Below are 56,727 nucleotides of genomic sequence, written 5' to 3' on the forward strand. Positions count from 1 at the left end.
TGCAACGCTGAAGCTGCCATTGGCGGATACCACCACGCTGCCCAATAACTGCCCGGCGGTGTTGCGCACTTCAACGGTGGCGCCGGGCTCACCGGTGCCTTGAACAAGGCTGCCGTCGGCGCTGACCAGCAGCCCGCCCGGGGCTGCGGGGGCGCTGCTGTCGTCGGCGGTGAGCGGCGCCGACGGCGAGGCGTTGCCAGCGGCGTCGATGAGCACCACCGACACGGTTTCACCGCTGGTTTGCGCAGGTGTCAGGGTAACGCTGAAGGTACCGTCGTTGTCGACCACGCCGCTACCGAGCAGCTGCCCACCGGCGTCGCGGACTTCTACGGTGGCGCCCGCTTCGCCCTGACCAGTGAGGGTGATGCCATCGGCGCTGAGGCCGAGGCCTTGGGCGGGCAGAGGCGCTTCGCGGTCACTGGCGGTCAAGGTGTCGGCGGGGGAGGGGTTGCCAGCGCCATCGGTCTGGATCACCGTCAGCACCTGGCCATTGAGTTGGGGTGGGTCGATGGCCACACGGAAGCTGCCGTCGGCTTCGACCGTAGCGGTGCCCAGCACTGCGCCGCCAGCGCCGGTCACCCGTACCTGGGCGCCGGGTTCGCCGCTGCCGGTGAGCACCGTGCCGTCGGTCGACAGCGCAAGGCCTGTGGTGATGGCCGGCGCCTGGCTGTCCGGCGCCGTCAGGTCGACGGCGGCCGAGACGTTGCCGGTCGGGTCGCGTTGCTCGACGGTCAGGGCCTGGCCATTGGTCTGGGTGGGGCTCAGGGTAACCTGGAAACTGCCGTCGCCGTTGACCAGGGCAGTGCCCAATACAGTGCCGTTCGGGCCGCGTACGGTAACGGTGGCGCCGGGCTCGCCAGTGCCGGAGACGCTGCTGCCCGTGCCGTCGATGCTGGGGTTGCTCACGGCTTGCGGTGGCGTGGTGTCGGGAGCGGTGAAGCTGACCGGGCCGGCACTATTGCCCTGCGTGTCGGTGGCTTCGACGCTCAGTTGTTCACCATTGCGCTGGGGCACGTTTAGGGTGACGTCGAATTGCCCGTTGGCGGCGACGACCGCCGTGCCCAGCACGCTACCGTCGGCGGCGCGCACGGTGACGATCGAGCCCGCTTGGCCGGCACCGGTGAGATGCAAACCGGTGACGTCGACGGCCAGCGCCGAGGGTTGCAGCGGGCCATCCAGGTCGGGCGCGGTGAGGGAGGCGGTGGAGCTGTTGCCGGCGGCGTCGCGCAGCACCACGTCGAGCTCCTGGCCGTTGACCTGGGCGGGCGACAGGGTGACGGTGAAGTAACCGTTGGCTCCGACTGTTGCGGTGCCCAGCACCGTACCCTGGGCATTGGTGACCTGCACGGTGGCGCCGACCTCGCCGCGGCCGGTGAGGGTGATGCCGTCGGCCGCCAGGTTCAGGTCACTGGCCTGGTTGGGCGGGGTGATGTCCGGGGCGTTGATCTGGCTCGGCAACGAACTGTTGCCGTCAGCGTCGATGGCCACCACGTCGAGCAGTTCGCCATTGGCTTGGGCCGGGGCGAGGGTGATGGTGAAGGTGCCATCGTTACCCACCTGAACGCTGCCGATCACCGCGCCATTGGCATCGCGCACTTCCACCAGGCTGCCCACCGGGGCGGTGCCGCTGATCGACGAGCCGTCGGCGGCCAGTACCAGCCCGGCAGGGCTCTCCGGCACTGCAGTGGCAGGGACGATAACGGTGAGCTCGAGCGAAGAGTTGCCGGCGGCGTCGGTCTGCACCAGCACGATGCGGTCCGCGGCACTGACCGGGCCGTTGAGGTCGACCAGGAAGGTGCCGTTGGCCGCGACGACACCAGTGCCGATCACCGCGCCGTTGGTGTCACGCACTTCCACCGTGGCGCCAGGTTCGCCACGGCCACTGATGACCAGGCTGCCAGCACCGACTATGACGTTACTGATGATTGCCGGTGGGGTGATATCAGGTGCAGTGTAATCAAGCGGCGTGGAGCTGTTGCCCGCGGCATCGGTGACGGTGATGGCCAGGTGTTCGCCATTGGCCTGGGCAGGGTCGAGGGTGAGGCTGAAACCGCCGTCTGGCCGGACGATGGCGCTGCCGATCAGGTTGCCATTGGCATCGCGAACCTCTACCCGTGCGCCCGCTTCGGCGCTGCCGGTCAGGGTTACGCCGTTGGCCAGGCTGAGCCCACTGGGTTGCGTTGGCGCCACCAGGTCCGGGGCAGTCAGGGGGCTTGGCGTCGAAACGTTGCCGGCGGCATCGGTCAGGGTGACCTGCAGCGATGAGCCATCGACCACGGGCGAGGTCAGCTGCAGGGTGAAGCTGCCATCGGGCTGCACGGTACCGGTGCCGATCAGTTGACCTTGGTCGTTCAGCACGTTGACGGTCGCACCGACTTCGCCACGGCCCGACACGGTGCGCCCATCGGCGCTGATGATCACATTGCTGGCCGGCGCGGGTGGTGTGGTGTCGCCGCCGCTGCCGACGCCGTCGTTCGGTGCGGTGATGGTGGTGCCGCTGGAGACATTGCCGGCAGGGTCGGTGACCGTGACTTGCAAAGGCTGGCCATCGGTCTGCGGCGGTTGCAAGGTGACGCTGAACTGGCCGTCGGCGCCGGCCACGGCAGTTCCCAGCACAGAGCCGTCGGCACCGCGTACCTGAACGGTCGAACCTGGCTCGGCGCGGCCGGTGACGGTATTGCCTTGCGGGTCTATCGTCAGTTGCGTCGGTGCGGAAGGCGGGGTGGTGTCCGGGGCTGTCACAGTACCAGCCTGCGAGGTGTTGCCTGCGGCATCGGTCTGCGAGACAGCCAGGTTTTCGCCATTGGCCTGCGGGGTGTTCAGGGCGATATCGAAACTGCCATCGGCATTCACCGTGCCGCTGCCAATCAGATTGCCGGCAGCATCGAATACATTCACCGTGGCGCCTGCTTCACCACGCCCGCTCAGGCGCAGGCCATCGGGCGAAACCAGCAGGTCGATGGGGGTTGCCGGTGCCGTGGTGTCGCCCGGCGTGCTGCCACCGCCGCCACCACCGCCGCCGCCACCACCATTCGCCGCTGCTGCCACCCCGCCGACGCCAAGCAAGCTCAGTCCTGCAATCGCAAAGGTCGAGGTTTCGTTACCGGCGGTGCCGATGCCGGCCACCAGTTCGTCGAGTGAGTTAACTTCATCGAACGTGAAGCCGCTGAAGGCGGTCGCGTCATAATTGGCGTGCCACAGGGTGCCGTCTTCGCCGACGAACACCATGTCACTGCCAACCCCTGCCTGGTCCACGGCGAAGAAGTTGCCAATGGTGACCTTTTCTCCGTTCTTGAGCGTGACGATCAGGTCCTGGCCACGCCGGGTGACGGTCGCCACCTGGTCGGGAGCAACGGGCATCTGCACGACGCCTGGGCTGTTGAGGGTGATATTGCCCCAGGCATTCTGGGTGGCGACGGCAGATTGCTTGTCGGCGACGACGATGTTGTCCATGAGTGCTCCCTGCTGGTTTTCGGTACGCAGGACCGTCTTCGCGATCCTTGGTTGGCACAACCTGGCCGAATAGCGGCCGCGTAACCGGCGATTAGGGAGATATAGCAGCCCAGCGGATTGCCACCAGATGGCTTTGCGGATAGTCCTTTAGTGTGTGTTGGCTCAGCGAAGCCCCAGCCGACGGGCCAGGCGACTCAGGTTGGCACGGTCCAGGCCAAGCTCGCGGGCTGCAGCGGCCCAGTTGTCCTGATGCCGTTGCAGGCAGGCCTCGATGAGCTGGCGCTGGTAATCGTCGAGAGCTTCGCGCAGGCCCCAGACGGGGAGGGGCAGGGCAGTGGGCGTGCCGTGGGGAAGGGTGCCGGCCGTGGCCGGCTGGGCGCTGCGCAGGTCGAAGTCGCTGGCCTCGAGCGTGAGAATGCGCGGGCGCTTCGGGTGTTGGCCCATGGCCTTCAAGGCCGAGCGGCCGATCAGGTGTTCGAGTTCGCGCACGTTGCCCGGCCAGTCATACGCCAGCAACGCTGCTTGCGCTTCACTGCTGAGGCGCAGACTGTTCAAACCCAGGCGTGATCGGTTCTGTTCGAGGAAGTAGCCGGCAAGAAGCAGCACATCGCGCCCGCGCTCACGCAGTGGCGGCACCTGAAGCGGGTAGACGCTGAGGCGATGGTAGAAGTCGGCGCGGTAGTTGCCTGCGCGCACCTCCGCGGCCAGGTCGCGGTTGGTCGCAGCGATCAGGCGTACGTCTACGCGGTGTTCACGGTCCGAGCCCAGGCGTTGCAGTTGGCCGCTTTGCAGCACGCGGAGCAGCTTGGCTTGCACGGTCAGCGGCAACTCACCCACTTCATCGAGAAACAGCGTCCCGCCGTTGGCCAGTTCGAACTTGCCACGACGCTCGCCGTGGGCGCCGGTGAAGGCACCGCGCACATGGCCGAACAGTTCGCTTTCCACCAGCGTGTCAGGAAGGGCTGCACAATTGAGGCTCACCAAGGGTTTGTCGGCGCGGTTGCTGGCCTGGTGCAGGGCCATGGCGACCAATTCCTTGCCCACACCGGTTTCGCCGGTGATCAGCACGGTCAGTTCGCTGCCACCCACCAGTCGGATTTCTTCCAGCAGGCGCTTGTGCGCCGGGCTCTGACCGATCAGTTCCTTGTCCTGGCCGCTGGCCTGGCGGTAGATCTCGGCGCGATGGTGCTCATCTTCGGCGCGCAGGGCCAGGTGCTCGATGCGTTCGGCCACGGTCACCGTGGCGGCGGCCAGGCTGGCGAACGCCTGCAGGGCATCGAGCTCCAGGCTCTGGAACTGGCCGGGCGTGAGCGCGTCGAGGGTCACCAGGCCCCAGGGGCGCTCGTCGACCATCAGCGGGCAGCCCATGCAGTCGTGCACTTCAAGGTCGGCGTGGGGGGCGTTGACCAGGCCATCGTAAGGGTCGGGCAACTCGGAGTCGCTGGCAAAGCGTGTCGGTTCCGGTCGGCTGAGCAGGATCTGGAAACGCGGGTGCTCGCTGACCTTGAAGCGTCGGCCCAAGGTATCGGGCGACAGTCCATCGACGGCCAGTGGCACCAGCCACTCGCCGTCCAGGCGTAACAGCGCGGCAGCATCGCAGGGCAACAGCCCGCGCATGGCCTGCAGCAGGCGGCGGTAGCGCTCCTGGTCGGGCAAGTCGCGGGACAGGTCACTGACCAGGGGCAGCAAGGTGGTGAGCAAAGGCTTGGTAGTCATATGGACTCCTGTAAGTCAATTTGACTATACGTGACACCGGGTCATTTTGACATGATTGCTGCCAGTGCCCTGATTTCATTGGCGGAAAAGGTTGGCACGATTGCTGTAACAGCAAAGGCAACCATGTGAAGCCTCAGGCTCAGGAGTCGTCTAAATGCTCAATGCCGAACAACGTGCAATCATCAAAGCCACTGTCCCTCTGCTGGAAACCGGTGGTGAAGCGCTGACCACCCATTTTTACAAAATGATGCTCAGCGAGTACCCAGAGGTGCGCCCGCTGTTCAACCAGGCCCACCAGGCCAGCGGCGACCAGCCACGCGCTCTGGCCAATGGCGTGCTGATGTATGCCCGTCACATCGACCAGTTGGAGCAGCTCGGTGGCCTGGTTGGCCAGATCATCAACAAACACGTTGCCCTGCAGATTTTGCCGGAGCACTACCCGATCGTCGGCAGCTGCCTGCTGCGCGCCATCGAAGAAGTGCTGGGCAAGGACATCGCCACGCCTGAAGTCATCGCGGCCTGGGCTGCTGCCTACGGCCAGCTGGCCGACATCCTGATGGGTGCCGAGGAAACCCTCTACAAACAGAAGGAAGAGGCTGCCGGCGGCTGGCGCGGCAGCCGCGAATTCCGCCTGGTCCGTCGTGAGCAGGAAAGCAGCGAAATCACCTCGTTCTACTTCGCCCCGGTAGATGGCAAGCCGGTACTGAAGGCCGAACCCGGCCAGTACATTGGCCTGCAACTGTTCATCGACGGTGTCGAGCAGCGGCGCAATTATTCGTTGTCTGCCCTGTGCGACGGCCAGCAATACCGCATCAGCGTCAAGCGCGAGGAAGGCGGCAAGGTCTCCAACCATCTGCATGATGTACTGGCGGTGGGCGACACCTTGCAGCTGTTCCCGCCAGCAGGGGATTTCACCCTGGCGGCCAGCGCCAGGCCGCTGGTGCTGATCAGCGGTGGGGTGGGCATCACCCCGACGTTGGCGATGCTTGAGGCGGCGCTGAAGACACCGCGTGAGGTGCATTTCATCCACTGCGTGCGCAACGGTGCCGTGCATGCCTTCCGCGACTGGGTCGACGGCCTGGCCGAGCGTCATCCGCAGCTCAAACGCTTCTACTGCTATGCCGAACCGGAAGGCGGCGCTGCCGCCGATGCCGTGGGCTTGCTGAGCGAGGAGCTGCTGGCCGAGTGGCTGCCGCACGGGCGTGATGTGGATGCGTATTTCCTCGGGCCCAAGGGCTTCATGGCGGCGGTCAGGCGCCAGCTCAAGAGCCTGGGGGTACCGGAGCAGCAAAGCCGCTACGAGTTCTTCGGGCCTGCGTCGGCCCTGGAGTGATGCACTGACTGTACCGGTCTCTTCGCGGGCACGCCCGCTCCCACAGGTTACTCGCAGCTTTCAGCATCTGCGCAGTCACTTTGTGAGCGGGCGTGCCCGCGAAAGGGCCGATCAATACTTCCTGCCTATATATAAGGAAAGATGAACGGTGCCTCGGGCACCTTTCATCTTTAATCCTCCTTTAATCACTGTATCCTTCACTCCCGGGTGTCGAGGGGCTTCCCCCTGCACGGCACCCGGGCAGCCGCTTTTTTACCGGCCAACGTTGAACCGACCTTGCTGCAACCGGTCTGAGCATCTCCGGATAGCCCTGCGCAGTGCTGTCTTGCCGCCTCCTCGACACGCCAAAGGCCCTGCCTGCGTGTAGAATTGCGCCAGGCGGGCGGACCACGCTGCCCCCTATCCATCGAAGGAATCGGCAATGAACGAACAAACATCGCGCCTGAATCGCGAACGGCGCTTTCTGGTACTGCTGGGGGTGATCTGCCTCGCCCTGATCGGCGGTGCGCTGTACATGCAGGTGGTGCTGGGCGAGGCCCCTTGCCCGCTGTGCATCCTGCAACGCTATGCCTTGCTGTTTATTGCCATCTTCGCGTTCATTGCCGCCGCCATGCCCGGGCGCCGCAGCCTGACCCTGTTCGAGGGCCTGGTGGTGCTCAGTGCCGTTGGCGGAATCGTTGCGGCTGGCAACCATGTGTATATACTCGCCAACCCCATGGTCAGTTGCGGCATCGATACCCTGCAGCCGATCGTCGACGACCTGCCCCTGGCCAAGCTCTGGCCGCTGGCATTCCAGGTCGACGGCTTCTGCAGCACGCCGTACCCGCCGATCCTCGGTTTGTCGCTGGCGCAGTGGGCATTGGTGGCATTCGTGCTGACGGCCATCCTGGTTCCGTTCGGCATCTACCGCAACCGGCGCCAGTCTTAGACATAAGTCACGATTTCGGTGTGGTCTTTTGCACCGGATGAGAACAGCGAAATGTTCTCTCCCGCTTGATCCAGATCAATCTCTAAGCCTTGTGAAACGCGGGTTTGAGGGCTATCAAGCGGGGTGCGACAAACTGTCGCGAAGTTGATTTTTCGGGGCGGATTGTTGCAGATTCTGTAAAAGACTGTTGCTCAATAAGTCATAGTCAAGGGTTGGCGACCTATCTACAATCGCCCCCAATTTCCGTTCGGCACTGCTTGCGAGTCGCAGGATTGAAGGAAGCCCCAGCGCTCCTTTTTGCTGACTTCGTCAAGTTTCGCCCAACGGCGATACCGGGCGGACCCCCCTCCGCGTTTTCCCGCACCAAATGGACTTGGTCTGAAGTACAGGCCTGTTGCCTACGAAACCATAAGCACCGCTAACACGCTTTGCGCCAAGGTCCTGCAGTCGGACCCGGGCAGGAGCGAGTACGGGCGCGAAATGCCGCACTTGGCAGGACGAAGTGTTGGCTACCAAAACACAAATTGCATTGAAGCAAGCTGATCTAGAGGTCGTGAGATGAGTAAAAAGCGTTACCCCAGACTGTTTGGCATATTGCCCTTTTTAGGCATGCTTTTACTCAGTGGGTGCAACTGGACCCTGCTCGACCCGAAAGGTCAGGTCGGCATTGAGCAAAAGAACCTGATCCTGATCGCAACCGGCCTGATGCTGCTGGTGGTGATTCCGGTCATCATCATGACCGTGGCATTCGCCTGGAAGTACCGTGCTTCGAACAAGGCTGCCACCTACACCCCCGACTGGTCGCACTCGACCAAGATCGAAGCTGCGGTGTGGATCATCCCGATCATCATCATCATCGCCCTGGGTTACGTCACCTACAAGTCGACCCACAAGCTGGACCCTTACCGTCCGCTTGATTCGGACGTGAAGCCGATTCAGATCGATGTGGTCGCGCTGGACTGGAAATGGCTGTTCATCTACCCGGAACAGGGCATCGCCACGGTCAACAAGATCGTCTTCCCGGCTAACACCCCGGTCAACTTCCGCGTCACTTCCGACGCCGTGATGAACTCGTTCTTCATCCCGGGCCTGGGCGGCCAGATCTACGCCATGGCCGGCATGACCACCAAGCTGCACCTGATCGCCAACGAAAATGGCGAGTTCGACGGTATCAGTGCCAACTACAGCGGCGCTGGCTTCACCGGCATGAAATTCAAGGCCACTGCCACCTCCCAGGAGGACTTCGACAAGTGGGTCGCCGAGGTCAAGCAGTCGCCGAAGAAGCTGGACAAGGCCGAATACGACGCCTTGGCCAAACCAAGCGAAAACAACCCAGTCGCGCTGTACAGCGAGGCCTCGCCTGACCAGTTCCAGATCATCGTCGACAAGTACGAAGGCATGAACCGCGGTCGTCCGAGCCACGAAGAAGCAGGCAGCAAAGATCTGGCCACAACCAAGGGTGTGGAATCGAGTATGCAACCAGCTGCCGGTGCAGAGGAGTAAGAGATGTTCGGTAAATTAACCCTGGAGGCGATACCCTTCCACGAGCCGATAGTCATGGTGACGCTTGCCATGATCGCGCTCGGGGGTATTGCTGTCGTTGGTGCTATCACCTATTTCCGCAAGTGGACCTACTTGTGGACCGAGTGGTTGACCACCGTCGACCACAAGAAAATCGGGGTGATGTACATCGTCGTCGCGATGGTCATGCTGCTGCGCGGCTTTGCCGACGCCATCATGATGCGTACCCAGCTGGCTGCCGCTACCGGTGGCTCCGAAGGCTACCTGCCGCCTGAACACTATGACCAGATCTTCACCGCTCACGGTGTGATCATGATCATCTTCATGGCGATGCCGTTCTTCACCGGCCTGATGAACCTGGCGGTTCCTCTGCAGATCGGTGCACGTGACGTTGCCTTCCCGTTCCTGAACTCCCTGAGCTTCTACCTGCTGCTGGCAGGCGTGCTGCTGGTCAACATCTCGCTGGGCGTTGGTGAATTCGCCAAGACCGGCTGGGTTGCCTATCCGCCGCTCGCGGGCATTCAGTACAGCCCTGGGGTGGGTGTCGACTACTACATCTGGGCGCTACAGCTCTCAGGCCTGGGTACGACACTGACCGGCGTGAACTTCCTCGTCACCGTGATGAAGATGCGCGCACCTGGCATGAAGCTGATGGACATGCCGATCTTCACCTGGACCTGCACCTGGGCCAACGTGCTGATCGTGGCTTCGTTCCCGATCCTGACCGCTGCACTCGCTCTGCTGACCGTTGACCGTTATCTGGACTTCCACATCTTCACCAACGAGCTTGGTGGGAACCCGATGATGTACGTCAACCTGTTCTGGGCGTGGGGTCACCCTGAGGTTTACATCCTGATCCTGCCGGCCTTCGGCGTGTTCTCGGAAGTGACTTCGACCTTCTCCGGCAAGCGTCTGTTCGGCCACCACTCGATGATCTACGCATCGGGCGCCATCGCCGTGCTGGGCTTCGCTGTATGGCTGCACCACTTCTTCACCATGGGTGCCGGCGCCAGCGTCAACACCTTCTTCGGCCTGGCGACGATGCTGATCTCCATTCCGACCGGTGTGAAGCTGTTCAACTGGCTGTTCACCATGTACCAGGGCCGTGTGCGCTTCACCGCACCGATGCTGTGGACCCTGGGCTTCATGATCACCTTCTCGATCGGTGGTATGACTGGCGTTCTGCTGGCTGTTCCAGGTGCTGACTTCGTGCTGCACAACAGCCTGTTCGTTATCGCTCACTTCCACAACGTGATCATTGGTGGTGCGGTATTCGGCTACATCGCCGGCTTCGCCTACTGGTGGCCAAAAGCGTTCGGCTTCAAGCTGAACGAGAAGTGGGGCAAGGCTGCATTCTGGTTCTGGATCTCCGGTTTCTACGTTGCGTTCATGCCGCTGTACGCCCTGGGCTTCATGGGCATGACCCGTCGTCTGAACCACTCCGACAACCCACTGTGGGAACCCTACCTGTACGTAGCCGTTGTCGGCGCCGTGCTGATCCTGTTCGGTATCGCCTGCCAGCTGATCCAGATCGTCGTTTCGATCCGCGATCGCGAGCAGAACCTGGACGTGACCGGCGACCCATGGGGCGGCCGTACCCTGGAATGGTCGACTTCGTCGCCACCTCCGTTCTACAACTTCGCCCACATGCCAGAGAAAGTTGGCCTGGACTGCTGGAACGAAGCCAAGGAAGCCGGTGTCGCCTACAAGGTGCCAGGCAAGTACGAAGCGATCCACATGCCGAACAACACCGCTACCGGTCTGTTCATGGGTCTGTTCCTGACTGTCTTCGGCTTCGCTTTCATCTGGCACATCTGGTGGCTGGTTGGCGCGAGCCTGCTGGCAACCATCGCGGTCTTCGTTCGCCACGCTGCGCGTGATGACCAGGGCTACATGGTTCCGGCCGAAGAAGTGGCGCGCATCGAAGGCGAGCGTCTCAAAGCGCTGGCCAAAGCAGGTGCTCTGCCTGCCGGCGCACGTGTCGAATCGTTTGAACGGGTGTAATCAATGTCCAGTCAAGTAATCCACGGTGGCGCGCATGGTCATGACCATGCTCACGATGACCACCACCACGACTCGGGCCAGATGACCGTCCTCGGTTTCTGGCTGTACCTGATGACCGACTGCATCCTGTTTGCGTCGCTCTTCGCCACCTACGCGGTGCTGTCCGGCAGTTTTGCCGGCGGCCCGTCGGGTCACGACATCTTCCAGCTCGACTTCGTAGCTGTAGAAACGCTGTTCCTGCTGCTGTCCTCGATCACCTTCGGCTTCGCCATGCTGAAGATGTTCGACGGCAAGAAAGCTGGCGTACTGGGCTGGTTGGCTGTGACCTTCCTGTTCGGTGCAGGCTTCATCGCGATGGAAATCTATGAATTCCATCACCTGATCGGCGAGGGCTTCGGCCCGACCCGCAGTGGCTTCCTGTCGGGCTTCTTCGCCCTGGTAGGCACCCACGGTCTGCACGTGACCGCCGGCCTGATCTGGATGGCAATCATGATGTACCAGATCAACAAGCACGGCATCACGCCGACCGCCAAGACCCGCATGAGCTGCCTGAGCCTGTTCTGGCACTTCCTGGACGTGGTCTGGATCTGCGTATTCACCGTCGTCTACCTGCTGGGAGTTCTGTAATGGCTAACGCACACGACACTCATCACGAAGGTAACCACGGCAGCGTCAAGTCGTACATGATCGGCTTCATCCTGTCGATCATCCTGACGGCGATCCCGTTTGGCCTGGCCATGTCGCCAAGCCTGCCGAAGAACCTGACCGTTCTGATCATCGTGGCCATGGCTGTGATTCAGGTAGTGGTACACCTGGTGTACTTCCTGCACATGGACCGCTCGAAAGAGCAACGTTCCAACGTGTCGACGTTCCTGTTCACCACCCTGGTAATCGCTCTGCTGGTCGGCCTGTCGCTGTGGATCATGTTCAGCATCCACTTCGAAATGATGGCCAAGTGAGGTAAGACTGCATGTCCGTTAAGCACTTTATCCAAATCACCAAACCGGGGATCATTTTCGGTAACGTGCTTTCCGTGGCAGGCGGTTTCTTCCTTGCCTCGAAGGGCCATGTGGACTTCGCCCTGTTCCTGGCGGTGGTGATCGGTACTTCGCTGGTGGTTGCGTCCGGATGCGTGTTCAACAACTGCATCGACCGTGACATCGACCACAAGATGGAACGTACCAAGAACCGCGTCATGGTGCAGGGCGGCATGTCGCTGACCCTCGCGCTGGTCTACGCCACCCTGCTCGGGGTGGCGGGCTTCAGCCTGCTGTATGTGCAGGCCAACCCGCTGTCGGCGTTCTGCGCGCTGATTGGCTTCATCGTCTACGTCGGTTTCTACAGCCTCTGGCTGAAGCGCAAATCGGTGCACGGCACCTTGGTCGGCAGTCTGTCCGGTGCCATGCCTCCGGTGATCGGCTACTGCGCCGTGAGCAACAGCTTCGACCTGGCTGCAGTGACCCTGCTGGTGATGTTCAGCCTGTGGCAGATGCCGCACAGCTTTGCCATCGCGATCTTCCGCTTCAAGGATTACAGCGCTGCCAACATCCCGGTCCTGCCGGTGGCGCGCGGCATCCTCGCGGCGAAGAAGCAGATCGTGCTGTACGTGCTGGCTTTCCTGCTTGCCACCTTGATGCTCACCCTCGGCGGTTACGCCGGCCTCGGCTACCTGGCCGTGGCGGCAGCCATGGGCCTGTACTGGCTGTACATGGCCTGGGGTGGCTACAAGGCCGAGGACGACAGCAAGTGGGCCCGTAAGGTGTTCGGTTTCTCCATCCTCACCGTTACTGCATTGAGCGTGATGATGGGTGTGGACAGCCAGACCGCTGCGGACGTGCTGATGACCTACGCGCGCTAATCGAGGCGAGTGCTTCACCGAAAACCCGGCCACTGTGCCGGGTTTTTTTATGCCTGTGATTTTTGTGTTGGCTTCTTCGCGGGCACGCCCGCTCCCACAGGGTTATGCACATGCCGTGGGATAGCGTGGTAACTGTGGGAGCGGGCGTGCCGGCGAAGAGGTCTGGTCTGAAAACATAAATCTCTAATTTTCAAATAATAAATCTGAAAATCTCTAACAAAAGAGGAGTTTATCCTTTACAGCGAACCTGTTTCGGCACTATCTTCTGATCCGGGCCGCCGCAGCGGCCAGCGTCGCTCGGACGGTTCCGGGCGCTTACGTCTCCCGAGGAAACCATGGCCAATCCAGGTTCGCCGCGCCGTTTCGCGCGCATCGATCGTCTCCCCCCTTACGTCTTCAACATCACTGCCGAACTCAAGATGGCCGCCCGCCGCCGTGGCGAGGACATCATCGACCTGAGCATGGGCAACCCCGACGGTGCGACCCCGCCGCACATCGTCGAGAAGCTGGTACAGGTCGCCCAGCGTGATGACACCCATGGTTATTCCACCTCCCGCGGCATTCCACGCCTGCGCCGGGCTATCTCCAACTGGTACAAGGAGCGCTACGAGGTCGATATCGACCCGGAAAGCGAAGCCATCGTCACCATCGGCTCGAAAGAGGGCCTGGCGCACCTGATGCTTGGCACCCTTGATCATGGTGACACGGTGCTGGTGCCTAACCCGAGCTACCCGATCCACATCTACGGCGCCGTGATCGCCGGTGCCCAGGTGCGTTCGGTGCCACTGGTGCCGGGAGTGGATTTCTTCAACGAACTGGAGCGGGCGATTCGCGAGTCGATCCCCAAGCCGAAGATGATGATCCTCGGCTTCCCGTCCAACCCCACTGCCCAGTGCGTGGAACTGGACTTCTTCGAACGCGTGGTGGCCCTGGCCAAGCAGTACGACGTGCTGGTGGTGCACGACCTGGCCTACGCCGACATCGTCTATGACGGCTGGAAAGCGCCGTCGATCATGCAAGTGCCGGGCGCCAAGGACATCGCGGTGGAGTTCTTCACGCTGTCCAAGAGCTACAACATGGCCGGCTGGCGGATCGGTTTCATGGTCGGTAATCCCGAGCTGGTCAGCGCCCTGGCGCGAATCAAGAGCTACCACGACTACGGCACCTTCACCCCGCTGCAGGTGGCGGCCATCGCCGCCCTGGAAGGTGACCAACAGTGTGTGCGCGATATCGCCGAGCAATACCGCCAGCGCCGCAACCTGCTGGTCAAGGGCCTGCACGAACTGGGCTGGATGGTCGAGAACCCCAAGGCGTCGATGTACGTGTGGGCGAAGATTCCAGAGCAGTATGCGCACCTGGGTTCGCTGGAGTTCGCCAAGAAGCTGCTGGCTGAAGCCAAGGTCTGTGTGTCGCCGGGCATCGGTTTTGGTGACTATGGTGACGACCATGTGCGCTTCGCCCTGATCGAGAACCAGGACCGCATTCGCCAGGCGATCCGCGGCATCCGCCAGATGTTCCGAGCTGACGGATTGACCCAGAAGTAACGCGCCACCCGGGCCCGCTTCGGCGGGCTCGGGCCTGCCGGATCAACGGCAAACTATTTTTGCAGTGCCCCTCTTCTCAGCCGACCTGGCTTCGATTACAAATGGCGCGCGGGCCCAGCCCCGATAACAACAACCTTCCTTCCGTGCCATCATGTCCGAATATAACCCTTGCCTTGACTGCGGCGCCTGCTGCGGGTACTTCCGTGTGTCCTTCTTCTGGGGCGAATGCCAGTCTGCCGGCGGTGTTGTGCCGGATGACCTGGTGGTACAGATCAACCCCACCCGTGTTGCGATGATCGGCACCGACGCCAAGCCTTGCCGCTGCGTGAGCCTGCAGGGTGAGATTGGCCAACAGGTGGCGTGCACCATCTACGCCAACCGTTCCAGCCCGTGCCGCGAATTCGAAGCGTCGTGGGAGGGTGGGGTGCATAACCCCAGCTGTGACGATGCGCGGGCGGCCTATGGGCTGCCGCCGCTGACCCCGCCTGGGGCCAACGAACCGCATTGGCCGGATGATGGGGCGGAGGTGGCCTGACCCTTTTTGGCAGCCTGCGCCGGCCCTTTCGCGGGCTCGCCCGCTCCCACAGATCCGGCGCAGGCATCGAAGACTGAGCAGTTCCCTGTGGGAGCGGGCATGCCCGCGAAAGGGCTATCAGCTGTAAGAAAATTCTGAATCCGAAACCAAATGCTTCAACAGGGCGGGGGGAGCGATTCATCCTCAGGCCTCTGTCGGATGCCGTCTGATTGAAGGGGGTTCGCCGATAGAGTTGCAGCGCTCTTGAGGTCGAGCGCCGCCCCACCACACATTCCAAGACATACACCCGCAGCCCCCCACATAACGTTAAACTGTCATCTCCCCAGCAATGGACAGGAGATCCGGCGTGACCCCACCCCGCAGTTTCCCCACCGACCTGTGCCTCGACAGCCCGCGCCTGCAGCTGCGCCCCATGCGCCACGCGGATGCCGCGCAGTGGCTGAAGATCATGGCCGACCCCGAGGTCATGCGTTACTGGCACCATGCCCCCTGGCAGGACCTGGCCGAAGCCGAAAGCGCGCTGGCCGCCGACCGCGAAGCCTATACCAATGGCGAGCAACTCAAGCTGGGCATGTACCGCCGGGACAATGGCGAACTGATTGGCATGGTCCAGCTGTTCAACATCGACGAAGTCTCGCGCCGGGGCGAGATCGGCTATTGCCTGGCCAGCGCGGTGCAGGGCAGGGGCTACATGGACGAAGCGCTGACCTGCTTCATCGACTACATCGCCCATACCCTGCACATGCGCCGCCTCGAAGGCGAGATCGACCCACGTAACCAGGGCTCGGCCCGCACCCTCGAACGCCAGGGCTTCGTGCTCGAGGGCACGTTGCGGGCGCGCTGGTGCGTGGCCGGCGAGCTGACCGACTCAGGTATCTACGGCCTGCTGCTGGAACCACCAGTCGCATGACCCTGGGCGCCCGGTTGCCAGCCTGCTACCTGGCCCTGAGCCTGGCCCTGTACCTGCTCAGCCTGGCCTTCGACGGCGCCCATATGAGCGCCGGCCGGCACATGCCGGCGCTGCAGATGTTCCTGTATGGCCCCTGGGGCATCCCCTTCGGCATGTTCCAGTGGTTCGCCAACCCGCTGCTGGCGGTGGCCATCCTTTGCCATCGACGCTTTCGTCGGCTGGCGCTGCTGCTTGGGCTGGGTGCGTTGTACCTGGCGGCCAGCAGCTTTGGCATCGAGCGCCTGCCAGACAACATCAGCTATGAATTCACCCAGCGCACCGGTTTCGGCGCGGGCTTCTACCTGTGGCTGGCAGCGATCACCGTGTTTTGTCTGGGCCAGCTATGGCAGTGCTGCACGGCGCGCAGCAGTGACGATGTGCCGGGGTGGAACTGGCTGGATGTCGCCCTGATCGCAGCGCTGGCCGTGACCGCTTATGCGGCCACCCAGATGCCAGCGCTGCAATTCGAGCCGGGCAAGGTGCTGATGCCGCCTGAGCCGGTACAAACGCTTTGAGGGGATTTGCGATGAACACGCGATATCTGCTGCTCATGACCTGTTTGGCGCCGCTGGCGCAGGCCGACGACAACTCGCCGGCCTACAGCCAATGCATGGACAAGGCTTCCAGCACGGTGGCCATGAGCAGTTGCATTCAGGCGGAAACCCAACTGCAGGACCAGCGCCTGAACCGGGTCTACAAGCAACTCGCGACCAAGCTCGACGCCGGGCAGCAGAAGAGCCTGCGCGATGTGCAGCGCCAGTGGATCGCCTATCGAGACGCCAACTGCAAGTTCCATGTGCAAGCCAGTGGCGGAACCATGGCGCAGCTGGAAGGCGGCATGTGCGTGCTGGACATGACCCGCGAGCGGGCGGCGGAGCTGGAGCGGGTGCTCAGCCCCGGGCAGTGAGGTTGCCCGGGCTGGCCCAATCGCGGGCAAGCCCGCTCCCGCAGGGTCAGGTTCACTGCCGGTGTTGACGCTGGGCACGGGCCTTGAGGTATTCGCGCACTTCCACTGCATCCCCGGCAAACTCGATCCGTTCGGCCTTGGCTTCACGCTGGTAGGCGTACATCGGGTCGTAATATTCCTTGAGCAGCCCTTCGATCCAGCCCCGATGCAGGTCCACCGCGCCACTGCGCAGCTGCTCGTCCAGCGCCTCGCTCAAGATGGCTGACAATCGCTGGAAGCGTTCCCCGCCGAGCCGCTTATGGATGTTGCTCATGCTTTGCATCATCCGCCCGGCAAATTTCAGGCGGCCGTCTTCCTCGCCATGCACGGCTACGAACTCGGCGCACAGGTTGATCACGTAATCGCGCAGGATGCGCTCCACGCGATTCTCGAAACTGTCCTCCAGCCACACCATCGGGTATTGCTGCATGCCCTGGTACAGCTCCAGCGGCACCGAACAACTGCCGACGATGCGGCCCTCATCTTCGAGCACGAACTGTTCGATGCCACGGGCGCGCTTCTTCAGCACGTCGATGGCCAGCTTGTTCTCGAAGTCGATCTGCGCCGGCTGGGCGGTGGCGCGCTTGCCGAAGCTGGAACCGCGGTGGTTTGCATGGCCTTCAAGGTCGAGCACGTTGTTCAGCTGCTGCAGCACATCGGTCTTGCCGGTGCCGGTGAGGCCGCCTACCAGCACGAAATCGCATTGCTCGACGGCCTGCTGGGTGGTTTCCAGCAGGAAGGTGCGCATGGCCTTGTAGCCGCCCTTGATGCGCGGATAGTCGATGCCGGCCTCGTCGCGCAGCCATTGCTGCACGATCAGCGAGCGCAGGCCACCGCGGGCGCAGTACAGGTAACCATCAGGGTGGGCCTTGGCAAAGCTGGCCCAGGCACGCAGGCGCTCGCGCTTGGTCGCGCCGCTGACGAGCTGGTGGCCGAGGGTGATGGCGGCGGCCTGGCCCTGCTGCTTGTAGCAGGTGCCGACCTTCTGCCGCTCCTGGTCCGTCATCAGCGGCAGGTTGACGGTGCCGGGGAAGGCACCTTTGACGAATTCGATCGGCGCGCGCATGTCCATCATCGGCGCGTCGTCGAGAAACAGCTGGCGGAAGTCGGTGCAGTCGGGGCGCATCATTTCACCTCGACCGCGTGGCTCTGTCGCTCGACCAGCAGGCCGATTGGCGACAGGTTCAACCCCAGTTCGCCTGCCACTGCCAGGAACTCGGCTTCGCCTTCAGGGGTAACGGCAACCAGCAGGCCGCCGCTGGTCTGCGGGTCGCACAGCAGGTGCTTCTGCTCGTCGGTCAGGGTACCGAGCTTGTGCCCATAGCTGTCGAAGTTGCGCAGGGTCCCGCCAGGGATGCAGCCCTCGGCCAGGTAGTGGTCGACACTTGGCAGGCGCGGCACCGCGGCGTAGTCCAGCTGTGCGGTAAGGCCACTGCCTTCGGCCAGCTCGACCAGGTGGCCAAGCAGGCCGAAGCCGGTGACATCGGTCATCGCCTTGACCCCATCGAGCTTGCCGAAGCGGCTGCCCGGGGTGTTCAGCGTGCACATCCAGTCGCGCGCCAGGCCCTGGTCCTGCTCGCGCAGCTTGGCCTTCTTCTCGGCGGTGGTGAGGATGCCGATGCCCAGTGGCTTGGTCAGATACAGGCGGCAGCCAGCGATGGCGGTGTCGTTGCGCTTGAGGTGGCGCTTGCTGACCACGCCGGTGACCGCCAGGCCGAAGATCGGCTCCGGCGCGTCGATGGAGTGGCCGCCGGCCAGCGGGATGCCGGCTTCGGCGCACACGGCGCGGCCGCCGCGGATCACTTCGCGGGCGACCTCCGGGGGCAGTACATTGACCGGCCAGCCGAGGATGGCGATGGCCATCAGCGGGTCACCACCCATGGCATAGATATCGCTGATCGCGTTGGTCGCGGCGATGCGGCCGAAGTCGTACGGGTCGTCGACGATCGGCATGAAGAAGTCGGTGGTCGAGACCACCCCGCGCTCATCGTCCAGGGCGTACACGGCGGCGTCATCACGCGAGGCATTGCCAACCCACAGCTTCGGGTCCAGGGCCTGGGTGCCGCTTTCGGCGAGGATCACATCCAGCACCTTGGGGGAGATCTTGCAGCCACAGCCGGCACCGTGGCTGTACTGGGTCAGGCGAATCGGCTCGCTCATATGCACCTCAGGGGATCAATTTGTTGCGCGATTGTAGCAAAGCTGGCCTTTGCGCCTGTGCCTCTTATAATTCCCAACGCCGGCGCGTTGCCGGCTCTTTCCCCGCTATTGAACCGGAGAACTCCCATGCTCAAACGCCCCCTGGCGCTCGCCGCCGGCCTCGTGCTGTCCTGCTGTGCCGTAGTCGCCCAGGCCGCCGATACCCTGCGGGTCAGTGCCATTCCCGACGAAGCGCCAACCGAACTGCTGCGCAAGTTCGAGCCACTGGGCAAGTACCTGTCCAAGCAGCTGGGCATGGATGTGAAGTTCGTACCGGTGGCGGACTACCCGGCGGTGGTCGAGTCGCTGGCCAGCAACCGTCTGGACATGGCCTGGCTGGGTGGTTTCACCTTCGTCCAGGTGCACCTGAAGGACCCGACCGCCACGCCGCTGGTGCAGCGTGAGCAGGACGCCCAGTTCACCTCCAAGTTCATTACCGCCAACCCGGCCGTGAAAAGCCTGGCCGACCTCAAGGGCAAGTCGTTCGCCTTCGGTTCGATCTCGTCCACCTCGGGCAGCCTGATGCCGCGCTACTTCATGCTCAAGGAAGACAACATCAAGCCTGAGAGCTACTTCAGCCGTGTGGCCTATTCCGGTGCCCACGACGCGACCGTGGCCTGGGTGCAGGCTGGCAAGGTCGACGGCGGCGTGCTCAACGCCAGCGTCTGGCAGAAACTGGTCGATGCCGGCAAGGTCGATACCAGCAAGGTCAAGGTGTTTGCCACCACGCCGGCCTACTACGACTACAACTGGACCGTGCGCGGCAACATGGACCCGGCGCTGAAAGAAAAGATCAAGCAGGCGTTCCTCGACCTCGACCCGGCCAACCCGGAGCACAAGGCGATCCTCGACCTGCAGGCGGCCAGCCGCTTCATCGAGACCAAGCCTGAGAACTACGCAGGCACCGAGCAAGCCGCACGTGAGGCCGGCCTGCTCAAGTGACCATTCATGTACACGGCGCCGGCCTGCGCCATGGCCAGGTCCGCGCGCTCGATGCCGTCAGCCTGAGCATCGCCAAGGGTGAGCGGGTGGCAATCATCGGCCCTTCGGGGGCCGGCAAGTCCAGCCTGCTGCACCTGATGGCTACCGCCGTGCAGCCCAGCAGCGGGCAGCTGGAAGTGTTCGGTGAGCAGCCCTGGGCGCTGTCTGCCAGGGCGCGGCAGCGTCTGCGTGCCCGGATTGGCCTGGTGCACCAGGCACCGCCACTGCCGCCCCGCCAGCGCGTGGTGACAGCCGTACTGGCGGGGCGCCTGGGGCAGTGGGGCCTGCTGCGTGGCCTGCTCAACCTGGTGTATCCGACCGATGTGCCGGGGGCGCGCCAGGCCTTGGCCGAGCTGGGCCTGGCCGACAAGCTGTTCGTCCAGTGCGGGCAATTGTCCGGCGGGCAGTTGCAACGGGTCGGCATCGCCCGGGCGTTGTATCAGCACCCGGAAGTGCTGCTGACCGACGAGCCGGTGTCGGCCATGGACCCGGTGCTGGCCGATCACAGCCTGGCGCTGCTCAATCGCCATGCCGTGGCCAATGGCCTGACCCTGGTGGCCAGCCTGCATGCGGTAGACCTGGCGCTGGCACACTTTCCGCGGGTGATCGGTATTCGTGAAGGGCAGGTGGCGTTCGACTGCCCGGCCGAAGCGGTGACCGGGCAATTGCTGGATGCGCTGTACGCCAACGAGCAACTGGGCTCGCCAGCGCAAGCCATGGGGCCGACCCTGACCGTGCAGATTCCACGATGCTGAAGGCCGACGCTCGCGACCCGGCTGCGTTGCCGCGTCTGTTGCTGACCTTGCTGGCGTTGGCCGTGCTGTGGCCTGGGCTGCAATTGAGCGAACTGAACCCTGGCGTTTTGCTGCAGGCGGAGAACCGGCAGCAGATCGCCAGTTTCACCAGCGCTTTCTGGCCACCGGCCCACAGTGCCGATTTTCTCAAATTGCTGTACGACTCCACTTTGCAAACCTTGGCCGTGGCGACAGCCGGCATGGCCTTGGCATTGCTGCTGGCGGTCCCGACCAGCCTGCTGGCCAGCCGTGCGCTGTCACTGCGTGCGGCCTCTCGGGGAGGCCGGGCCGGGCCGTGGTCGCGCCTGTTGCGCTTGCCTGTGCGCGGTTTGCTGATTTTCCTGCGTAGCGTGCCGGAGATCGTCTGGGCGTTGCTGTTCGTGCGGGCCGTGGGCCTGGGGCCGACGGCCGGGGTGCTGGCCATCGCGATTACCTACAGCGGCATGCTCGGCAAGGTCTATGCGGAAATTTTCGAATCGGTCGACCAGCGCCCGGCACATGCCTTGCTGCAGGCTGGCAGTGGCCGGTTGACTGCGTTTTTCTACGGCATCCTGCCCAGTGCGTCGGCGGAGGTGGTGTCCTATACCGTGTACCGCTGGGAGTGTGCCGTGCGTGCCTCGGTGGTGATGGGCTTTGTTGGTGCTGGCGGGCTGGGGCAGCAGATCGATTTGTCGATGCGCATGTTCGCCGGAGGCGAGGTGGCGAGCATGCTGCTGGCGTTTCTTGGCCTGGTGCTGCTGGCTGACCTGCTCAGCCGCTTCCTGCGCGGGAGGCTGGCATGAACCGGGTGATCAACCTGCTGGTGATCGTTGCCATCGTCGCGGCGGTGGTGGCGTCGTTCGGTTATCTGCAACTGGACCTGCATGCCTTGGTGGGTGATGGCGGCCTGGGGCAGATGGGCGAGTACGCCAGCCGCTTCCTGCACCCGGATTTGTCCATCGAGCACCTGCAGGCGGTAGGGCGGGGCGCCATGGAGACCCTGGCCATGTCTGGGCTGGGTACGTTGTTGGCGATGGCCCTTGGCATGCTGTTGGCCTTGCCGGCAGCGGGGCGCTTTGGCTGGCCGCTGCAATCGCTGGCGCGCTTGCTGCTCAATGCCTTGCGAGCCATTCCGGAGTTGGTGTGGGCTGCGTTGACGGTACTGGCGGCGGGTCTGGGGCCCAATGCTGGAACCTTGGCCCTGGCGCTGCACACGTCCGGGGTGTTGGGGCGCCTGTTCGCCGAGGCGCTGGAGAATGCGCCGGCAGAACCTGCCGCAGCGATTCGCCTGCAGGGTGGGGGACAGGTGGCCGCGTTCTGTTTCGGGACCTTGCCGAACCTGTGGCCGCAGTTGCTCGCTTACAGCCTGTACCGCTGGGAGAACAACATTCGCATGGCCAGTGTGCTGGGCTTTGTCGGGGCGGGGGGGCTGGGGCAGATGCTCTATACCACCCTGAGCCTGTTCCAGGAGGCCCAGGCCAGCACGGTGATCATGGCGATGCTGGTGCTGGTGTTGTTGGTTGATGCCTTCAGTGATCTGCTGCGCCAGCGGTATGTGCGGGCCTGACCGATAGGCGGGGCTGCAAAGCAGCCCCTACTGCGCCAACTCCCCACACTGCGCTTCCCGCTGCATCGATTCCAGATTCCGCTCGATGGTCTCGCAGATGGTGTCCATCTGAATCTGATGCTCGCTGAAGCGAAACGGGCTCTGCAGATCCGTCCCGATCCGCTCGATCGCCAGCAGCATGAACCCGACCACCGTCGACGCCAGCGGCGTGAACCAGCCCAGCGACTCCACCAGCCCCACTGGCACGATCAGGCAGAACAGGGTGATGAAAAGCCTTGGGAAGTACACGTAGGGGTAGGGCAGTGGCGTATTGGCGATCCGCTCCATGCCACCCTGGGCGTTGGACAGGTCCACCAGCGTCGACTCCAGCCGTGCCAGGCGAATGCTGTCCAGCCGCCCGGCCTGGTATTCCCGTGCCAGCAACGCCGCCGAGCCGCTGAGAATATCGTTGGCGAAGTTGTTCGAACGGTTACGCCGCTCGAACTCCCCCGGCGGGATGAACGCCATCAGCTCGTCCGGGCAGGCCTCACCCTTCAGGTGCGCCGCCAGGCAGTTCACATAGGCAATGTGCCGACGCAGCAAGGTGGCCTTGATCGGGTTCAGCCCATCTTCGGTGTCATCGATCAGCGTCAGTGTCTGCCGGGCGAAGCTGCGCGAACTGTTCACCAATGCCCCCCACAAGGTCCGCGCTTCCCACCAGCGGTTGTAGGCGCTGCTGTTGCGAAAGCTCACCAGCACCACCAGCGCCGAACCCAGCAAGGTCAGTGGGATCAGCGGCAGGGTGAACTTGCTGTTGAAGAACAGCATGAAGTCGATGGTGACCAGCACGTCCCAGAGCAACAGCCAGAACAGCGACCAGCCGATGTAGCCGAAGGTCTTGACGATCAGGCGGTACTTGCGGGCGATGACGTCTTTCACGCGGGGTGCCTCGAAAAGCCGGGGATGCAGGATGGGACGACGAGGAGGGGTGAAGGTTCGACGGTGGATGTTGCAAGAGATTTTGTCGCTCGAAGTGCGGAGTCAAGTGCTGTCAGATGGCGATTCCGCTGAGATCATTCGTGCGCTTGGTCACATAGCCCGTGCAAAGGGCATGTCTCAAATTGCGGCACAAAGCGGGCTGGGGCGAGAGAGCCTCTACAAAGCGCTCAACCCAGGAGCAAAGCCTCGCTTTGATACCGTGTTGAAGGTCATACGTGCCCTTGGAGTAGACCTTTTCGCCCGGCCCCATGTTGCCTCACGCTGATAATCAAAATATCTGTAACTTCATCTGCACCAAGGCCACCCGCCTGCCATCCTGAGCCTTCCGCTCCTCAATGCCAAACGGTACAAAGCCAAGCTGTGGATAAAGCAGCAAACCCGCGGTGTTGTGGTTGAAGCACGACACCCAGACCTCCCGCGCCGCGAACTGCTCGCGGGCCAGCTCGACCATGCGTTGCACCAGGTAACGCGCCACACCCTGGCCCCGAGCGGCGGGGGCGACCACCACGTTGCCGAGGGCGCAGATACCACCGTGCTCGGCCTTGTAGAAGTTGGCGAAGCCGAGCACCAGGCCATCGCCTTCGACCACGGTCGAACCGCTGCGTTGGGCGATGGTGTCGCTCAGTAGCGCAGGGGTGAGCGGGTAGTTGGCTTTGGGAAACATGTAGAACAGTTCATCCGGGCCTTGTGGGAAGCAGCAGATGGCGGGGATGTCAGCTGGCTGAACGGGGCGGTGGGCAAGATGCATGGCAGGTCCTTTTGCGAGAATGTACCGGCCACATCATCAGGCCGACCGCAACCGTATCATGTTGGTTCGCAACCGTGGATCAGGGCTTGCTAGCAACCGCTACATAACCCTTGACCGCAGCAGGTGCGCTGTGTGGCTTGCCCTTGTGCGCCAGATACTGGAAGCGCCGCCATTCCTTGTCGATTTCGCTGTACGACATGAACACACTGACCCTCGCCTTGTCGGCCAGGTCCGGGCGGTTGCGGGCGTCGATCCCATCCTTGGCGATAAAGGCAACGTTCATCCCGACCACTTTGCCGTCATCGGCGAATACCGGGCCGCCGGACATGCCTTTGGTGATCGGGCCATCATGCACTGCGTAAAAAACGCTTCCCGGCGTGCCTTCGAGGCGTACCAGCGAGTTGAGGGTACGGCCTTTGCCTTGCACCGGCATCATGAAGCTGTTGAAGCCGACCGCAGTCACCGACTCGCCGGGCACGAACTGGCGCCACTGCGGCACCTTGGCGGCCTTGTGCTTGAAGAACACCACATCGCCCAGCCCTTCATGCACCACGTTGCGCAGGAATGGGGTGTGCTTGGCGGTGACGGCATAGTCTTCGTTCCACTGGATGGCGCTGGCCATCAGCAGCATCGGGAGGGGGGCACCGGAAGTGACGACAAAAGCCTGGTCGTAGACAGGGTCTGAAACGTAAGCGGTTGGCATTCCATTGCACCCACTCAGCAGCATCATTGCTGCCAGACAGGGCGCGGTTTTGTTCATGGGTCACGCAGTGTTAATGGGTAAGGGGGCGCGCAACTATGGCGAAGCGCCATCACGGTATCAATGCTTTTGGCATATAACCGACGAATGACAGCTTATGGCCATCAATGTCTTGGCGACCAATAGATTCGTTGGATACTTGCAGGGCACGTGGTTGTGGGGGTGACGTCAAAAAGCGGGGTTTATCAGGTTTAATGAGCTGGGTTGAGCTTAATTGAGCTGCATTGAGCTGAATTGAGCTGCATTGGGCTATATTGAGCTATATTGAGCTGTATTGAGCTACATCCGGAGATGTCATGACGTTGCCAAACCAGATCCTGGCCGCTTTGCAGGGCAATCAAGTACTCAGTTCTCGCGAGCTGGCCGAGCGCCTGGATGCGAGCTGGTCAACTGTCAAACGCCACCTGGAGGTATTGCTGCAGGGAGGCAAGGTTGAGCGCGAAAAAGATGGGCGTACCACGCGATATCGACTGAAGTTTGCTGCTCCTCTTGCCAGCGACAGTGAGCAAGCACCGAGTATCACCGCCGAATTGCCCTGGTCGTCGGAAAGTCGCGTACTTCGTGCATCGTTGCTTCGGCCATTGGCAGTACGCGAAGTAGTCACCTATCAGCGTGATCTGGTGGACAGCTACCAACCGAATCAGACGACGTGGCTGCCCAAGAATCTGGCAGCTGCACTAGAGCGTGAGGGAAGAATGAGAGGGCAGCAGCCGGCGGGCACTTATGCGCGCAAGGTGCTTGAGCCTTTGCTGATAGATCTTTCCTGGTCTTCGTCGCGCCTGGAAGGCAACCGCTATACATTGCTCGACACCGAAAGGCTCTTCGAAAGTGGTGTGACAGGCGGCGATCTGGATGCGGTCATGCTGCTCAACCACAAGGCTGCCATCGAGTTCATGGTTGATGCGGTGCCTGAATACGGGCTCAATCCGGCGGTTATCAGCAACCTGCATGCCCTGCTGATGCAGGATCTGCTGGCAGATGGTGCTGCCTTGGGCAGTGTTCGCCAGACCGTAGTGAACATCAGTGGTACCACCTATTTCCCGACCCAGGTGCCCTCCCTGCTGGGGGAAATGTTCGAACAGATATTGGACAAGGCGAGGCAAATCAAGAATCCGATCGAAGCCGCGTTCTTCCTGTGGATAAACCTGGCCTACCTGCAGCCGTTCGAGGATGGAAACAAACGCACAAGCCGGTTGGCAGCGAACATCCCGTTGATGCTCTACAACTGCTCGCCCTTGTCATTCCTGGATGTGAACCCAGAGGATTATGCGCTGGCAATGATGGGGGTTTACGAGCAGCGGGACATGTCCATGGCGGCGGATCTGTTTGTCTGGGTCTATCGCCGTTCGATCAGCAAGTATGGCGTGATACTCGAAGCCATGGGTGTGCCGGACCCTGTTCGGCTGCGCTATCGAGAGCTGCTGAACGAAGCGATCAATGCCGTGGTGCGCGAGGGCTTGACTGCGGATCAGGTGGTGGCTGGGCTGGATCTGTCAGAAGAAGAGAAAGGGCAGTTTGCACCACTGCTACGCGGCGAACTGGATATTCTGGCCTTGCACAACTGCGCCCGTTACAGGTTGGGCATGAAGCAGGTGAAGGCATGGATTGATGCTGGTCGTCACTACTGAAGCTGAGCTAGACGGGCGCTGCCTCCTGGCCCTGTCAGGGGGAAACGCCGGGCACAAAAAAACCGACCAAAAGGTCGGTTTTTTCCGGATCTTGGTGCCCCGAGGGAGACTCGAACTCCCACTCCTTTCGAAAACGGATTTTGAATCCGCCGCGTCTACCAATTCCGCCATCAGGGCGTGTGGCGCGCAGTATAGAGAGGTGCTCGTGGTCGGTCAATCGGCTTTCATGGTCAATTTTCACACATTGGGCTAAACTTCCCGGCCCTGTCGAACCCGAACATCATCATGCGCGTCGCCGATTTTTCCTTCGAACTCCCCGATTCCCTGATCGCCCGCCACCCTCTGGCCGAGCGCCATGGCAGCCGTCTGCTGGTCCTCGATGGCCCGAGCGGGGCGTTGGCGCACAAGCAATTCCCCGATCTGCTCGACTACCTGCGGCCGGGCGACCTGATGGTGTTCAATAACACCCGGGTGATTCCGGCGCGGTTGTTTGGCCAGAAAGCTTCCGGCGGCAAGCTGGAAGTCTTGGTCGAGCGTGTACTCGACAGCCACCGCGTGCTGGCCCATGTACGTGCCAGCAAGGCGCCGAAGGAAGGCGCAGTGATCCTCATCGATGGCGGTGGCGAGGCCGAGATGGTCGCCCGCCACGACACCCTGTTCGAACTGCGCTTCACCGAAGAGGTGCTGCCGCTGCTCGATCGCGTCGGGCACATGCCGTTGCCGCCCTACATCGACCGCCCCGACGAAGGCGCCGACCGTGAGCGCTACCAGACCGTGTACGCCGAACGCGCCGGTGCGGTGGCCGCGCCGACTGCGGGCCTGCACTTCGACGAAGCGCTGCTGGAAAAGATCGCCGCCAAGGGCGTCGAGCGCGCCTTCGTCACCCTGCACGTGGGCGCCGGCACCTTCCAGCCGGTGCGGGTCGACAAGATCGAAGACCACCACATGCACAAAGAGTGGCTCGAAGTGAGCCAGGACGTGGTCGACGCCATCGAGGCCTGCCGCGCCCGTGGCGGCCGGGTGATCGCAGTCGGTACCACCAGCGTGCGCTCGCTGGAGAGCGCAGCGCGCGATGGCGTGCTCAAGGCCTTCAGCGGTGATACCGACATCTTCATCTACCCGGGTCGGCCGTTCCATGTGGTCGATTGCCTGGTCACCAACTTCCACCTGCCGGAGTCCACGCTGTTGATGCTGGTCTCGGCCTTCGCCGGTTACCCCGAAACCATGGCTGCCTACGCGGCGGCGGTTGACCAGGGTTACCGCTTCTTCAGTTACGGTGATGCCATGTTCATCACCCGCAATCCGGCGCCACGCGGCCCAGAGGATCAAGCATGAGTCGCACCTGTCGAATGTCGTTCGAACTGCTGGCCACCGACGGCAAGGCCCGTCGTGGCCGGCTGACCTTCCCCCGTGGCACGGTCGAGACCCCGGCGTTCATGCCGGTGGGCACCTATGGCACGGTCAAGGGCATGCTGCCGCGTGACATCGAGGCCATCGGCGCCGAAATCATCCTCGGCAACACCTTCCACCTGTGGCTGCGCCCGGGTACCGAGGTGATCAAGAAGCACAACGGCCTGCATGACTTCATGCAATGGAAAGGCCCTATCCTCACCGATTCCGGTGGTTTCCAGGTGTTCAGCCTGGGCGCCATGCGCAAGATCAAGGAGGAAGGCGTGACCTTCGCCTCGCCCGTCGACGGCTCCAAGGTGTTCATGGGCCCGGAAGAGTCCATGCAGGTGCAGCGTGACCTGGGCTCGGACATCGTCATGATCTTCGACGAGTGCACGCCGTACCCGGCCGAGCACGACGTGGCGCGCACCTCCATGGAACTGTCGCTGCGCTGGGCCCAACGCTCGAAGAATGCCCACGCCGACAACACGGCGGCACTGTTCGGTATCGTTCAGGGTGGCATGTACCAGGACCTGCGCATGCGCTCGCTGGAAGCCCTGGAAAACATCGGCTTCGACGGCCTGGCCATTGGTGGCCTGTCGGTTGGCGAGCCGAAGCACGAAATGATCAAGGTGCTCGACTACCTGCCGGGCCAGATGCCGGCTGACAAACCTCGTTACCTTATGGGGGTAGGCAAACCGGAAGATCTGGTTGAGGGTGTGCGCCGCGGCGTCGACATGTTCGACTGCGTGATGCCCACGCGCAACGCGCGCAACGGCCATCTGTTCGTCGATGCAGGGGTAATCAAGATCCGCAACGCGTTCCATCGCCATGATGATTCGCCGCTGGATCCGACCTGTGACTGCTACACCTGCACCAACTTCTCCCGCGCTTATCTCCATCATCTGGACAAGTGTGGCGAAATGCTGAGCAGCATGCTGAATACCATCCACAACTTGCGCCATTACCAGCGCTTGATGGCCGGTTTACGCGAGGCTATTCAACAGGGTAAATTGGCCGCCTTTGTCGACGCCTTCTACGCCAAACGCGGGCTGCCTGTGCCGCCTTTGGACTGACTGTTCGCATCCATTATTAGAACATTACATTAGGAGTGCCCAATGAGCTTCTTGATCCCCGCCGCTTACGCGGACGCTGCAGCACCCGCCGCTGGCCCAGCCGGCACCGGTTTCGAATGGATTTTCCTGGTCGGTTTCCTGGTCATCTTCTACTTGATGATCTGGCGCCCGCAGGCCAAGCGCGCCAAAGAGCAGAAGAACCTGCTGAGCAACTTGCAGAAAGGTGATGAAGTTGTCACCAACGGCGGTATCGCCGGCAAGATCGTCAAGGTTTCCGATGACTTCGTGGTCCTGGAAGTTTCCGACACCGTCGAACTGAAGTTCCAGAAGGGTGCCATCGCGGCCACCCTGCCAAAAGGTACGCTCAAGGCTATCTGAGTTACCGGTTTCATTTTTCCAGTCGGGGCGCGCAAAGCGCCCCGCGTCTTGAACGGGCGGCGTGATGCTGAACAAATACCCTCTGTGGAAATACGCACTGATCCTGGTGGTACTGGCGATCGGTTTCATTTATTCCGCTCCCAACCTCTACCCGGATGATCCGGCGGTGCAGATCAGCGGTGCCAGCTCGGCGCTGCGGGTCAACCAGGCCGACCTCGATCGCGTCAGCAAGGCGCTGGTCGATGCCGGTATCACCGTCAAGGGCGCGAGCCTGGGTGAGAAGGGCAGTGGGCTGATTCGCCTGACCAACCAGGAAGATCAACTGCCAGCCAAGGATGTCGTGCGCAAGGCACTGGGCGATGATTATGTCGTGGCCCTGAACCTGGCCCAGACTACCCCGCAATGGCTGCGCAACCTGGGTGCAAGCCCGATGAAGCTGGGCCTGGACCTGTCCGGTGGTGTGCACTTCCTGCTCGAAGTGGACATGGACAAGGCGATGAGCGCCCGCATGAAAGTCTACGAAGGCGAGGTCAAGACCTTGCTGCGCAAAGAGCGCATCCGCTACCGCAGCCTGCCGCAGCAGGATGGCGGCGTAATGCTGGGCTTCGCTGACGATGCTACCCGCGAGCAGGCACGCGCCCTGATCCGCAAGAATTTCAATGACTTCGACCTGACCACCACCGAGCGCAACGAGCTCGCCGTGCTGCGTCTGGCGCTGACCCAGGCGAAAGTCGCCGAGATCCGCGAGTACTCGATCAAGCAGAACCTGACCACCGTCCGTAACCGTGTGAACGAGCTGGGCGTGGCCGAGCCGCTGGTGCAGCGCCAAGGCGCCAACCGCATCGTGGTCGAGCTGCCGGGCGTGCAGGACACCGCCGAAGCCAAGCGTATCCTAGGTAAAACCGCCAACCTGGAGTTCCGCTTCGGTGCCGAGCCGGGCGCTTCCAAGGCCACTACCGAGGTCTTCGAGTTCCGTGAAGGCAACCGTTCCGCTGCTGTCGAGCGCGGCCTGATCATCACGGGTGACCAGGTGACCGATGCCCAGGCCAGCTTCGACGAGCATGGCCGGCCGCAGGTCAACATTCGCCTGGATGGCCACGGTGGCGAGCTGATGAGCCGCGCCACCCGCAGCAACGTTGGCCGTAGCATGGCGGTGATCTTCATCGAGCAGAAGCCGGTCACTCGCTACGTCAAGCAGACTGTCGATGGCGTCGAGAAGGACGTTGCCGTACAGAGCTTCCAGGAAGAGAAAAAGATCATCAGCCTGGCGACCATCCAGTCGCCACTGGGTAGCCAGTTCCGTATCACCGGCCTGAACGGCCAGGGTGAGTCGTCGGAGCTGGCCCTGCTGCTGCGTGCCGGTGGTCTGGCTGCGCCGATGTACTTCGCCGAAGAACGTACCATTGGTCCAAGCCTGGGTGCCGACAACATCACCAAGGGTATCGATGCGTCGCTGTGGGGCATGCTGTTCGTCTCGCTGTTCATCATCGCCATCTACCGCGGCTTCGGCGTGATCGCCACCGTTGCCCTGGCGGGCAACATGGTCCTGCTGCTGGCGCTGATGTCGCTGCTGGGCGCGACCCTGACCCTGCCAGGCATCGCCGGTATCGTGTTGACCATGGGTATGGCGGTGGACGCCAACGTACTGATCTTCTCGCGTATCCGTGAGGAGCTGAGTGCCGGCATGTCGGTGCAGCGCGCCATTCACGAAGGTTTCAACCGCGCCTATACCGCGATCATCGACGCCAACCTGACCAGCCTGCTGGTCGGCGGCATCCTGTTCGCCATGGGTACCGGCCCGGTCAAGGGCTTCGCGGTCACCATGTCCCTCGGGATTTTCACCTCGATGTTCACCGCCGTCATGGTGACCCGTGCAATGGTCAACCTGACCTGCGGCGGGCGTGACATCAAGAAGCTGTGGGTTTGAGGGAGCTGCGATGAAAACCATCAACTTCATGGGCGTGCGCAATGTCGCGTTCGCCGTCACCGTGCTCCTCACCGTGCTGGCGCTGTTCAGCTGGTGGCAGAAGGGCCTGAACTTCGGCCTGGACTTCACCGGCGGTACGCTGATCGAGCTGACCTACGAGCGCCCGGCCGACCTCAAGGCGGTACGTGCAGAGCTGGTCGACTCCGGCTTCCACGAGGCCGTGGTGCAGAGCTTTGGCGCCACCACCGACCTGCTGGTGCGCATGCCAGGTGATGACCCGCAGCTGGGCAACAAGGTTGCTGCCGCACTGCAGAAGGTCGGTGGCGACAACCCGGCCACCATCAAGCGCGTCGAGTTCGTCGGCCCGCAGGTGGGTGAAGAGCTGCGCGACCAGGGCGGCCTCGGCATGCTCCTGGCACTGGGTGGCATCCTCATCTACCTGGCCTTCCGCTTCCAGTGGAAGTTCGCCGTGGGCGCGATCGTCTCGCTGATCCATGACGTGGTGGTGACCCTGGGTATCCTGTCGTTCTTCCAGATCACCTTCGACCTCACGGTGCTGGCGGCGGTACTGGCGATCATCGGCTACTCGCTGAACGACACAATCGTCGTCTTCGACCGGGTGCGTGAGAACTTCCGTGTGATGCGCAAGGCCTCGCTGATCGAGAACATCAACGTCTCGACCACCCAGACCCTGCTGCGCACCATCGCTACCTCGGTGTCGACCTTGCTGGCGATCGCTGCGCTGCTGTTCTTCGGCGGCGACAACCTGTTCGGCTTCTCGCTGGCACTGTTCATCGGTGTCATGGCCGGTACCTATTCGTCGATCTACATCGCCAACGTGGTACTGATCTGGCTGAACCTGAACAGCGAAGACCTGATTCCACCTGCGAAAAACGAAGGCGTGGATGACCGTCCTTAAGGATTAGTCCTACACCGTTCGGCGACCAAAGAGGCGCGAGTGTTGAACTCGCGCCTTTTTTTTCGCTCCAAGGCTGGGAGAAAGCAGGTTAGTCCTGCAGGTACAACAGGAGGTTCATGTGAACAAATCAATGCTCGTAGGCGCTGTGCTGGGTGCTGTCGGTGTTACTGCCGGAGGTGCTGTTGCCACCTACAGCTTGGTGAACAAGGGGCCTGAGTACGCTCAGGTCACCGACGTGCAACCGATCAAGCAACAGGTCAAGACCCCGCGCGAGGTCTGCAAGGATGTCGCCGTTACGCGTCAGGCGCCGGTCAAGGACCAGCACCAGATCGCCGGTACCGTGGTAGGTGCCATTGCCGGCGGCCTGCTGGGTAACCAGATTGGCGGCGGCACCGGCAAGAAGATCGCCACCGTGGCCGGTGCGGTCGGTGGTGGTTATGCCGGTAACAAGGTGCAGGAAGGCATGCAGCAGCGTGACACCTACACCACCACGCAAACCCGCTGCAACACGGTCAACGACATCAGCGAGAAGGTGGTAGGTTACAACGTGACCTATTCCATTGGTGATCAGGTGGGCAAGGTGAAGATGGACCGCGAGCCGGGTTCGACCATTCCGCTGGACAAGAATGGCAAGCTGATCCTCAGCGAAGCCGGGCAGTAAGGCGCGCGCGGTCTGCTCTTTGTAGGAGCGGCCTTGTGTCGCGAAAGGGGCGCGTAGCGGCCCTGGGATCTTAGCCATATCACAGGTTGCCGGGGCTGCTTCGCAGCCCTTTCGCGACACAAGGCCGCTCCTACAGGGTCGCGTATGGCGGGACAAAGGCATAAAAAAAGCACCCCGAGGGGTGCTTTTTTTATGCCTGCAATCCGCGCTTAGCGCTTCATGCTCTCTGGCAGGTGTGGCTGGATAGCGGTCAGTACGGCCTTGAAGCACTTGATGTTGCCTGCAACGATGTGGCCCTTGTCGAGGAAGTCATGGCCACCGTTGAAGTCGCTCACCAGGCCACCGGCTTCCTGGATCAGCAGCACGCCTGCCGCCATGTCCCACTCGGACAGGCCCGACTCCCAGAAGGCGTCGAAACGGCCGGCGGCCACGTAGGCGAGGTCCAGGCTGGCGGAGCCGGCGCGGCGGATGCCGGCGGTCTGGCCAGTCAGGGCGCGGAACATGCCCAGGTAGTTGTCCATGTCAGCCATCTGGTTGTCACGGAACGGGAAGCCGGTGCCCAGCAGGGCGCCGTCCAGGCTGGTGCGCGAGCTGACGCGCAGGCGACGGCCATTGAGCTGGGCGCCACGGCCGCGGCTGGCGGTGAATTCTTCCTGGCGAACCGGGTCGACGATCACGGCATGCTCGAGGCGGCCACGGTATTTGCAGGCGATGCTGACAGCGAAGTGCGGGATGCCACGCAGGAAGTTGGTGGTGCCGTCCAGCGGATCGATGATCCACAGATAGTCCTTGCCTTCTTCGCCGGTGCCGGCGTGCAGGCCGGTTTCTTCACCTTGAATGGAGTGGTTCGGGTAGGCCTTGCGCAGGGCGTTGACGATGCTCTGCTCGGCGGCACGATCCACTTCGGAGACGTAGTCCTTGGCCTCTTTCTCGTCGACCTTGATGCTATCCAGGCGTTCGATGGAGCGGAAAATCAGTTCACTGGCGCTGCGAGCGGCGCGCAGGGCGATATTCAGCATAGGCTGCATGGGCGGGTCACCTGGAGATGTTAAAGAAGAAAGCCGAACATTCTAGCAGAAAAGTTTGGCGGCAGAAGTGTCACATTTGCTTTCGTGGCGTTACGCTGGTCGGTTCTGTAAGATCGTTTTCCCCCAAACCTGCATCTGAGAGCACAACACCTTGCTGCAAAATATTCGTGTTGTTCTGGTCAATACCAGCCACCCCGGCAACATCGGCGGCGCTGCGCGTGCCATGAAAAACATGGGCTTGTCGCGTCTGGTGCTGGTGCAGCCAAAAGAGTTCCCGTCCGGCGACGCCTCCGCGCGGGCTTCGGGCGCCGACGATATCCTGGCCAATGCCCAGGTGGTCGACAGCCTTGAGGACGCGCTGGTCGGGTGCAATCTGGTCATGGGCACCAGTGCTCGTGAGCGCAGCATCCCCTGGCCGTTGATCGACCCGCGCGAATGCGGGGCCAAGGCCGTGGAGCACGCCAACGGTGGTGAAGAGATCGCCCTGGTGTTCGGGCGTGAGCACGCCGGCCTGACCAACGAAGAACTGCAGCGATGTCACTTCCACGTGCACATTCCCTCGAACCCCGACTTCAGCTCGCTGAACCTTGCCGCCGCAGTCCAGGTGCTCTCCTATGAGGTGCGCATGGCCTGGCTGGCAGCGGCAGGCGCGCCTACCAAGGTCGAGAAGTTCGACGCCAACTCGCTGCGCAGCAACGAGCTGGCGACCATGGACGAAATGGAGCTGTTCTACGAACACCTGGAGAAAACCCTGGTGGACATCGGCTTCCTCGACCCCGAGAAGCCCAAGCACCTGATGCCGCGCCTGCGCCGGCTGTACGGGCGCAGCTCGGTAAATCGTTCGGAAATGAGCATTTTGCGCGGCATCCTCACCGAGACCCAGAAGGTCGCCCGGGGTGAGCCGCATAAACGGAAGGACTGACAGATGTTCGAACGTCTGCGTGAAGATATCCAGAGCGTATTCCATCGTGACCCGGCGGCGCGCAACGCCTTCGAGGTGCTGACCTGCTATCCGGGCATGCACGCCATCTGGCTGCATCGCCTGGGCAATGCCTTGTGGAAGCGTGACTTCAAGTGGCTGGCGCGCCTGGTGTCGAACTTCGGTCGCTGGATGACCGGTATCGAGATCCATCCCGGCGCGACCATCGGTCGGCGCTTCTTCATCGACCACGGCATGGGTATCGTCATCGGTGAAACCGCCGAGATCGGCGACGATGTCACTCTTTATCAGGGGGTGACCCTGGGCGGCACCAGCTGGAACAAAGGCAAGCGTCACCCGACCCTGGAAAACGGTGTGGTGGTAGGGGCGGGTGCCAAGGTGCTTGGCCCGTTCACTGTCGGTGCCGGGGCCAAGATCGGCTCCAATGCCGTGGTGACCAAGGCGGTTCCGGCCGGCGCTACTGCGGTTGGCATCCCGGGGCGGATCATCGTCAGGAACAGCGAGGACACCGAACTCGAGGCCAGGCGCAAGGCCATGGCCGAGAAGATCGGCTTCGATGCCTACGGCGTCAGCGGTGACATGCCGGACCCGGTAGCCCGTGCCATCGGCCAGATGCTTGATCATCTGCAGGCGGTCGACGAGCGTCTGGAGGGTATGTGTGGAGCGCTGACCAAGATGGGCAGTGACTATTGTGCCAAGGAGCTGCCGAAGTTGCCGGAAGATGACTTCGCGGTCGAAACCCAGGCGGCCCAGCGCGACACTCAGTCGCATTGATTGCGTCGCAGTGAAGTCACTCTGACATATGGGGCGTGTGCTCGCGCCCCATTGCTGCTACACTCGCGCCCGCCTCCCTGATGCAAACCCGACTAAAGCAGTAGGTCTAATAGTTGACTTAAATGCTCGGGAATCGCATACTCGCACACATCCCGTAACTCCCGTGGTACCCATTAGCCATGCGACTGACTACCAAAGGCCGATACGCCGTCACTGCCATGCTCGACCTGGCATTGCACGCGCAGCATGGGCCGGTGTCTTTGGCCGACATTTCCGAGCGCCAGGGCATTTCCCTCTCTTATCTGGAACAGCTGTTCGCCAAGCTGCGCCGCAGCAGCCTGGTTTCCAGTGTGCGCGGTCCGGGCGGTGGCTACCAGCTGTCGCGCGGCATGGAAACCATCCAGGTGGCCCAGGTCATCGACGCGGTCAACGAGTCGGTCGATGCCACCCGTTGCCAGGGCCTCGGGGATTGCCATGCCGGTGACACCTGCCTGACCCACCACCTGTGGTGCGACCTCAGCCAGCAGATTCACGAATTCCTCAGTGGCATCAGCCTGGCTGACCTTGTCATGCGCCGTGAGGTGCAGGAAGTCGCCCAGCGCCAGGACCTGCGGCGTGTCGCAGGCCGTACCGCCCTGCTGGACAAGATTGAGACGTCCGCCGTCGACTGACCGCTTAACAGTGACGAGCGACGCCACCGCCTGATAGGAGATACCCATGAAGTTGCCGATCTACCTCGATTACTCCGCTACCACGCCGGTCGACCCACGTGTCGCCCAGAAGATGGCCGACTGCCTGCTGGTCGACGGCAACTTCGGTAACCCGGCCTCCCGTTCCCACGTGTTCGGCTGGAAGGCCGAGGAAGCGGTCGAGAACGGCCGCCGCCAGGTTGCCGAGCTGATCAACGCCGACCCGCGCGAAATCGTCTGGACCAGCGGTGCCACCGAGTCCGACAACCTCGCCCTGAAAGGTGTGGCGCACTTCTATCAGACCAAGGGCAAGCACATCATCACCTCCAAGATCGAGCACAAGGCGGTCCTGGATACCGCTCGCCAGCTCGAGCGCGAAGGTTTCGAAGTCACCTACCTGGAACCTGGCGAAGACGGCATCGTCACCCCGGCCATGGTCGAAGCCGCCCTGCGCGACGACACCATCCTGGTCTCGCTGATGCATGTGAACAACGAAGTCGGCTCGATCAACGACATCGCCGCCATCGGTGAGCTGACCCGTTCACGCGGCGTGCTGTTCCATGTCGATGCCGCCCAGTCCGCTGGCAAGGTCGAAATCGACCTGCAGAAGCTGAAGGTCGACCTGATGTCGTTCTCGGCGCACAAGGTCTACGGCCCTAAAGGCATCGGTGCGCTGTACGTCAGCCGCAAGCCGCGCGTGCGTCTGGAAGCCATCATTCACGGCGGTGGCCATGAGCGCGGCATGCGTTCGGGCACCCTGCCGACTCACCAGATCGTCGGCATGGGCGAGGCCTTCGCCATCGCCAAGCAGGAAATGGCCGCCGAGAACGTGCGCATCAAGGCCCTGAGCGACCGCTTCTTCAATCAGGTCTCGGACCTCGAAGAGCTGTACGTCAACGGCAGCAAGACTGCCCGCGTGCCGCACAACCTGAACCTGAGCTTCAACTACGTCGAAGGCGAGTCGCTGCTGATGTCCCTGAAGGACATCGCCGTATCGTCCGGTTCGGCCTGTACCTCCGCTTCGCTCGAGCCGTCGTATGTACTGCGCGCTCTGGGCCGCAACGACGAGCTGGCGCACAGCTCGATCCGCTTCTCCTTCGGCCGTTTCACCACCGAAGAAGAAGTCGACTACGCCGCGCAGCAAGTCTGCATGGCCGTCAACAAACTGCGTGAGCTGTCGCCGCTGTGGGACATGTACAAAGACGGCGTTGACATCTCCAAGATCGAGTGGGCCGCCCACTAAGCAGTCGCCGGCAAGAGCGGCTCCCTGATGAGGAAGGAATTGCACCATGGCATACAGTGAAAAGGTCATCGACCACTACGAAAACCCACGCAACGTCGGCAAGATGAACGCCGAGGACCCGGATGTCGGTACCGGCATGGTCGGCGCCCCTGCGTGCGGTGACGTGATGCGTCTGCAGATCAAGGTCAACGAGCAAGGCATCATCGAAGACGCCAAGTTCAAGACTTACGGCTGCGGTTCGGCCATCGCTTCCAGCTCCCTCGCCACCGAGTGGATGAAGGGCAAGACCCTGGATGAAGCCGAAACCATCAAGAACACCCAGCTGGCGGAAGAACTGGCGTTGCCGCCAGTGAAGATCCACTGCTCGGTACTCGCCGAAGATGCCATCAAGGCAGCCGTTCGCGACTACAAGCAGAAGAAAGGCTTGATCTAAGCCGCCCGTTGCAAGGTAAGAGTCAAGGAGTTCCGATGGCTATCAGCATGACAGAAGCCGCCGCCAACCACATTCGCCGCTCCCTCGACGGGCGCGGCAAGGGTGAGGGCATTCGCCTGGGCGTGCGCACCACCGGCTGCTCGGGCCTGGCCTACGTGCTGGAGTTCGTCGACGAGCTGGCCGCAGAGGACCAGGTGTTCGAGAACCATGGCGTCAAGGTGATCATCGATCCCAAGAGCCTGGTCTACCTCGATGGCACCGAGCTGGACTTCGTCAAGGAAGGGTTGAACGAAGGCTTCAAGTTCAACAACCCCAACGTGCGCGGTGAGTGTGGCTGCGGCGAAAGCTTCAACGTCTGAGGCTGGCCGTGGGTACTCCTTGTCATTTCGCTCTGTTTGACCTCCAACCCAGCTTCCGCCTGGACCTCGACAAACTGGCCACTCGCTACCGCGAGCTGGCGCGCGAGGTCCATCCGGACCGCTTCGCCGACGCCTCCGAGCGCGAGCAGCGGGTAGCGCTGGAAAAGTCGGCGGCTCTCAACGACGCCTACCAGACCCTGCGCAGTGCGCCGCGCCGTGCCCGCTACCTGCTGGCTATCGGTGGCCACGAAGTGCCCCAGGAAGTCACGGTCCATGACCCTGATTTCCTGATGCAGCAGATGCAATGGCGCGAGGAGCTCGAAGAGCTGCAGGACGAAGCCGACCTCGATGGCGTGGCGGTGTTCAAGAAGCGCCTGAAGGTCGCCCAGGACACGCTCAACGAGGATTTCGCCGCCTGCTGGGACCTGCCTGCCGAGCGCGACAAGGCCGAGCGCCTGATGCGCCGCATGCAGTTCCTCGACAAGCTCGCCCAAGAAGTGCGCCAACTGGAAGAGCGCCTCGACGATTAACCCGGTGTCGCCCGTGATGACGCCTAAGGTATTCAGATAAGCATGGCCCTACTGCAGATCGCCGAACCCGGTCAAAGCCCTCAGCCACACCAGCGTCGCCTGGCGGTGGGGATCGACCTGGGTACCACCAATTCACTGGTCGCTGCCGTGCGCAGCGGTCGCAGCGAGCCCCTGCCCGATGCGCAGGGCAACGTCATTCTGCCTTCGGCGGTGCGATACCTGGCTGGCCACAGCGAAGTCGGCCTGGCCGCGCGCGATGCAGCTTCCAGCGACCCGCTGAACACCGTGCTGTCGGTCAAGCGCCTGATGGGCCGTGGCCTGGCAGACGTCAAGCAGCTTGGTGAGCAACTGCCGTACCGCTTTATCGGCGGTGAGTCGCACATGCCGTTCATCGACACCGTCCAAGGGCCGAAAAGCCCGGTGGAAGTGTCCGCCGACATCCTCAAGGTGCTGCGCGAGCGTGCCGAAGCCACCCTGGGTGGCGAGTTGGTGGGCGCGGTGATCACGGTGCCGGCCTATTTCGACGACGCCCAGCGCCAGGCTACCAAGGATGCCGCACGCCTGGCCGGCCTGAGCGTGCTGCGCCTGCTCAACGAGCCGACCGCCGCGGCCGTGGCCTATGGCCTGGACCAGAACGCCGAAGGCCTGGTGGCCATCTATGACCTGGGTGGCGGCACCTTCGATATTTCCATCCTGCGCCTGACTGCCGGCGTGTTCGAAGTGCTGGCCACCGGTGGCGATACCGCGCTGGGTGGCGACGACTTCGACCACGCCATTGCTGGCTGGATCATCGAGCAGGCCGGCCTGTCCGCCGATCTCGATCCGGCCACCCAGCGTCAGCTGCTGCAGGCTGCCTGCGCAGCCAAGGAAGCCCTGACCGATGCCGACACCGTCCGTGTCAGCCACGGCGCCTGGGCGGGCGAGCTGAGCCGCGCCGCCTTCGAAGCCATGATCGAGCCCCTGGTTGCCCGCAGCCTGAAAGCCTGCCGCCGCGCCGTGCGCGACAGTGGCATCGAGCTGGAGGAGGTCGGCGCAGTGGTGATGGTCGGTGGTTCGACCCGCGTGCCGCGTGTTCGGGAAGCTGTCGGTGCGTTGTTTGGTCGCACCCCGCTGACTTCGATCGACCCTGACCAGGTAGTGGCCATCGGCGCGGCCATTCAGGCCGATACCCTGGCCGGCAATCGCCGCGAAGGTGGCGAACTGCTGCTGCTCGATGTCATCCCGCTGTCCCTGGGTCTCGAGACCATGGGCGGGCTGATGGAGAAGGTGATCCCGCGCAACACCACCATTCCGGTGGCCCGTGCCCAGGAATTCACCACGTACAAAGATGGCCAGTCGGCCATGATGATCCATGTTCTGCAGGGCGAGCGCGAGCTGATCAGCGATTGCCGCTCCCTGGCGCGCTTCGAGCTGCGCGCCATTCCAGCCATGGTGGCTGGCGCCGCCAAGATACGCGTGACCTTCCAGGTCGACGCCGACGGCCTGCTCAGCGTTGCTGCCCGTGAACTGGGTTCGGGCGTTGAGGCCAGCATTCAGGTCAAGCCGTCCTACGGCCTGACCGACGGCGAGATCGCCCGCATGCTCAAGGATTCCTTCGAGCACGCCGGTTCCGACAAGCAGGCGCGCCAGCTGCGTGAGCATCAGGTTGACGGCGAACGCCTGCTCGAAGCGGTGCAGGGCGCCCTGGATGCCGACGGTGACCGCCTGCTCAGCGAAGACGAGCGGGTCGCCATCGAGTATCAGATGCAAGAATTGCGTGATTTGCTCAGCGGCACCGATGGCGCAGCCATCGAGCAGCAGACCAAGCGTCTGTCGCAGGTGACCGATGCCTTTGCCGCCCGCCGCCTTGATTCGACGGTCAAAGCCGCACTGGCCGGGCGCAACCTGAATGAGATCGAGGAGTAACCGATGCCCCAGGTGATTTTCCTGCCGCACGAGAAGTTCTGCCCGGACGGGCTGGTGGTCGAGGTAGAGCCAGGAACCAACATCCTGGAGTTGGCCCACGAGCACCACATCGAGATGGAAAGCGCGTGCGGCGGTGTGTGCGCCTGCACCACCTGCCACTGCATCGTGCGCGAAGGCTTCGACTCGCTCGAGGAAGCCGACGAGCTGGAAGAGGATATGCTGGACAAGGCCTGGGGCCTGGAGGCGCAGTCGCGCCTGGCCTGCCAGGTGATCGTCGGTGAGGATGACCTCACCATCGAGATTCCTAAGTATTCGCTCAACCACGCTGCCGAAGCGCCGCACTGAGGTTTGCCCGATGAGCCTGAAATGGATTGATGTACTTGAGATCGCCATCCAGCTTGCGGAAAGCAAGCCGGACGTCGATCCTAGATATGTGAATTTCGTCGATCTGCACCGCTGGGTGCTGGCCCTGCCAGAGTTCAGCGACGATCCGTCACGTGGCGGTGAGAAAGTGCTAGAGGCCATCCAGGCGGCCTGGATCGAAGAAGCCGACTAAGCGTGACGCTGCAGGTTAGGCAATCCCCTGGAACCCGCGTATAATTCGCGGGTTTAATTTTTCGTAACACTCAATATTCTGGAGTTTTCCATGGCTGTTCAACGTACTTTCTCGATCATCAAGCCTGACGCCGTTGCCAAGAACGTCATCGGCAAGATCACTACCCGCTTCGAAGAAGCTGGCCTGAAAATCGTTGCCTCGAAAATCAAGCAACTGTCCAAAGCCGAAGCCGAAGGCTTCTACGCCGAGCACAAAGAGCGCGGCTTCTTCGCTGACCTGGTTGCCTTCATGACTTCCGGTCCGGTCGTTGTTCAGGTTCTGGAAGGCGAAAACGCCATCGCTCTGAACCGTGAGCTGATGGGCGCTACCAACCCGAAAGAAGCTGCTCCTGGCACCATCCGTGCTGACTTCGCAGAATCGATCGACGCCAACGCCGTTCACGGTTCGGACTCCGAAGCTGCTGCTGCTCGCGAAATCGCTTACTTCTTCGCTGCTACCGAGGTAACCACTCGCTAAGCGAAAGCTTACGGGTGAGGGTGAATCCATGACGACATCTACTGGCAAAATCAACCTGTTGGGGCTGACCCAGCCGGAAATGGAAAAGTTCTTCGACTCGATAGGCGAGAAGCGCTTCCGTGCCGGCCAGGTGATGAAATGGATTCACCATTTTGGCGTGTCCGACTTTGCGGCCATGACCAACGTAGGCAAGGTCTTGCGCGAAAAGCTCGAGGCCGTTGCCGAGATTCGCCCCCCGGAAGTGGTCAGTGAAGACATTTCCGCCGACGGCACCCGCAAATGGGTGATCCGCGTTGCCTCCGGCAGCTGCGTCGAGACCGTCTACATCCCTACCGACGACCGCGGTACCCTCTGCGTCTCGTCGCAAGCCGGCTGCGCCCTGGACTGCAGTTTCTGCTCCACCGGCAAGCAAGGCTTCAACAGCAACCTCACCGCCGCCGAGGTGATCGGCCAGGTGTGGCTTGCGAACAAATCCTTCGGGACCGTCCCGGCCAAGATCGACCGCGCAATTACCAACGTGGTCATGATGGGCATGGGCGAGCCCCTGCTGAACTTCGACAACGTCATTGCCGCCATGCACATCATGATGGATGACCTGGGCTATGGCATTTCCAAGCGTCGCGTCACCCTGTCCACCTCGGGCGTGGTGCCGATGATCGACGAACTGGCCAAGCACATCGACGTGTCCCTGGCGCTGTCGCTGCATGCGCCGAACGACGAACTGCGCAACCAGCTGGTGCCGATCAACAAGAAGTACCCGCTGAAGATGCTGCTGGAGTCGTGCATGGGCTACATGTCGACCTTGGGCGGCAAGCGCGTGCTGACCATCGAGTACACCCTGCTCAAGGACGTCAACGACCAGCCCGAGCATGCGGCGCAGATGATCGAGCTGCTGCGCGACGTACCGTGCAAGATCAACCTGATCCCATTCAACCCGTTCCCGCATTCGGGTTACGAGCGGCCGAGCAACAACGCCATCCGCCGCTTCCAGGACCTGCTGCACCACGGTGGTTTCAACGTTACCACCCGTACCACCCGTGGCGACGATATCGACGCCGCCTGTGGTCAGCTGGTCGGCCAGGTCAACGACCGCACCCGCCGCAGCGAGCGTTACATCGCCGTCCGCCAGCTGTCCGCTGACGCCGAGCTGCAAGACAGCGCCGTGCGTCACTGAGTCTGGCCTTGCCATGAGCCTGCGCGCCGCGCTGTCGATCCTTGCGCTTTCGCTGCTCGCCGGCTGCGTGTCGGGCGGCGCGAGCGATCCCCTGGCCAACCGTCAGGGGCGGGCAGAGGCAGCGCATGCCTATACGCAGCTTGGCCTGGGTTATTTGCAACAAGGTTTGACCCAGCAGGCCAAGGCCCCCTTGGCCAAGGCCTTGGCGCTGGATGCTGCGGATGCCGACGCTCACGCCGCCATGTCCCTGGTGTTCCAGGCCGAAGGCGAGCCAGCTCTTGCCCAGGCGCACTTCGAGAAAGCCCTTGCAGCCCGCCCGGGTGATACGCGAATTCGCAACAACTACGGCAGTTTCCTATATGCTCAGCAACGTTTCGCCGAAGCCGAGCAGATGTTTCGCCTGGCCAGTGCCGATACCCTGTATCCTGAGCGTTCGCGGGTGTACGAGAACCTTGGCCTGACGGCCCTGGAGCTCGACAAGCGCGATCAGGCACATGCGTATCTGACCAAGGCCCTGCAACTCGACCGACGCCAGCCCAGAGCGCTGCTGGAAATGGCTGAGTTGTCCTTCGAAAACAGGCATTATGTGCCAGCCCGGGATTACTACGATCGTTTCAGCCAATTGAGCGATCACAACGCCCGTAGCCTTTTGCTGGGCAGCCGCCTTGCCCGGGTATTCGGCGAGCAGGGCACCCTGGCCGATCTGGGCCAGCAATTACAACGACTTTATCCCGGTACGCCGGAATATCAGCAATACCTGTCGGAGCAACGATGAAAGCCGCGCATCCCGAAGTAGCAGCAGCGACTGGCCAGAACCCCGGTGAGCTGTTGCGCCAGGCCCGCGAGAAACGGGAGTGGTCGCAAGCCGAGGTGGCCCGCAAGCTCAACCTCACCGTAAGTTCGCTGAACCACGTGGAAACCGGTGCCTTCGACAAGCTGCCAGGGCATACCTTCGCGCGTGGTTACATCCGCGCCTACGCCAAGTTGATGGACATGGACCAGGCGCCGCTGGTCGAGGCCTTCGACCAGTACACCGGTACTCATGCCAAGGGCAGTGATGTGCACTCCCTGGGCCGTATCGAAGAGCCGGTGCGGCTTTCCCACAACATCATGCGTGGCGTCACCTTGCTGCTTCTGGTTGCAGTGGTCGGCGGCAGCTTCATCTGGTGGCAGGATCAGGGCAGCTTGAAAGGCAAGGACCTGGCCAAGATGGCGCTGGAGCACGTGGAAGTCGAAAGTGCCGACGGCACCACCCAGATTCATCCGCTGGACGAACCTGAAGACCAGGCAGTGACCGCGGGCCAGCAGCCTGAAAGCGCACCGCTGGCGCTGGAGCAGGCCCCCGCCGAGGCGGCAGCCGAAACCACCAGCGAGGCCGCCCCGGCTGCGACTGCTACCCCTGCACCCGCGCCTGCTCCTGTTCAGGTGCAGCAGGCACCGGTCCATGCTGCCGCGCCCGCCCCGGCCCCTGCGGCTCCGGTGGCACCGTTAACGTCGGCCGCGCCAGTCGCCAGCGTGCCGGCCACCGCCGCTGAGCCTGCCGCGCCTGTGGCCGTGCCGGCCGGCAGCGCCAAGGTTGCAATCCAGTTCACCGCCGATTGCTGGACCCAGGTGTCCGATGGCAACGGCAAGGTGCTGTTCAGCGCCATCAAGCGCAAGGGGGACAACCTCGAGCTGACCGGCAAGCCGCCGTTCGCGGTCCGCCTGGGCTTTGCCCGTGGCGCCCAGGTCAGCTACAACGGCCAGGCCGTCGATGTTGCCCCGTTCACCAGTGGCGAGACCGCTCGCCTGAAGTTGGGACAGTAAGTCATGCACGGCGAATCTCCGATCAAACGTCGCGAATCCCGCAAAATCTGGGTCGGCAATGTGCCGGTGGGTGGTGATGCCCCCATCGCGGTGCAGAGCATGACCAACACCGACACCAACGATGTGTTGGCTACCGTGGCGCAGATCCAGCGCCTGGTCGATGCCGGCGTCGACATCGTCCGCGTCTCGGTACCGGACATGGACGCCGCAGAGGCGTTCGGCAAGATCAAGCAGCTGGTCAGCGTGCCGCTGGTTGCCGATATCCATTTCGACTACAAGATCGCCCTGCGCGTGGCCGAGCTTGGCGTCGACTGCCTGCGCATCAACCCGGGCAACATCGGCCGTGAAGACCGCGTGCGCGCGGTGGTCGACGCTGCCCGCGACCGTGGTATCCCGATCCGCATCGGCGTCAACGCCGGTTCTTTGGAGAAGGACCTTCAGAAGAAGTACGGTGAGCCGACCCCGGCCGCGCTGGTCGAGTCGGCCCTGCGTCACGTCGAGCACCTTGATCGTCTGGACTTCCAGGACTTCAAGGTCAGCGTCAAGGCCTCCGACGTGTTCATGGCCGTCGAGGCCTATCGCCTGTTGGCCAAGCAGATCATCCAGCCGCTGCACCTGGGGATCACCGAAGCCGGAGGCCTGCGCTCGGGGACAGTGAAATCTGCCGTCGGCCTCGGTATGCTGCTGGCCGAAGGCATCGGCGATACCATTCGTATCTCGCTGGCGGCCGACCCGGTCGAGGAAGTGAAGGTCGGCTACGACATCCTCAAGTCGCTGCACCTGCGTTCGCGGGGCATCAACTTCATCGCCTGCCCGAGCTGCTCGCGGCAGAACTTCGACGTGGTCAAGACCATGAACGAGCTCGAAGGGCGCCTGGAAGACCTGCTGGTGCCGCTGGACGTGGCGGTGATCGGTTGCGTGGTCAACGGCCCTGGCGAAGCCAAGGAGTCCCACGTGGGGTTGACCGGTGGTACGCCGAACCTGGTCTACATCGACGGCAAGCCGGCGCAGAAGCTGACCAATGACAACCTGGTCGATGAGCTGGAAAAGCTCATCCGCCAGAAAGCGGCCGAAAAGGTCGAGGCTGACGCGGCGCTGATCGCCCGCAGCTGACACACAGATTCGTAAGGACTTTTCGTGAGCAAATCGCTGCAAGCCATCCGTGGCATGAACGACATCCTGCCAGAGCAGTCGCCACTCTGGCGCTACTTCGAAGGCACCGTCGCCGGCCTGCTGGACACCTATGGGTACAGCCAGATCCGCACGCCGATCGTCGAGTTCACCGAGCTGTTCAAGCGCTCCATTGGTGAAGTCACCGACATCGTCGAAAAAGAGATGTACACCTTCGAGGACCGCAACGGCGATTCGCTCACCCTGCGCCCAGAAGGCACCGCCGCCTGTGTGCGGGCTGTGCTGGAACATGGCATCACCGGCAACGGCCAGGTGCAGAAGCTCTGGTACATCGGCCAGATGTTCCGCCACGAGCGCCCGCAGAAGGGCCGCTATCGGCAGTTCCACCAGATCGGTGTGGAAGTGTTCAACCTGGACGGCCCGGACATCGACGCCGAGCTGATCATGCTGACCTGGCGCCTGTGGGGCCTGCTGGGCATCCAGGATGCGGTCAAGCTCGAACTCAACAGCCTGGGCACCAGCGAAGCCCGAGCCCGTTACCGTGACGCGCTGGTCGAGTTCCTCTCGGCGCGCCTGGAGCAGCTCGACGAAGACAGCCAGCGTCGCCTCAAGAGCAACCCGCTGCGTATCCTCGACAGCAAGGACCAGGGTACCCAGGCGGTGCTGGTCGGCGCACCGAAGCTGGAAGATTATCTGGACGAAGATTCCCGCGTGCACTTCGAGGGCCTCAAGGCACGCCTCGACGCCGCTGGCATTCCGTTCGTGATCAACACCAAGCTGGTCCGTGGCCTGGACTACTACAGCAAGACCGTGTTCGAGTGGGTCACCGACAAGCTCGGTGCCCAGGGCACCGTCTGCGCCGGTGGCCGTTACGACGGCCTGGTCGAGCAGATGGGCGGCAAGCCGACCCCTGGCGTTGGTTTCGCCATGGGCATCGAGCGCCTGATCCTGCTGCTGGAAACCCTTGGCAAGGTCCCCGAGTCGATCAACCGCACCATCGACGTCTACCTGTGCGCCTTCGGCGAGCAGGCGGAGCTGGCCGGCCTGCGCCTGTCCGAAGGCCTGCGCGATCGCTTGCCGGGCCTGCGCCTGGCGGTCAACGCCGGCGGAGGCAGCTTCAAGAGCCAGTTCAAGAAAGCCGACAAGAGCGGCGCACTGTTCGCCCTGATCCTCGGCGACGACGAACTGGCCAAGCAAGAGATCGGCTTGAAGCCCCTGCGTGGGCAGGGCGAACAACAGAACATTGCCTGGGATGCTCTGGCTGAGCACCTGGAAACCGCGATCGCTCAGGCGTAACGCGGTTCAACAAGCGAATAGGCGAAAAGGAGTATTGGGGTGTCGAGTACCGATGATGAACTGGCAGGGGTCAAGGACTGGTGGAACCGCAACGGCAAGCCGCTGCTGACCGGTGCCCTGCTGGCTGGCGTGGTGGTGTTGGGCTGGAATACCTGGCACAAGTACCAGAGCAACCAGTCGCAAGGTGCCTCGCAGCTGTATCAGGCCCTGCTTGAGACCAGCCTGACGCCGAATGGCCAGCCAGACGCAACCAAGGTCGCGGAGCTGGCCGGCAAGCTCAAGAGCGAGTTCGGCGGTACTGCGTACGCCCAGTACGGCAGCCTGTTCGTGGCCAAGGTCGCGGTCGAGAGCGGCAAGCTCGACGACGCTGCTGCCGAGCTGAAAAGCGTGCTGGACAAGCCGGCCGATGTCACCCTGGGCGAAATCTCGCGCCAGCGCCTGGCTCGCGTGCTCGCCGCCCAGAACAAGGCCGAAGAAGCCCTCAAGCTGCTCGACGGTGACGCCGACAAGGCATTCCTGGCCAGCCGTGAGGAACTGAAAGGTGATCTGCTGGTGCAACTGGGTCGTGGCGACGATGCCCACAGTGCCTACGAGAAAGCCAAGGCCGCGCTGTCTGATGAAGCAGCAGTCGGTGGCCTGCAACTGAAGCTGGATGACCTGGCCAAAGGGGACGCGTAAGTGATCGGTTGGAAACAAGCAGCAGTGCTGACCCTGGCCGTGCTGGCCGCAGGTTGCAGCAGCAACAGCAAGAAGGAACTGCCTCCGGCCGAGCTGACCAAGTTCACCGAGGAAGTGGTGCTGAAGAAGCAGTGGAGCCGTTCGATCGGTGACGGCCAGGGTGAAACCTACAATACCTTGGTTCCGGCAATCGAGAACGACCGTATCTACGCCTCCGACGTCAATGGCGAAGTCTTCGCCCTCGACCGCATCACCGGTGACGTGGTGTGGAAGAAGGACCTCGAGCTGCCGGTCTCCGGCGCTGTCGGCGTAGGCTACGGCCTGGTGATGCTCGGCACCCTCAAGGGTGAAGTCATCGCGCTGGATTCCAGCACGGGCGAAGAGCGCTGGCGCTCGCGTGTTACCAGTGAAGTGCTGGCGCCACCGGCCAACAACGGCGACGTTGTGGTGGTACAGACCCAGGACGACCGCCTGATCGGCCTGGATGCCGCCACTGGCGACCGCCGCTGGATCTATGAAAACACCCCGGCCGTGCTTACCCTGCGTGGTACCGGCGCGCCGATCGCCACCAACCGTCTGGCCGTGGCCGGCCTGTCCACGGGCAAGGTGGTGGCGGTAGACATCAACAACGGCGTGCCAGTGTGGGAAAGCCGCGTGGCCATCCCGCAGGGCCGTTCCGAGCTGGACCGCGTGGTCGACATCGACGGCGGTCTGCTGCTGTCCGGTGGTACCCTGTACGTCAGCACTTACCAGGGCCGCGTGGCGGGCCTGGACCTGGAAAGCGGCCGTGTGCTGTGGCAGCGCGATGCTTCCAGCTACGTGGGTGTCGCCCAGGGTTTCGGCAACGTCTATGTCAGCGAAGCCAGCGGTACCGTTGAAAGTGTCGACGAGCGCTCCTCCAGCGCGCTGTGGACCAACGATTCGATGGCCCGCCGTCAGCTGACCGCGCCTGAAGTGTTCTCCAGCTACGTGGCTGTGGGTGACTTCGAGGGTTACTTGCACCTGCTGAGCCAGGTCGATGGCCGCTTTGTCGGCCGTGAGCGTATCGACAGCGATGGCCTGCGCGCCCGCCCACTTGTGGTCGGCGACACCATCTACGTCTTCGGCAACAGCGGCAAGCTCGAGGCACTGACCGTCCGCTGAAGCTATGCTTGGAGCCTTGGCGGCTTCAGGCCGCGGCGTAGGACACGCCGCCCGAACTCCGGCCGCTGCCTTGCAGCGGCCTTTGCATTTTCAAGAATTCAAGAGTGGAGAGCCGCATGGTTCCCGTAATCGCCCTGGTGGGCCGCCCGAACGTCGGCAAATCCACCATGTTCAACCGCCTGACCAAGACCCGCGATGCCATCGTCGGTGACTTGTCGGGCCTGACCCGTGATCGCCAGTACGGTGATGCCACCTGGCAGGGTCGTTCCTTCATCCTCATCGACACCGGCGGTATCACCGGGGACGAAGTGGGCATGGACGAGAAGATGGCCGAGCAGTCGCTGATGGCCATCGAGGAAGCCGACTACGTGCTGTTCCTGGTCGACGCTCGCGCCGGCATGACCGCCGCCGACCAGATGATTGCCGAGCACCTGCGCAAGCGCAACAAGTCGGCCATCCTGGTCGCCAACAAGATCGACAACATCGACGCCGACGTCGCCCGCGCCGAGTTCTCGCCGTTGGGCATGGGCAATGCCATTCCGGTAGCCGGCTCCCAGGGCCGTGGCATCAACGCGCTGATGGAGGCTGTGCTCGGCCACATCCCGCGTGACCAGGTCGAGGAAGCGCTGGACGCTGAAGTGGCCGAAGGCGAGGAAGCGGTACGCATCCCGGGCCCAAGCGAGAAAGATGGCATCAAGATCGCCATCATCGGCCGCCCGAACGTGGGCAAGTCGACCCTGGTCAACCGCATGCTCGGCGAAGAGCGTGTGGTGGTGTACGACCAGCCGGGCACGACCCGCGACAGTATCTACATCCCGTTCGAGCGTGATGACGAGAAGTACACCTTCATCGACACCGCTGGCGTGCGCAAGCGCGGCAAGATCCACGAGGAAGTCGAAAAGTTCTCGGTGGTGAAGACCCTGCAGGCGATCAAGGACGCCAACGTGGTGATCTTTGTCATGGACGCCCGCGAAGGTGTGGTCGACCATGATCTCAACCTGCTGGGCTTCGCCCTGGAAGCCGGCCGCGCCATTGTCATCGCCCTCAACAAGTGGGATGGCATGGAGTCGGGTGAACGCGACTACGTGAAGACTGAGCTGGAGCGCCGGCTGTTCTTCGTCGACTTCGCCGACATCCACTTCATCTCGGCCCTGCACGGCACGGGCGTCGGCCACTTGTACAAGTCGGTACAGGCCGCGTTCAAGTCGGCGGTCACCCGCTGGCCGACCAGCCGCCTGACGCAGATCCTCGAAGATGCCGTGAGCGAGCACCAGCCACCGCTGGTCAACGGTCGCCGCATCAAGCTGCGCTATGCCCACCTCGGTGGTGCCAACCCGCCGCTTATCGTGATCCATGGCAACCAGACCGACAAGATTCCGAAGTCGTACTCGCGTTACCTGGAGAACACCTACCGTCGGGTGCTGAAGCTGGTCGGTACGCCGATCCGCATCGAGTACAAGGGCGGTGAGAACCCGTACGAGGGCAAGAAGAACACCCTCACCGATCGCCAGGTCAACAAGAAGCGCCGCTTGATGTCACACCACAAGAAGGCCGAGAAGAAGCGCCGCGACAAGCGCTGATTCCGCGTCTGCTTCTTCGCGGGCTCGCCCGCTCCCACAGGTACAGCACAAACCTCAAGCGGTGTGCAGTACCTGTGGGAGCGGGCGAGCCCGCGAAGAGGCCCGTTGATCCAGCGCAATCCCTGGGTTGTTTGAACCTTTTTCCTGACCGCTCGATCCGCTATGCTCGGACTCCACCCCGTGCCGGATACACCCCAGGAAAGAGGGCTCCATGATCCGCAGCAAACTGCCGAATGTCGGCACGACCATCTTCACCACCATGTCCCAGCTCGCCATGCAGACCGGCGCGCTGAACCTGTCCCAAGGCTTCCCCGACTTCAATGGCCCGCAGGCGTTGCTCGATGCAGTCGGCCGCCATGTCGCCGCCGGGCATAACCAGTATTCGCCGATGACCGGCCTGCCGGCCCTGCGCCAGCAGGTGGCGGCCAAGGTTGCGCGGCTGTACGGCGCGCGGGTGGATGCCGATCAGGAGGTGACCATCACCCCGGGCGCCACCGAGGCGATTTTCTGCGCCATCCAGGCGTTGATCCACGCTGGTGACGAGGTGATCGTCTTCGACCCTTGCTACGACAGCTACGAGCCGTCGGTGGAACTGGCGGGCGGGCGCTGCGTGCATGTGCAACTGAGCGACGGTGACTTCCGCATCGACTGGCAGAAGTTCAGCGATGCCTTGAGCCCACGCACGCGCATGGTCATTCTCAATTCGCCGCACAACCCCAGTGGCGCGCTGATCAGTCGCGAAGACCTTGACCAACTGGCCGGTCTGATCGCCGATCGCGACATCTATCTGGTCAGCGACGAAGTCTATGAGCACCTGGTCTACGACGGTGTGCGCCATGCCAGCGTACTGGCCCACGAGCAGCTGTATTCACGGGCGTTCGTGGTCAGCTCGTTTGGCAAGACCTACCACGTCACCGGCTGGAAGACCGGCTACGTGATTGCGCCGCCGGCCTTGAGCGCCGAACTGCGCAAGGTGCATCAATACGTCAATTTCTGCGGCGTGACACCGCTGCAATGCGCACTGGCCGACTTCATGGCCGAGCACCCGGAGCATATCGACGAATTGCCGGCCTTCTACCAGGCCAAACGCGACCTGTTCTGCGACCTGCTCGAAGGCTCGCGTTTCAGCTTTACCCGCACGGCGGGCACCTATTTCCAGCTGGTGGACTATTCGCAGATCCGCCCGGACCTGAACGATGTCGACATGGCCCTGTGGCTCACCCGTGAGCACGGCGTGGCGACCATTCCGGTGTCGGTGTTCTACCAGCAACCCATCCCCGAGCAACGCCTGGTGCGCCTGTGCTTTGCCAAACGTGAGGAGACGCTGCGTCAGGCAGCGGAAAAACTATGCGCGATCTGAGTGCACTGCCCAACCTGAAAGTCGCCCTGGTCCAGACCACGCTGGCCTGGCATGACCGTGAGGCCAACTACGCGCATTTCGAGGTGCTGCTGGAGCAGGCCCGCGGCAGCGATCTGGTGGTCTTGCCCGAGATGTTTACCACGGGTTTTTCCATGCAGTCGGAAACCCTGTGCGAGCCTGAGAACGGCCCGACCTACAAGTGGCTCAAGGCACAGGCCAAACGCATCGACGCGGTGATCACCGGCAGCGTGATCATCCAGGCCGCCGACGGCAGCCACCGCAACCGCTTGCTGTGGGCGCGGCCGGATGGCGAAATCCTGCATTACGACAAGCGTCACCTGTTCCGCATGGCGGGCGAGCACAAGCACTACACACCAGGTGAGCGCCAAGTGCAGTTCGAGGTCAAGGGCTGGCGGGTGCGCCCGCTGATCTGCTACGACCTGCGCTTCCCGGTGTGGAGCTGTGATGCCCAGGACACTGACCTGCTGCTGTATACCGCCAACTGGCCGGCAGCGCGGCGCCAGCACTGGAACCGCCTGCTGCCGGCGCGGGGCATCGAGAACCTGTGCTACGTGGCGGCGGTGAACCGGGTGGGGACCGACGGCAAGGGCTTTGCCTACTCCGGGGACAGCCAGGTGCTGGACTTCCAGGGTGAGAGCCTGCTCAGCGCAGGGGAGGCGGACGGGGTATTCACTGCGGTGTTGAGTGCTGCAGAGCTGGGCGCGTACCGCACCAAGTTCCCGGCCAACCTGGATGCCGATACCTTCGAGTTGCACTAAAGCCAGACTGGCCCGTTGTGGGAGCGGCCTTGTGTCGCGAAAGGGCTGCGAAGCAGCCCCAGGATTTCAGCATAACTGCAGATATTGATGGGGCCGCTTTGCGGCCCTTTCGCGACACAAGGCCGCTCCCACACAGATCAGTGCTGCTGTTTAGTACACATCCCGCCGATAGCGCCCATCCTCGATCAACTGCTGTACTGCTTCTTCTCCCAGCAAGCCGTTGAGCGCCGCATCAACCCCGGCAGCCATGCCTTGCAGGCTACCGCAGACATACAAGCAGGCCCCGTCAGCCACCCAGCGCTTGAATTCCTCGGCGTGCTGCAGCAACACATCCTGCACATACACTTTCTCGGCCTGATCCCGCGAAAACGCCAGGTCCAGCCGCGCCAGGTCGCCACTCTCGACCCAGCCCTGCAGCTCTGCGCCACACAGCAGGTCGTGTGCCCGGTTGCGCTCGCCGAACAGCAGCCAGTTGCGTTGCTCGCCAGCATTGATCCGCGCGCGCATCAGGCTGCGCAGGCCGGCCAGGCCGGTGCCGTTGCCGATCAGGATCATCGGTGCTGGCATCTCGGGTAGATGGAAGCCACTGTTGCGGCGCAGGCGCAGGCTCAAGCTGCCGCCCTGTGGCAGGTACTCGGTCAGCCAGCCGGAGCCCAGGCCGAGGTTGCCGTCGGCATGGCGCTCCTGGCGCACGATCAGTTCCAGCACGCCATCGCTGGCGATCGAGGCGATCGAGTACTCGCGGCTACCGATCGGCACCAGCGCATCGACCAGTGCCTGCGGATGCAGGCCAAGCAGGTGATCGCGACGGCTCGGTAGCTGACGGCCAGCCAATGCCTGGCTCAAGGTCTGCTGCAGGCCCTCGACCTGTACGCTGGCCATGGCGTCCAATGCCATGCCGTGAAGGAACGCGTCGATCCGTGGCTGGCCATTGAGCGGCAGGATCTCCACCAGGTCACCGGCTTCCCAGCGGGCGGGCTCTTCAGGTTGCAAGCCCAGCAGGTAGACCGGCTGGCCTTGGCTGCCCGGGTTGAGCAGATCGCGCCGCACCAGGGTCCAGTTGCCGAAGCTTGGCGGTTGCCAGGCGCTTACCGGTTGAGCACCGGTCAGTTGCGCCAGTTCCTGCTGCCACTGTTGCAGTGCGGCCTGGTCGGCGTTGTCCACTTCGACCGGGCTGAATGCGCTGCTGGCACCGCGCTCGCCAAGCCACGCCTGCAGGCGCCGGGCGAAGCCACAGAAGTGCGGATACTGGCGGTCGCCAAGGGCGAGCAGGGCATAGCTGAGATTGTTCAGTGCCCACGGCTGGCCGAGGATCTTGCGTTCGAAACCACGGGCACTGTCGGGCGCCTCGCCATCACCGAAGGTACTGACCACGAACAGCGCACGGCGGGACTGACGCAGGTCTTCTTCGCGCAGGTCGCCAAGGGCTCGAACCTGAACCGGCAAACCTGCTGCCTGCAACTGCCCGGCACTTTGCCAGGCCAGTTGCTCGGCGAAGCCGCTCTGGCTGGCGAAGCCGATCAGCCAGCTGTCGCCGCTGGCCTGGTTGCCATCGACGATGCTGCGGGCGGCGCGCACCTGGCGCTTCTTGCGGCGGCGGTCGAGGTACAGCAGCCAGCCGGTCACAAAGAACAGCGGCATGGTCAGGCTGGCCAGGGTGACGATGATGCGACCCGGCAGGCCGAAGTATTCACCAACGTGCAAGGCGTAGACGCTCTGCAGCAGCTGGGCCTTGAATGACTTGTCGCTGTAGCGGTCGTGGCTTTTCACCTGGCCAGTGGCCGGGTCGAGCACCAGGGTGTTGAACGCGCGCGGGTGGGCGGCGCCTTCGAGCAGGTAGAACAGGTTGGCCGGCTGGCCACCTGCCGGCGGCAGGCGCAGGTTGTACATGGCCAGGCCTGGGCCGGCGGCGTCCTTCAGGTTGGCCCAGATGGCGTCGTAGTCGACCACCAGTGGCGGCGCGTTCTTGTCGACCTTGGGCTGCCCATGGCGGCCACGGCCTTCGCCACGCTTTTGTTGCTGCCCGGCAGCGGGTTGGTCAGCCAGCAGTTTGTTCAGGCCAGAGCGGTACCATTCGTAGGACCAGAACAGCCCGGTCAACGCGAACAGCAGGTAGAACAGCAGGCACCAGGTACCGGCCACGGCGTGCAGGTCCCAATTGAAGGCACGGCCTTTCTTGGCCCAATCGAGGGCCAGCCAGGTGCGCCAGTTCAGCGCCTTGCGCGGCCAGCGCAGGTACAGGCCGGACAGGCAGAAGAACACCAGCATCAGGGTACAGGCCCCGGTAATCTGCCGGCCAGTGTCGCCCATGGCGAGGAAGCGGTGCAGGGTCAGCATCAGGTTGAAGAAGCCTTGCCCGGCCGCATCACCCTTGAGTTCGCCGGTATACGGGTCGGCATAGCGCAGCGCGCCGCGGCGCTCGCCCGGTGGCGGGGTGAAGAACACCCGCGCGGCGTTGCCTTCGCGCACGTCGACCGACAGCATCGACACCTTGTCGCCTTGCTCGGCCTCGACGCGGCGCACCAGTTCGCCCATTGGCAGCACGCCTTCGGCGCGTACCTCGACCTTGAGCACATCGGCGTTGAAGGTGCGCAACAGCTCCTCCTGGAACGAGTACAGCGCACCGGTGATGCCCATCAATGCCAGCACCAGCCCGGCGGTGATGCCAAACAACCAGTGCAGTTGGAACAGCGTTTTCTTCACCACATCCATCACCTTGTGTTGCTTGATGCCGCGGACCGCAGCGCGGGCATTATGCCTTGATACGCAAAAGCCCCGCTCACAGGTATGAACGGGGCTCGGCGGTGTTTCGTCAGAAGTGGACGCTGGTGGTCAACAGTGCAGTCCGCCCGGCCGCCTGGTTGGCGAAGTGGGTGGAGAAGGCCTTGTCGTAGTACACCTTGTCCGTCAGGTTCTGCACGTTCAGCTGCAGGTCGACGTTCTTGGTCAACTTGTAAGCGGCCATGGCGTCGTAGCGGACATAGCTGTCGACCATGGTGGTGTTGGCCACGCTGCCGTACACGTCATCCACATAGAACGCACCGCCACCGACGGTCAGCTTCGGCGTGATGGAATAAGTTGTCCACAGGCTGGCGCTGTTGTTCGGCGTGTTCGGCAGCTGGTTGCCGTCGTTGGCCGCGCCCAGCGGGCCGCCGTCGATCTGGCGCGCTTCCATGTAGGTGTAGCCGGCGAACACTTGCCACTTGTCGGTGATCTTGCCGCTGGCGGACAGCTCGATACCCTGCACGCGGGTTTCGCCGACGTTTTCGTAGGTGGTGGTGTTCACCTGCACGCGCGCGTTTTCTTTCTCGGTACGGAACAGTGCCGCAGCCAGGGACAGGCGCTCGTTGAACAGGTCCCACTTGGTACCGATTTCGTAGTTGGTGGTTTCTTCCGGCTCCATGTCGCTGGAGAGCAGGTTGCCGCTGCGGTCGGTGGTGTTGCCCAGCGGGTTGCCTTCCATGCCTTCGCCGAGGTAGGCGCCTGGCGGGGTGGCCGAGGTAGCGTAGGACACGTAGATGCTGCCGTTGTCGGCCGGCTTCCACACCAGGCCCAGCTGGCCGGTGACGAACTCACTGGTGTCCTTGCCCTTGGAGACGATGCCCTTGGAACTTACCGCAGTACTGCCGTCGGCGTTGTAGCCACGGTACTGGGTGTCGAAGTGGTCGTAGCGCAGGCCCATGTTCAGCAGCCACTGTGGCGACAGTTCGAGGGTATCGAACACGTAGATGGCCCGGGTGTTGCTCTTGGTGTTGGTACCGGCGTAGTTGCGCGAGATTGCACCGTTCCACGGATCATCCGGGTTCGGATTGCTCAGCGAAGTACAGTTGTAGCCGCTGGTAGCACCGATCATGCCCGGGGTGCAATTGGTGTTTGCGGCGCCACCTGGGACGGTGTCAGTGTCGACGTTGTAGGTTTCACGCTCGCTTTCTTCACGGCTCAGCTCGATACCGGTGGAGAAGCTGTTCTTCAGGCCACCCAGGTAGAACTCACCGAACAGGTCGGTCTGGTTGGTGGTCGTGGAGGTGTTGCCAAC

54 protein-coding genes, 1 tRNA gene and 1 pseudogene (2 of these 56 only partly in view) are annotated in these 56,727 nt (G+C 62.8%); 45 read left to right on the forward strand and 11 right to left on the reverse strand.

Features of this window, described 5'->3' with window-relative positions; translation table 11 throughout:
- Both APH33_RS23995 and norR read right to left on the reverse strand, forming a co-directional pair.
- Window positions 1–3,453 carry the start of a BapA/Bap/LapF family large adhesin gene (locus tag APH33_RS23995; RefSeq protein WP_054887532.1) on the reverse strand. The gene continues 8,040 nt to the left of window position 1, outside the view, so only the first 3,453 of its 11,493 coding nucleotides appear in the window; its start codon is at window positions 3,451–3,453; its stop codon lies beyond the left edge, outside the window.
- Window positions 3,454–3,615: 162 nt separating this feature from the next.
- Entirely contained in the window at window positions 3,616–5,169 is a 1,554-nt protein-coding gene (gene norR / locus APH33_RS24000) for a nitric oxide reductase transcriptional regulator NorR (protein WP_054887533.1), read from the reverse strand.
- Between the two features lie 154 nt (window positions 5,170–5,323).
- Between norR and hmpA the strand changes: the two genes are divergently transcribed.
- The 12 genes from hmpA to APH33_RS24060 all read left to right on the forward strand — a co-directional run bounded on the left by hmpA (window position 5,324) and on the right by APH33_RS24060 (window position 16,748).
- Window positions 5,324–6,502, forward strand: coding sequence for an NO-inducible flavohemoprotein (gene hmpA, locus APH33_RS24005; protein WP_054887534.1), 1,179 nt, complete (start codon window positions 5,324–5,326; stop codon window positions 6,500–6,502).
- Window positions 6,503–6,923: 421 nt separating this feature from the next.
- Complete coding sequence (locus APH33_RS24010; protein WP_054887535.1) at window positions 6,924–7,430, forward strand: disulfide bond formation protein B; 507 nt, start codon at window positions 6,924–6,926, stop codon at window positions 7,428–7,430.
- Window positions 7,431–7,988: 558 nt separating this feature from the next.
- Complete coding sequence (gene cyoA / locus APH33_RS24015) at window positions 7,989–8,933, forward strand: ubiquinol oxidase subunit II (protein WP_054887536.1); 945 nt, start codon at window positions 7,989–7,991, stop codon at window positions 8,931–8,933.
- Between the two features lie 3 nt (window positions 8,934–8,936).
- Window positions 8,937–10,955 (forward strand): cytochrome o ubiquinol oxidase subunit I, encoded by a 2,019-nt coding sequence (cyoB, locus tag APH33_RS24020; RefSeq protein ID WP_054887537.1) that lies wholly within the window; start codon window positions 8,937–8,939, stop codon window positions 10,953–10,955.
- 3 nt (window positions 10,956–10,958) lie between these two features.
- The gene (gene cyoC / locus APH33_RS24025; protein ID WP_027920308.1) at window positions 10,959–11,582 is read left to right on the forward strand and encodes a cytochrome o ubiquinol oxidase subunit III; all 624 of its coding nucleotides are present in this window, start codon (window positions 10,959–10,961) and stop codon (window positions 11,580–11,582) included.
- Window positions 11,582–11,914, forward strand: coding sequence for a cytochrome o ubiquinol oxidase subunit IV (gene cyoD, locus APH33_RS24030; protein ID WP_054887538.1), 333 nt, complete (start codon window positions 11,582–11,584; stop codon window positions 11,912–11,914). Before cyoC ends, cyoD begins: the two co-directional genes overlap by 1 nt.
- An 11-nt stretch (window positions 11,915–11,925) precedes the next feature.
- Window positions 11,926–12,813, forward strand: a complete 888-nt coding sequence (gene cyoE, locus APH33_RS24035) for a heme o synthase (protein ID WP_054887539.1) — start codon at window positions 11,926–11,928, stop codon at window positions 12,811–12,813.
- A gap of 335 nt (window positions 12,814–13,148) precedes the next feature.
- Window positions 13,149–14,357 (forward strand): alanine transaminase, encoded by a 1,209-nt coding sequence (gene alaC, locus APH33_RS24040; RefSeq protein ID WP_054887540.1) that lies wholly within the window; start codon window positions 13,149–13,151, stop codon window positions 14,355–14,357.
- A 151-nt stretch (window positions 14,358–14,508) separates the two neighbouring features.
- The gene (locus APH33_RS24045; protein ID WP_054887541.1) at window positions 14,509–14,892 is read left to right on the forward strand and encodes a YkgJ family cysteine cluster protein; all 384 of its coding nucleotides are present in this window, start codon (window positions 14,509–14,511) and stop codon (window positions 14,890–14,892) included.
- A gap of 346 nt (window positions 14,893–15,238) precedes the next feature.
- Window positions 15,239–15,802 (forward strand): GNAT family N-acetyltransferase, encoded by a 564-nt coding sequence (locus tag APH33_RS24050; RefSeq protein ID WP_054887542.1) that lies wholly within the window; start codon window positions 15,239–15,241, stop codon window positions 15,800–15,802.
- Window positions 15,803–15,816: 14 nt separating this feature from the next.
- Window positions 15,817–16,356, forward strand: coding sequence for a hypothetical protein (locus APH33_RS24055; protein ID WP_054887592.1), 540 nt, complete (start codon window positions 15,817–15,819; stop codon window positions 16,354–16,356).
- 11 nt (window positions 16,357–16,367) lie between these two features.
- Complete coding sequence (locus APH33_RS24060) at window positions 16,368–16,748, forward strand: lysozyme inhibitor LprI family protein (RefSeq protein ID WP_054887543.1); 381 nt, start codon at window positions 16,368–16,370, stop codon at window positions 16,746–16,748.
- Between the two features lie 52 nt (window positions 16,749–16,800).
- On the opposite strand, the gene mnmH is transcribed toward APH33_RS24060, so the two are convergent.
- Both mnmH and selD read right to left on the reverse strand, forming a co-directional pair.
- Window positions 16,801–17,913, reverse strand: coding sequence for a tRNA 2-selenouridine(34) synthase MnmH (gene mnmH, locus APH33_RS24065; RefSeq protein ID WP_054887544.1), 1,113 nt, complete (start codon window positions 17,911–17,913; stop codon window positions 16,801–16,803).
- Entirely contained in the window at window positions 17,913–18,947 is a 1,035-nt protein-coding gene (gene selD, locus APH33_RS24070) for a selenide, water dikinase SelD (protein WP_054887545.1), read from the reverse strand. The genes mnmH and selD overlap by 1 nt, the downstream gene beginning before the upstream one ends.
- 126 nt (window positions 18,948–19,073) lie before the next feature.
- On the opposite strand from selD, the gene APH33_RS24075 reads away from it, so the two are divergent.
- The 4 genes from APH33_RS24075 to phnE are packed head-to-tail and all read left to right on the forward strand — an operon-like array spanning window position 19,074 to window position 22,307.
- Window positions 19,074–19,928 carry a putative selenate ABC transporter substrate-binding protein gene (locus tag APH33_RS24075; protein ID WP_054887546.1) on the forward strand — a complete coding sequence of 285 codons (855 nt, stop codon included), beginning with the start codon at window positions 19,074–19,076 and terminating at the stop codon, window positions 19,926–19,928.
- Window positions 19,925–20,722, forward strand: coding sequence for a phosphonate ABC transporter ATP-binding protein (locus APH33_RS24080; protein WP_054887547.1), 798 nt, complete (start codon window positions 19,925–19,927; stop codon window positions 20,720–20,722). Before APH33_RS24075 ends, APH33_RS24080 begins: the two co-directional genes overlap by 4 nt.
- Window positions 20,716–21,543, forward strand: a complete 828-nt coding sequence (locus APH33_RS24085) for an ABC transporter permease (RefSeq protein WP_054887548.1) — start codon at window positions 20,716–20,718, stop codon at window positions 21,541–21,543. Before APH33_RS24080 ends, APH33_RS24085 begins: the two co-directional genes overlap by 7 nt.
- The gene (gene phnE / locus APH33_RS24090; protein ID WP_054887549.1) at window positions 21,540–22,307 is read left to right on the forward strand and encodes a phosphonate ABC transporter, permease protein PhnE; all 768 of its coding nucleotides are present in this window, start codon (window positions 21,540–21,542) and stop codon (window positions 22,305–22,307) included. The genes APH33_RS24085 and phnE overlap by 4 nt, the downstream gene beginning before the upstream one ends.
- A gap of 27 nt (window positions 22,308–22,334) precedes the next feature.
- Here the strand turns inward: phnE and APH33_RS24095 are convergent, their stop codons facing one another.
- Window positions 22,335–23,225, reverse strand: coding sequence for a bestrophin family protein (locus tag APH33_RS24095; RefSeq protein WP_054887550.1), 891 nt, complete (start codon window positions 23,223–23,225; stop codon window positions 22,335–22,337).
- Window positions 23,226–23,316: 91 nt separating this feature from the next.
- Here APH33_RS24095 and APH33_RS24100 point away from each other — a divergent pair.
- A pseudogene (locus APH33_RS24100) lies at window positions 23,317–23,550 on the forward strand (addiction module antidote protein); the annotation flags it as partial.
- A gap of 3 nt (window positions 23,551–23,553) precedes the next feature.
- On the opposite strand, the gene APH33_RS24105 reads toward APH33_RS24100, so the two are convergent.
- Both APH33_RS24105 and APH33_RS24110 read right to left on the reverse strand, forming a co-directional pair.
- Window positions 23,554–24,033 carry a GNAT family N-acetyltransferase gene (locus APH33_RS24105; RefSeq protein WP_054887552.1) on the reverse strand — a complete coding sequence of 160 codons (480 nt, stop codon included), beginning with the start codon at window positions 24,031–24,033 and terminating at the stop codon, window positions 23,554–23,556.
- Between the two features lie 79 nt (window positions 24,034–24,112).
- Window positions 24,113–24,760, reverse strand: coding sequence for a trypsin-like peptidase domain-containing protein (locus APH33_RS24110; protein ID WP_054887593.1), 648 nt, complete (start codon window positions 24,758–24,760; stop codon window positions 24,113–24,115).
- 329 nt (window positions 24,761–25,089) lie between these two features.
- Between APH33_RS24110 and APH33_RS24115 the strand changes: the two genes are divergently transcribed.
- On the forward strand, window positions 25,090–26,421 hold the full coding sequence (locus APH33_RS24115; RefSeq protein WP_054887553.1) for a Fic family protein: 1,332 nt from the start codon (window positions 25,090–25,092) through the stop codon (window positions 26,419–26,421).
- Window positions 26,422–26,513: 92 nt separating this feature from the next.
- Here APH33_RS24115 and APH33_RS24120 read toward each other — a convergent pair.
- Window positions 26,514–26,598: transfer RNA gene (locus APH33_RS24120), tRNA-Leu, on the reverse strand.
- A gap of 108 nt (window positions 26,599–26,706) precedes the next feature.
- On the opposite strand from APH33_RS24120, the gene queA reads away from it, so the two are divergent.
- From queA to APH33_RS24150, 6 genes are all read left to right on the forward strand, one after another.
- The gene (gene queA / locus APH33_RS24125) at window positions 26,707–27,756 is read left to right on the forward strand and encodes a tRNA preQ1(34) S-adenosylmethionine ribosyltransferase-isomerase QueA (protein WP_054887554.1); all 1,050 of its coding nucleotides are present in this window, start codon (window positions 26,707–26,709) and stop codon (window positions 27,754–27,756) included.
- A 14-nt stretch (window positions 27,757–27,770) separates the two neighbouring features.
- A complete protein-coding gene (gene tgt / locus APH33_RS24130; RefSeq protein WP_177332443.1) occupies window positions 27,771–28,886 on the forward strand; it encodes a tRNA guanosine(34) transglycosylase Tgt in 1,116 nt (371 codons plus the stop codon).
- 42 nt (window positions 28,887–28,928) lie between these two features.
- Window positions 28,929–29,264, forward strand: a complete 336-nt coding sequence (gene yajC / locus APH33_RS24135; protein WP_008092587.1) for a preprotein translocase subunit YajC — start codon at window positions 28,929–28,931, stop codon at window positions 29,262–29,264.
- Between the two features lie 64 nt (window positions 29,265–29,328).
- Window positions 29,329–31,191: a protein translocase subunit SecD gene (secD, locus tag APH33_RS24140; protein ID WP_054887556.1), complete on the forward strand. Its 1,863-nt coding sequence runs from the start codon at window positions 29,329–29,331 to the stop codon at window positions 31,189–31,191.
- A 10-nt stretch (window positions 31,192–31,201) separates the two neighbouring features.
- A complete protein-coding gene (gene secF, locus APH33_RS24145) occupies window positions 31,202–32,110 on the forward strand; it encodes a protein translocase subunit SecF (RefSeq protein ID WP_054887557.1) in 909 nt (302 codons plus the stop codon).
- A 118-nt stretch (window positions 32,111–32,228) separates the two neighbouring features.
- The gene (locus APH33_RS24150; protein WP_054887558.1) at window positions 32,229–32,771 is read left to right on the forward strand and encodes a glycine zipper 2TM domain-containing protein; all 543 of its coding nucleotides are present in this window, start codon (window positions 32,229–32,231) and stop codon (window positions 32,769–32,771) included.
- A 209-nt stretch (window positions 32,772–32,980) separates the two neighbouring features.
- On the opposite strand, the gene suhB is transcribed toward APH33_RS24150, so the two are convergent.
- Entirely contained in the window at window positions 32,981–33,799 is an 819-nt protein-coding gene (gene suhB, locus APH33_RS24155; protein ID WP_054887559.1) for an inositol-phosphate phosphatase, read from the reverse strand.
- 151 nt (window positions 33,800–33,950) lie between these two features.
- Here suhB and trmJ point away from each other — a divergent pair, with 151 nt between their 5' ends.
- The 21 genes from trmJ to APH33_RS24260 all read left to right on the forward strand — a co-directional run bounded on the left by trmJ (window position 33,951) and on the right by APH33_RS24260 (window position 52,691).
- The gene (trmJ, locus tag APH33_RS24160) at window positions 33,951–34,721 is read left to right on the forward strand and encodes a tRNA (cytosine(32)/uridine(32)-2'-O)-methyltransferase TrmJ (protein ID WP_054887560.1); all 771 of its coding nucleotides are present in this window, start codon (window positions 33,951–33,953) and stop codon (window positions 34,719–34,721) included.
- Between the two features lie 3 nt (window positions 34,722–34,724).
- Window positions 34,725–35,513: a serine O-acetyltransferase gene (cysE, locus tag APH33_RS24165; protein WP_054887561.1), complete on the forward strand. Its 789-nt coding sequence runs from the start codon at window positions 34,725–34,727 to the stop codon at window positions 35,511–35,513.
- A gap of 179 nt (window positions 35,514–35,692) precedes the next feature.
- Window positions 35,693–36,184 (forward strand): Fe-S cluster assembly transcriptional regulator IscR, encoded by a 492-nt coding sequence (iscR, locus tag APH33_RS24170; protein WP_054887562.1) that lies wholly within the window; start codon window positions 35,693–35,695, stop codon window positions 36,182–36,184.
- Window positions 36,185–36,230: 46 nt separating this feature from the next.
- Complete coding sequence (locus tag APH33_RS24175) at window positions 36,231–37,445, forward strand: IscS subfamily cysteine desulfurase (protein ID WP_054887563.1); 1,215 nt, start codon at window positions 36,231–36,233, stop codon at window positions 37,443–37,445.
- 46 nt (window positions 37,446–37,491) lie between these two features.
- The gene (gene iscU / locus APH33_RS24180) at window positions 37,492–37,878 is read left to right on the forward strand and encodes a Fe-S cluster assembly scaffold IscU (protein ID WP_007929523.1); all 387 of its coding nucleotides are present in this window, start codon (window positions 37,492–37,494) and stop codon (window positions 37,876–37,878) included.
- A 35-nt stretch (window positions 37,879–37,913) separates the two neighbouring features.
- Window positions 37,914–38,237, forward strand: coding sequence for an iron-sulfur cluster assembly protein IscA (iscA, locus tag APH33_RS24185; RefSeq protein WP_023630636.1), 324 nt, complete (start codon window positions 37,914–37,916; stop codon window positions 38,235–38,237).
- A gap of 8 nt (window positions 38,238–38,245) precedes the next feature.
- Complete coding sequence (gene hscB / locus APH33_RS24190) at window positions 38,246–38,767, forward strand: co-chaperone HscB (RefSeq protein ID WP_054887564.1); 522 nt, start codon at window positions 38,246–38,248, stop codon at window positions 38,765–38,767.
- 42 nt (window positions 38,768–38,809) lie between these two features.
- A complete protein-coding gene (hscA, locus tag APH33_RS24195; RefSeq protein WP_054887565.1) occupies window positions 38,810–40,672 on the forward strand; it encodes a Fe-S protein assembly chaperone HscA in 1,863 nt (620 codons plus the stop codon).
- Between the two features lie 3 nt (window positions 40,673–40,675).
- A complete protein-coding gene (fdx, locus tag APH33_RS24200) occupies window positions 40,676–41,017 on the forward strand; it encodes an ISC system 2Fe-2S type ferredoxin (RefSeq protein ID WP_054887566.1) in 342 nt (113 codons plus the stop codon).
- 10 nt (window positions 41,018–41,027) lie between these two features.
- A complete protein-coding gene (iscX, locus tag APH33_RS24205; protein ID WP_023382209.1) occupies window positions 41,028–41,228 on the forward strand; it encodes a Fe-S cluster assembly protein IscX in 201 nt (66 codons plus the stop codon).
- 90 nt (window positions 41,229–41,318) lie between these two features.
- A complete protein-coding gene (gene ndk / locus APH33_RS24210) occupies window positions 41,319–41,744 on the forward strand; it encodes a nucleoside-diphosphate kinase (protein WP_054887567.1) in 426 nt (141 codons plus the stop codon).
- 28 nt (window positions 41,745–41,772) lie between these two features.
- Window positions 41,773–42,918 carry a 23S rRNA (adenine(2503)-C(2))-methyltransferase RlmN gene (gene rlmN, locus APH33_RS24215; RefSeq protein ID WP_054887568.1) on the forward strand — a complete coding sequence of 382 codons (1,146 nt, stop codon included), beginning with the start codon at window positions 41,773–41,775 and terminating at the stop codon, window positions 42,916–42,918.
- 13 nt (window positions 42,919–42,931) lie between these two features.
- On the forward strand, window positions 42,932–43,693 hold the full coding sequence (pilW, locus tag APH33_RS24220) for a type IV pilus biogenesis/stability protein PilW (protein WP_054887569.1): 762 nt from the start codon (window positions 42,932–42,934) through the stop codon (window positions 43,691–43,693).
- The gene (locus APH33_RS24225; protein WP_054887570.1) at window positions 43,690–44,724 is read left to right on the forward strand and encodes a RodZ domain-containing protein; all 1,035 of its coding nucleotides are present in this window, start codon (window positions 43,690–43,692) and stop codon (window positions 44,722–44,724) included. Before pilW ends, APH33_RS24225 begins: the two co-directional genes overlap by 4 nt.
- Window positions 44,725–44,727: 3 nt before the next feature.
- A complete protein-coding gene (gene ispG, locus APH33_RS24230; protein WP_054887571.1) occupies window positions 44,728–45,837 on the forward strand; it encodes a flavodoxin-dependent (E)-4-hydroxy-3-methylbut-2-enyl-diphosphate synthase in 1,110 nt (369 codons plus the stop codon).
- Between the two features lie 24 nt (window positions 45,838–45,861).
- Window positions 45,862–47,151, forward strand: a complete 1,290-nt coding sequence (gene hisS / locus APH33_RS24235) for a histidine--tRNA ligase (protein ID WP_054887572.1) — start codon at window positions 45,862–45,864, stop codon at window positions 47,149–47,151.
- Between the two features lie 39 nt (window positions 47,152–47,190).
- Entirely contained in the window at window positions 47,191–47,829 is a 639-nt protein-coding gene (locus APH33_RS24240) for a tetratricopeptide repeat protein (protein ID WP_054887573.1), read from the forward strand.
- A complete protein-coding gene (gene bamB, locus APH33_RS24245) occupies window positions 47,830–48,972 on the forward strand; it encodes an outer membrane protein assembly factor BamB (protein ID WP_054887574.1) in 1,143 nt (380 codons plus the stop codon). It begins immediately after the preceding gene.
- A 116-nt stretch (window positions 48,973–49,088) separates the two neighbouring features.
- Entirely contained in the window at window positions 49,089–50,552 is a 1,464-nt protein-coding gene (gene der, locus APH33_RS24250; RefSeq protein ID WP_054887575.1) for a ribosome biogenesis GTPase Der, read from the forward strand.
- A 211-nt stretch (window positions 50,553–50,763) separates the two neighbouring features.
- Entirely contained in the window at window positions 50,764–51,912 is a 1,149-nt protein-coding gene (locus tag APH33_RS24255) for a pyridoxal phosphate-dependent aminotransferase (RefSeq protein WP_054887576.1), read from the forward strand.
- The gene (locus APH33_RS24260; RefSeq protein WP_054887577.1) at window positions 51,900–52,691 is read left to right on the forward strand and encodes an amidohydrolase; all 792 of its coding nucleotides are present in this window, start codon (window positions 51,900–51,902) and stop codon (window positions 52,689–52,691) included. Before APH33_RS24255 ends, APH33_RS24260 begins: the two co-directional genes overlap by 13 nt.
- A 150-nt stretch (window positions 52,692–52,841) precedes the next feature.
- On the opposite strand, the gene APH33_RS24265 is transcribed toward APH33_RS24260, so the two are convergent.
- Together APH33_RS24265 and APH33_RS24270 are read right to left on the reverse strand one after the other, a co-directional pair.
- A complete protein-coding gene (locus APH33_RS24265; RefSeq protein WP_054887594.1) occupies window positions 52,842–55,397 on the reverse strand; it encodes a sulfite reductase flavoprotein subunit alpha in 2,556 nt (851 codons plus the stop codon).
- Between the two features lie 106 nt (window positions 55,398–55,503).
- A protein-coding gene (locus tag APH33_RS24270) for a TonB-dependent siderophore receptor (protein ID WP_054887578.1) crosses the window boundary here: on the reverse strand, window positions 55,504–56,727 show its 3' portion. 1,086 nt of this gene lie beyond the right edge of the window; 1,224 of the gene's 2,310 nt are visible here — the last part of the coding sequence; its start codon lies off the right edge, out of view; it ends in the stop codon at window positions 55,504–55,506.

The sequence above is a fragment of the Pseudomonas sp. NBRC 111130 genome (genome assembly GCF_001320485.1).
Classification (GTDB): Bacteria; Pseudomonadota; Gammaproteobacteria; order Pseudomonadales; family Pseudomonadaceae; genus Aquipseudomonas; species Aquipseudomonas vlassakiae.

Excerpts from the sequence above, each read along its gene's own strand:
- norR (WP_054887533.1), bottom strand. The coding sequence starts at position 5,169 with ATGACTACCAAGCCTTTGCTCACCACCTTGCTGCCCCTGGTCAGTGAC.
- hmpA (WP_054887534.1), top strand. The coding sequence starts at position 5,324 with ATGCTCAATGCCGAACAACGTGCAATCATCAAAGCCACTGTCCCTCTG.
- APH33_RS24010 (WP_054887535.1), top strand. The coding sequence starts at position 6,924 with ATGAACGAACAAACATCGCGCCTGAATCGCGAACGGCGCTTTCTGGTA.
- cyoA (WP_054887536.1), top strand. The coding sequence starts at position 7,989 with ATGAGTAAAAAGCGTTACCCCAGACTGTTTGGCATATTGCCCTTTTTA.
- cyoB (WP_054887537.1), top strand. The coding sequence starts at position 8,937 with ATGTTCGGTAAATTAACCCTGGAGGCGATACCCTTCCACGAGCCGATA.
- cyoC (WP_027920308.1), top strand. The coding sequence starts at position 10,959 with ATGTCCAGTCAAGTAATCCACGGTGGCGCGCATGGTCATGACCATGCT.
- cyoD (WP_054887538.1), top strand. The coding sequence starts at position 11,582 with ATGGCTAACGCACACGACACTCATCACGAAGGTAACCACGGCAGCGTC.
- cyoE (WP_054887539.1), top strand. The coding sequence starts at position 11,926 with ATGTCCGTTAAGCACTTTATCCAAATCACCAAACCGGGGATCATTTTC.
- alaC (WP_054887540.1), top strand. The coding sequence starts at position 13,149 with ATGGCCAATCCAGGTTCGCCGCGCCGTTTCGCGCGCATCGATCGTCTC.
- APH33_RS24045 (WP_054887541.1), top strand. The coding sequence starts at position 14,509 with ATGTCCGAATATAACCCTTGCCTTGACTGCGGCGCCTGCTGCGGGTAC.
- APH33_RS24060 (WP_054887543.1), top strand. The coding sequence starts at position 16,368 with ATGAACACGCGATATCTGCTGCTCATGACCTGTTTGGCGCCGCTGGCG.
- mnmH (WP_054887544.1), bottom strand. The coding sequence starts at position 17,913 with ATGCGCCCCGACTGCACCGACTTCCGCCAGCTGTTTCTCGACGACGCG.
- selD (WP_054887545.1), bottom strand. The coding sequence starts at position 18,947 with ATGAGCGAGCCGATTCGCCTGACCCAGTACAGCCACGGTGCCGGCTGT.
- APH33_RS24075 (WP_054887546.1), top strand. The coding sequence starts at position 19,074 with ATGCTCAAACGCCCCCTGGCGCTCGCCGCCGGCCTCGTGCTGTCCTGC.
- APH33_RS24085 (WP_054887548.1), top strand. The coding sequence starts at position 20,716 with ATGCTGAAGGCCGACGCTCGCGACCCGGCTGCGTTGCCGCGTCTGTTG.
- phnE (WP_054887549.1), top strand. The coding sequence starts at position 21,540 with ATGAACCGGGTGATCAACCTGCTGGTGATCGTTGCCATCGTCGCGGCG.
- APH33_RS24105 (WP_054887552.1), bottom strand. The coding sequence starts at position 24,033 with ATGCATCTTGCCCACCGCCCCGTTCAGCCAGCTGACATCCCCGCCATC.
- APH33_RS24110 (WP_054887593.1), bottom strand. The coding sequence starts at position 24,760 with ATGCTGCTGAGTGGGTGCAATGGAATGCCAACCGCTTACGTTTCAGAC.
- APH33_RS24115 (WP_054887553.1), top strand. The coding sequence starts at position 25,090 with ATGACGTTGCCAAACCAGATCCTGGCCGCTTTGCAGGGCAATCAAGTA.
- queA (WP_054887554.1), top strand. The coding sequence starts at position 26,707 with ATGCGCGTCGCCGATTTTTCCTTCGAACTCCCCGATTCCCTGATCGCC.
- tgt (WP_177332443.1), top strand. The coding sequence starts at position 27,771 with ATGTCGTTCGAACTGCTGGCCACCGACGGCAAGGCCCGTCGTGGCCGG.
- yajC (WP_008092587.1), top strand. The coding sequence starts at position 28,929 with ATGAGCTTCTTGATCCCCGCCGCTTACGCGGACGCTGCAGCACCCGCC.
- secD (WP_054887556.1), top strand. The coding sequence starts at position 29,329 with ATGCTGAACAAATACCCTCTGTGGAAATACGCACTGATCCTGGTGGTA.
- secF (WP_054887557.1), top strand. The coding sequence starts at position 31,202 with ATGAAAACCATCAACTTCATGGGCGTGCGCAATGTCGCGTTCGCCGTC.
- suhB (WP_054887559.1), bottom strand. The coding sequence starts at position 33,799 with ATGCAGCCTATGCTGAATATCGCCCTGCGCGCCGCTCGCAGCGCCAGT.
- cysE (WP_054887561.1), top strand. The coding sequence starts at position 34,725 with ATGTTCGAACGTCTGCGTGAAGATATCCAGAGCGTATTCCATCGTGAC.
- iscR (WP_054887562.1), top strand. The coding sequence starts at position 35,693 with ATGCGACTGACTACCAAAGGCCGATACGCCGTCACTGCCATGCTCGAC.
- APH33_RS24175 (WP_054887563.1), top strand. The coding sequence starts at position 36,231 with ATGAAGTTGCCGATCTACCTCGATTACTCCGCTACCACGCCGGTCGAC.
- iscU (WP_007929523.1), top strand. The coding sequence starts at position 37,492 with ATGGCATACAGTGAAAAGGTCATCGACCACTACGAAAACCCACGCAAC.
- iscA (WP_023630636.1), top strand. The coding sequence starts at position 37,914 with ATGGCTATCAGCATGACAGAAGCCGCCGCCAACCACATTCGCCGCTCC.
- hscA (WP_054887565.1), top strand. The coding sequence starts at position 38,810 with ATGGCCCTACTGCAGATCGCCGAACCCGGTCAAAGCCCTCAGCCACAC.
- fdx (WP_054887566.1), top strand. The coding sequence starts at position 40,676 with ATGCCCCAGGTGATTTTCCTGCCGCACGAGAAGTTCTGCCCGGACGGG.
- iscX (WP_023382209.1), top strand. The coding sequence starts at position 41,028 with ATGAGCCTGAAATGGATTGATGTACTTGAGATCGCCATCCAGCTTGCG.
- ndk (WP_054887567.1), top strand. The coding sequence starts at position 41,319 with ATGGCTGTTCAACGTACTTTCTCGATCATCAAGCCTGACGCCGTTGCC.
- rlmN (WP_054887568.1), top strand. The coding sequence starts at position 41,773 with ATGACGACATCTACTGGCAAAATCAACCTGTTGGGGCTGACCCAGCCG.
- pilW (WP_054887569.1), top strand. The coding sequence starts at position 42,932 with ATGAGCCTGCGCGCCGCGCTGTCGATCCTTGCGCTTTCGCTGCTCGCC.
- APH33_RS24225 (WP_054887570.1), top strand. The coding sequence starts at position 43,690 with ATGAAAGCCGCGCATCCCGAAGTAGCAGCAGCGACTGGCCAGAACCCC.
- ispG (WP_054887571.1), top strand. The coding sequence starts at position 44,728 with ATGCACGGCGAATCTCCGATCAAACGTCGCGAATCCCGCAAAATCTGG.
- der (WP_054887575.1), top strand. The coding sequence starts at position 49,089 with ATGGTTCCCGTAATCGCCCTGGTGGGCCGCCCGAACGTCGGCAAATCC.
- APH33_RS24255 (WP_054887576.1), top strand. The coding sequence starts at position 50,764 with ATGATCCGCAGCAAACTGCCGAATGTCGGCACGACCATCTTCACCACC.
- APH33_RS24260 (WP_054887577.1), top strand. The coding sequence starts at position 51,900 with ATGCGCGATCTGAGTGCACTGCCCAACCTGAAAGTCGCCCTGGTCCAG.